This window comes from Deinococcus koreensis, from assembly GCF_002901445.1.
GTDB lineage: Bacteria > Deinococcota > Deinococci > Deinococcales > Deinococcaceae > Deinococcus > Deinococcus koreensis.
On record NZ_PPPD01000001.1, the window covers coordinates 390,717 to 446,534 of the forward strand.

Here is a 55,818-nt window from a genome sequence, read left to right on the forward strand (position 1 = left end):
CCGTCCTGAAAGACCTGCCCTTCAAGAACATCGACACCGGCATGGGCCTGGAGCGCATCGCCACCGTCGTGCAGGACGTGTACGACTTCTACTCCAACGACGTGTTCGCGCCCCTGGTGGCGAAGGTGGCCGAATTGAGCGGCCACCCCTACGAGGGCCCGCACAACGTCTCGCACCGCGTGGTGGCCGAGCACATCCGCTCCGTGAGCATGGTCATCGCCGACGGATCGGCGCCCAGCAACACCGGCCGCGGCTACGTGATCCGCAAGATCCTGCGCCGGGCGTCGCGCCACGCGTACCTGCTGGGCCTGCGCGAGCCGAGCCTCTACAAGCTGGTGCCCCTGGTCGTGGACAAGATGGGCGGCGCCTACCCCGAGCTGCAGGCGAACCAGGCGAAGGTCGAGGCGACCGTGAAGGCCGAGGAGGAGAGCTTCCTGCGAACGCTGGAGGGCGGTATCCAGCGCCTGGGCAAGCTGCTGAGCGGCATGGAGCAGGGCGCCACCCTGGCGGGTGAGGACGCCTTCCTCCTGTACGACACCTACGGCTTCCCGGTCGATCTGACCAAGGAGATCGCCGAGGAGTACGGCATCTCCGTGGACGAGGCGGGGTACGCCGAGAGCCTGGAGAACGCCCAGAACCTCGCTCGTGCGGGCAGCAAGTACGGCAAGTCCGAGCTGTTCGGGGCCAATCAGGAGGCGCTGGACGGCCTCTCCCTCACCGAGTTCGTCGGCTACGACGCGCTGGAGGCCGAGGGCGAGGTGCTGGCCCTGGTCGGCGCGGGCGCGCGGCTGCCGCATCTGAGCGCCGGCTCCGAGGCCACCGTGGTGCTCTCGCGCACGCCCTTCTACGCCGAGGGCGGCGGGGAAGTAGGGGATACCGGCCGGATCGAGTGGGACGGTGGGATTGGCCTCGTGCGCGACACCCGCAAGACCCCGCAGGGCGTGTTCCTGCACGACGTCCTGATCGAGTCCGGCGAGTTGAGGGAGGGCACGCGGGTACGCGGCGTGGTCGCCCCGGAGCGGCAGGCCACCGAGCGCCACCACACCGCCACCCACCTGCTGCACGCCGCGTTGCGGGCCGTGCTGGGCTCCGGGGTGGCGCAGAAGGGCTCGCTGGTGGCCGCCGACCGCCTGCGCTTCGACTTCTCGCACGGCGCGGCCATGACGGCGGACGAGATCGCGGCCGTGGAGACCCTGGTCAGCCGCTGGATCAGCGCGAACTTTCCCGTGAGCTGGAAGGAGATGCCGATCGCCGAGGCCAAGGCGGCCGGCGCCACCGCGCTGTTCGGCGAGAAGTACGGCGAGACGGTGCGGGTCGTGAGCGTCGAGGGGGACGTGAGCTACCAGGGCCAGAGCGTGAGCAGCAAGGAACTCTGCGGCGGCGCCCACGTGACCCGCACGGGCGAGATCGGCGCCTTCGTGATCCTGGGCGACGAGAACGTGGCCGCCGGCGTGCGGCGCGTGGAGGCCCTGGCCGGCGAGGCCGCGACCGCCTGGCTGCGCGAGCGCCTGAACAGCGCCGCGCGGGCGGCCGCCCTGCTCAACACCTCGCCCGACGCGCTGGAGGCCCGCGTGGGTGGCCTTCAGGCGCAGCTCAGGGCCGCCGAGAAGGAAACCGTGGCCGTGCGCCGCCAGCTCGCCGAGGCGCAGATGGGCGGGGGCACGGGCGGCGCGGCGCCGCTGCGCGACTTGGGCGGCTTCCGGGTCGCCGCGCTGCAGCTGGCCGGCATCGAGGGCAATGAGCTGCGCGGCGCGGCCGACAAGCTGCTCGATCAGAGCGGCGCCGATCTGGTCGTGGTCGCCGGCGGGAAGGGGCTGGTCGTGAAGGCCACCAGGGCGGCCGTCGAGCGCGGCGCCCACGCCGGGCAACTGATCGGCAAGCTGGCGGCGGCGGGCGGCGGCAAGGGCGGCGGGCGCCCGGACATGGCCCAGGCGGGCATCACGGACGCCGGGGCGGCGCTGGGGGCCCTAGAGACGGCGTTCTGATCGGAGAGGGCAGCCGGGGCGGGGGCAGAGGGCTTCCGCCCCTGTGCCTGCTCCCGGGTGGCCTCCCTGGCGTTACCCCGGTTTCACCGCGTCCACGATCAGGCTGGTAAATCCCAGTGGGCCGGTACCCTGCCGCCACGCCGCGTTGCGGTGGTCGAGCCGGCTGCTGCGGTAGACCGGCCCGTCGGCCACGCGCCAGTCGCTGTGGTGGAACGGGCCGACGGCGTCCCACCATTCCAGGGGGCGCACCTCGAAACCGGCACCCGCGAACACGGGCACGACCGTCTCCAGCGTGTACAGCACCTGATGGTCGTGGGCCGGGCCGGGGCCGTTCACGGCAACCAGCGCCCGGTACGCTGGGTCGGGATGGTGCCCGTCGGGCACGGCCACCCGCAGAGCGCCGCCAGGCCGCAGGTACCTGAAGACCAGCCGCGCCGCCGCCTCACCCTGGGACACGCTCAGGTGTTCCCAGACGTGCTCGCACAGGAAGGCGTGGGCCAGGGTGCCCGCGAAGAAGCGCTCAAAACTGGCCGGATCGAGCAGGTTAAGGTCGGCCTGCTGGGTGGGCGTCCAGCCGTCCCAGCGCTGCTCCCCGGCACCGATGATGACCCTCACCGGCCCAGCGCCGCCCGGCCGGCCCGCGTCATCCCACCCACGACCAGGGCGTGACTGCCCGCCAGGAGTTCGGCCACGAGGTCGCCGGGCAGCCGACCGTCCAGGATCAGCGTGATCCAGTGGCGCTTGTGGAGGTGGTAGCCCGGCCCGATGGCGTCGTGCGCGGCGCGCAGCTCGTCGCCGCGTTCCGGGCGCACCTTCAGGGACAGGGTAAGTGGATCGGCCTGGATGTCGGTCAGGGCGTACATCTTCCCGCCGACCTTGAAGACCAGCGTGGTCGCGTCGAAGGGAAAGGTCTCCTGCGTGTGCGGCAGCGCCGCGCACGCGGCCCGGATGTCGGCGATGGTCTGCACCTGCCCAGCCTAGTCCGCCATTCAGCTCTCGGTAACGGGGTCGAGGCCCTCGGCCTGCTCCAGCGCCATGTTCGCCTCGGCGGCCGAGGCGTCTCCCCCACCGATCAGGGCCGTGACCTCCTGCGCGCTGAGACCGTCCAGGGCGGGGGTCGGCACGGGGGGCGCGTCCGGCAGCACCTCGGGCATCGGCCCCTGCTCGGCGGGCTGGTGGACGGCGGTCGGCTCCTCGCGCACGCTCAGGGCCGGATTGACGGGAAGCGGGGCGTGGTCCTCGGGTGTGTGGTCGTTTGGGGTCATGCCTCAGCATCGGCCCTGCAGGTCAACGGCAGCTGATGTTCTGGTCAAGGAACCGTGATGAACTGATACCCGATGCGCCGCCTGCTGCCCCTGCTCCTGCCCCTGCTGCTCTCGGCCGCGCCTGCTCCGTCTGCTTCTGGCGTGCGGCTGGCGATCCTCAGCGACTTCAACGGTTCCTACGGCAGCACGGCCTATCCTGCCGCGCTGGGCCGCAGCGTCCGCCGGATCGTGAACGAGTGGCAGCCGGACATGGTGCTCTCGGCCGGTGACCTGATCGCGGGGCAGCAGGCCCGCCTGAGCGACGCGCGCGTGCAGGCCATGTGGGCGGCCTTCGACCGGGACGTGCGGGCGCCCCTCCAGGCAGCCGGGATTCCTTTCGCCTTCACGCTGGGCAACCACGACGCCAGCCTGCCCCGCGACCGCCGCGAGGCCGCGCGGTACTGGGCCGCCCACCAGCCGCCGCTGACCTACCAGGAGCGGTCGGCCTTTCCCTTCCGCTACACCTTCACGCTGGCCGGAGGCTCCGTGTTCGTGGCCGTGCTGGACGCCAGCGGGCCGAGGGTGGACGAGGCACAGCGAACCTGGCTCGCGGCGCAGCTCGCCTCGGCCCCCGCCCGCGCGGCCGGCATCCGCCTGGTGGTGGGGCACCTGCCGCTGGCCGGGATCAGCCGCGAGAAGAACCGGCCCGGCGAGGTGATCCGCGAGGCCGGGCCGCTGCGCCGGGTCATGGAGCGGGCCGGGGTGCTCGTGTATGTCAGCGGGCACCACGCCGCGTACTACCCGGGTCGGCTGGGCGGGCTGAACGTGCTCGCCAGCGGCGGCATCGGCGGGCGCGACTACGTGGGCTTTCCCGGCACCGCCCGCTCGACCCTGACCCTGCTGACGCTGTTCCCGGCGCAGCGCCGCGCCACCTTCGAGACCGTGGACGCCGAGACCGGCGCCCCCATCCAGACCGAGACCCTCCCGGCCCGGCTGGACGGACTGGGAGGGCCACTGGAGCGGGTGGGCGAGTTCCGCTGACCCAGCTGCGGAGTTACTTCGGCATCAGCTTGTACAGCTCGATCCCACGCGCCGTGCGGTCTTTGAAGCCCTTCCAGGAGGTGTCGTCGGCCTTGGGCGTGCCGTCGGCGTTGCGGCTGGACTTCGCGTTGTTCGACACCGGCACCGGCACGTTCAGGTAGGCCGCCGCGCCCGCCTCGCCCTTGAGCTTGAGGTTCAGGAAGGCGGTCACGAAATGCTGGTTGAGGTTGTTCAGGCGGGCCATGTCCCAGGCGGGCTCGGCGTAGTGCATGTAGTCGTCGTAGTTGCTCAGGGAGGCGGCCGGGGGCGGGTTGGGCGCCGAGTTGTGCAGCGCGTTCTGGTACACCACCATGTAGCGCTCGGCGTTCACGGCGTTCTCGAACAGGGGCTTCACGCCGCCCTCGTAATAGGACACGTCGTCGCGGTCGCCGACGACGAACATGGTGGGCACCTTCAGGCCCGCGAGCCCGGCATCTTCCCAGAAGCCGTATTTGCCGCCGAAGTTTACGCCGATGCCCCGCACGGCGGCGTCCCCGCCCCAGGGCGCGAAGGCCACGACCGCCTTGATGCGTGGATCGACCCTGTACGCGCCGGCCTGCCGCTGCGCGAAGGCGCCGCCCGGCACCAGCGGCGCCATCTGCGGGCCGTACCCGGCGCCGGCCGCGTTCAGGGCGCCGTAGCCGCCCATCGAGTAGCCGACCACAGCGGTCTGGTCAGCGTTCACGACGTTGCTCAGGAACGAGCCGCTGCCCGCCGTACCCAGCCGGGCCATCTCGGCCAGCACGAAGTTGTCGTCCAGCGCGCGGTTGACCAGGGTGCTGGCGAACGCGGCCTTGTCGCCGTGCGTGGAGTCGGTGTGGTCGATGGACGCGACCACGTAGCCCTTGCTGGCGAGGTTCTCGCCCAGGTACGACATCAGGTAGCGGCTGCCCGGATAGCCGTGCGAGACGATCACCAGCGGGAAGGGGCCGCCCTGCACGGCGGGGGCGTCGCGGGTGGCGCGGCCGGGAATCTCGAAGGGCGTGTTCGGCCGCTTGGGATCGCCCGGGCCGCTGCCCAGCACGTCCTTGTAGGTGGTGCTGCCGCTGCCGCTCGCGCCGGGGGCCGGGTACCAGACCTCCACGGTCAGCGGGCGGTCGTAGCGCGCCAGGGCGCCTTCCTTGGGCGCGCGGGCGATGTCCAGCTGGCCCTTGCTGACGAGATTCAGGGTGCGGACGCCCACGGCGTACTGCCCGCGGGCAGCGAGCTCCGGCGCGTCGGGCCGGGTGTCACCGGGAACGCTCATGGGGGCCGGCACCGTCTGAGCTGGCACTGTCTGGGCGGCTGCCGGAACCAGCAGGAGAGAGGCGCTGAGCGCAGTCAGGATTAAGCGGAGCCCGGATCGGTTCATGGGTCGACCTCCAGGGCGCGTACATCTGGTACGCGCCGGTGAACAGTTGTTCAGTGCAAGGCACAGCCTACCGTTCCACCGCTCCGTCAGCGCTGGATCAAGAACGGGTTAAGAAAGCGTTTCCCCGGCCCCGGGCCCGGCCATCTGTCCCGCGTTCAGATGGTGCAGCTCGATTCCGACCGCCGTGCGCGCGGGGAAGCCCGGCCAGGGAGCGTCCGGGGAAGCGTCGCTGGCGACCGGGGTGGGCACCTGCAGATAAGGGGCCGCGTCCTGTTGCCCCTTCAGGTGCAGCCCCAGGAAGGCCGTGATGAAGTGCTGGTTGAGGTTGTGCAGCCGCGCCGTGTCCCAGACCGGCTCGGCGTAGCGCAGGAAATCCTCGGCGCTGATGGGGCCGGGGATGGCCGGGGCCGGGTTGCCGGCGATGTTGTGGCGCGCCCCCCGGTACACCAGCAGCGAGCGCTCGGCGTTGACCGCATGCTCGAACAGCGCCTTCACGCCGCCCTCGAAGCCCGACACGTCGTCGTGCTCGCCGGCAATGAAGAGGGTGGGCACCCTCAGTCCGGCCAGACCGGCCGCGTCCCAGAACCCGAACGCCCCCCCGACCGGGATCCGGGCCGCCTTCACGGCGGCGCCTGAGCCCCAGGGTGCCAGGGCCACGACCGCGTGGATGCGGGGGTCGGGCCGGATCGCGCCCGCCTCCCGCCCGGCGAGCGCCCCGCCGGGCACCAGCGGCCGCACCTCCGGGCCGAAGCCGGCGCCAGCGGCGTTCAGCGCGCCGTAGCCGCCCATCGAGTAGCCGACCACGGCCGTGCGCGAGGCGTCCACCGCGCCGCTGAGCGGTGAGTCGCCCCCCGCCGCCCCCAGCCGATCCAGTTCAGCCAGCGTGAACAGGATGTCGGTGGGCCGGTTCAGCAGCGTGACCGCGAAGTGGCCCATATCACCGAAGGTGCTGCCGGTATGGTCGATGGCGGCGACCACGTAGCCCTTGCTGGCCAGATTCTCCGTGAGGTTCGACAGGAAGTATCGGCTGCCCGGATAGCCGTGAGACACGATCACCAGCGGGTACGGCCCCTCCGGTTTCACGGGCGCATCTCGGGTGGCGCGGCCGGGCACGCGGTACGGCACGGGCGGCGTGCTGGGAATCACGTCCTGGTAGACCATCGCCCCGCTGCCGCTCTCGCCGGGCGTGGGATACCAGACCTCGACCGTCAGGCGCCGATCCGTGCGGGCCAGGGTGCCGTCCGGGGCGGGGCGGGTCACGTCCGGCTGGCCCGGGTTGACCAGTGAGAGGGTGTGGACGCCGACAGCGTGGGGGCCGCGCGGCGCGAGAGCGGGAGCGTCCGGGCGGGCGTCCCCCGGCACGGAGGCCGGAAGGGGCGGGGTCTGCGGGCCGGATTCAGGAACCATGTCCGCAGCATAGGGTGACCCAGAGGACAGGGCTTAAAGCAGCACGACCTGCACGTCGTCGCCCACCGCCACCGGCTGGCCCTCGGGCACGATCACCAGCGCGTCGGCGTCGCTTAAAGAGCGCAGGATGCCGCTGCCCTGCTGGCCGTAGTCGTGTACCTGCCCGCCCCGGATCACACCGCGCCAGAAGGCCGCCTTGTCGCCCAGGGCGCGGAAGGGCGTGGCGGCGCGCAGGGTCAGGGCCTGGAGGGGCTGGCCGGTCAACGCGGGGCGCACGATGACGTGGAACACCACCAGCGAGCTGACCGGATTGCCCGGCAGGCCGATCACCGGCAGCCCCTTCCAGCCGCCCAGGATGGCCGGGCCGCCGGGCCGCATGCGCACCTTCCAGAACGCGACCCGGCCATGATCGATCAGCAGGTCGCGCATGAAGTCGTACCGGCCCATGCTGACGCCGCCGCTGGTGACCAGCAGATCGGCGCCGCCCGAGCGCGCGACGGCCTCCTCCAGCGCCTCCACGGAGTCCGGCGCGTGGCCCAGCATGACCACCTCGCAGCCGCATTCGGCAAGCATGGCGGCCAGACCGTAGCGGTTGGAGTCGTAGACCTGACCGGGCCGCAGGAGCTGACCGGGCTCGACCACCTCGTCGCCCGTGCTGAGCAGCGCCACCCGGAAGCGGCGGCGTACCGGCAGCGTCTGGTGCCCCAGCGCGGCGGCCAGCGCCACGCGCGGCGCCGTGAGGGGCAGCCCGGCCGCCATGACCTCCTCGCCGGCCCGGAAGTCGCCCCCCTCGCGCCGGACGTCGCCGGGGCTGGCGGGCCGGCGCAGGAGGACATGCTCCGGGCCGTCGTCCAGCAGTTCCTCGACCGGGCAGATGGCGTCGGCGCCGGCCGGCATGGGCGCCCCGGTGTAGATGCGCGTGCATTCGCCCGGCCCGACCGACGCGGGGAAGGGCAGCCCGGCCCGGCTCTCGCCCACGACCCTCAGGCGGGCCGGGGCGCCGGGTGTGGCGCCTAACGTATCGGCCTCCCGGCAGGCGATCCCGTCCAGCGCGCTCTCGGTGGCGCTGGGGTGGCTGACCAGGGCTCTGAGCGGCGCGGCCAGCGTGCGGCCCAGCGCGCCTTGCAACGGCACGGTCTCGTGGCCCGGCGGGGAGAGCAGCGCGGACAGCATCTCGCGGGCCTGCTCGACGCTGACATGCATGGGAAAGTCACGGCTGGGATCGGCGGGAGGGGTCATGAAGGCAGGATAGGCGCCGGGCGAGGGCGGGGCGCCCCACTGCGGCCTACCATGAATGGCAGATGCACGGACGGACGCTGATCAGGCGGGCGGTGAGCGCGGCACTGTGGACTGTGGGCCTGTTCGGACTGGGCGTGCTGGGGATGTGGTGGGCCGGCTGGCTGCCCTGGCCGCTGGCCGGAGAACGCCCCCCGTCGGCGCCTGTCCAACCTGTGCCTGTCCAGATGGCGCCCATTCAGGCGGCGCCCGTGCAGCCTGCACCGGAACAGACAGTGCCTACCCCTCCCCTGCCGGAGCCGCAGCCCGAGCCGGCGGCTCCTTCCGTCGCCGCCCCTCCTTCAGCCCCGCCGGACGATCTGCAGGGCGAATCCGCTCAGCCGACCCCGCCGCCGACAGCCCCATCAGCCCCCCTGGACGACCTCAACCAGTTGCGCCAGCTGGCTGGACTGAGCCTCGTGACAGCCGAGCCCGCCTGGGCGGCCGGCTGCGCGGCGCACGCCCGCTATCTGGTGGGGGTCGACCGGGGCGAACACGCCGAAGACCCCCGGCACCCCCTGTCCTCACCAGAGGGAGTGGACTGCGCCCCCGGCCACTACTTCGTGTCGTCTCAGCCGGACTCCGGGGCCGAGCGGGCTCTGGGCTACTGGGCGACCGGCGCCTTTCATCTGCCGCAGCTGCTCGACCCGCGCCTGGGCCGCGTGGCGCTGGGCCTCGCCCACGACAGCCGGGGCGGGGTGCAGTCGGCGGCGGTGCTGGACGTGCGCCGGGGCCTGAGCGGCGCGGCCCGCTACCCGGTGCGCTTTCCGCAGCCGGCGAGCTGGAGTCCGTTCAGAGCCAGTGCCGCCTCCGAATGGCCCGATCCGCTGCCGGGCTGCGCCGGCTACGACCACCCGGTCGGGCCGCCGGTCGCCCTGCTCCTGGGGCCGGACACGGAAACCGGTGGGGCCGGGGGCAGCAAGGCCGAGGTGAGCGGAGCCGCGCTCAAGGTAAACGGCCGTCCGGTCGCAGCCTGCCTGCTGACCGCCCAGACCTTCCAGGGCGCATCCGCGACCGAGACGCGGGTGGGCCGGGGCGTGCTGGCCGCCCAGGGCGCCGCGATCCTGCTTCCACGCCAGCCGCTGCCCGCCGGGGCCGAGGTTCGCGTGAGCTTCCGCACCCCGGCCGGGCCCGTGGCCTGGAGCTTCCGGGTGGAGTGATGCGGGCTCCGAGCCCACCCCGCACAGGTGCGGCTGGGAGACGGCCAACGGGACTCGCAGAGGTACTAAGCAGAGCAAGTGACAGGACGGATATTGCGAGCAGCCAAGCGTTTTCACGGACGCTGCACCGGCCAGGACGATGGACGTGCATCCGGTGTCGTCCGTGATGGACGGGAGTGGGACGGCAGTTCGTCTGAGCCGGTTCCGGGCGAGGGCGTCTGATGAAGCGAACCTGAACTCCGCTCTCTGCGGGCCGGGCGGAAAGGCTCCTGGCGCGCGGCGAGCCGGGGCAGGGCGCCGTGCCGCAGGGCAAAGCCATGAATTCGGACAGTCCGCCCCCGTGGATCAGGGGGTACACTCCGGGGGCATCTGGCGCCGGGATCACCTGGCGCAGAAATGGAGAGCCCATGAACATCACTCAGGACAAGGTTGTCGAACTCGATTACAAGCTCACGGTGGACGGCGAGGTCATCGACCAGAGCGAAGCCGGCGAGCCCCTGACCTACCTGCACGGTCACAGCAACATCATCCCGGGTCTGGAAAAGGCGCTGGAGGGCCGGGGCGCGGGCGAGAGCCTGCAGGTCACCGTGCAGCCCGAGGACGGCTACGGCGAACGCGACGAGGACAACGTCGAGGATCTGGATCGCACGGATTTCGAGGACGACGTGGAGATCGGCGCGACCTACTACGCCCAGTCCGAGGACGGCTCGGTGATTCCCTTCACCGTCATGGCCGTGAACGGTGACACCGTGCAGGTCGACTTCAACCCGCCGCTGGCCGGCATGACCCTGAACTTCGACGTGAAGGTGCTGGCCGTGCGCGAGGCCACCGCCGAGGAACTCGACCACGGGCACGCCCACACCCCCGACACCCACGACCACTGAGTTTCCTTCCCTTCGACCGCCGCCCGCTGACTGCCGGGCGGCGGTCGTGCCTGTTCCGTCGAACCTACCCCCGGCCATCCGCCGGGAGTAAGCTGAACCATGCTGCAGGGCATCTGGCAGGCCATCGACGACCGCCGCTTCGAGCAGGCGGAGGCCCTGCTCCGGTCGGATCAGGACGTGCTGGTCAGCCGCGCCGGACAGATGGCGCTGGGCTACCTGCTGGCCCACACGGCCCGCCAGGACGAGGCCCGGAGCGTGTTCCAGACCCTGCGCGACGCCCACCGGGACGACCCCTGGGAGCACATCGCGGTGCATCAGCTGGCGCGTGTGGAGCGGCTGGCCGGTCAGCACGGGCGCGCCCTGGCCCTGCTGGGCGAGGAACGAGCGCTGGTGGAGGCGCTCGACGACCATGCCCACGAGCTGGCGGTCAACGCCCTGGAACAGGCCCGCAACCTGCGCGCCCTGGGCCGCCTGGAGGAAGCCCGCGCCGCCCTGGACGCCTGTGAGCAGCACGCCGGCCCGGCCGACCCGGAGACGCTCGCCCGCGCCGAACGCGAACGGGGTGAACTCAGCCGCGCCCAGGGCCACGCAGGGGCCGCCCGCCTTCACTTCGAGCGGGCCATCGCGGCCTACCGCGAGGCGGAGGACGAGGTGGGCGCGCGGGAAGTGGAGGAGCTGATGGAAGAAAGCTGAAGGCAGTCGGCTTTTGACCTGGCCATCTGCCATCTGCCCTCAGCCATCAGCCTTTAAGGCGTGAGCCGGTGGCGGTCGCGGGGGAAGGCGCGGGCGTAGCGCACGTTGCTGATGCCCAGCAGCTTGGCGGTCAGGCGCTCGGCGCCGATGGCGAAGCCGCCGTGGGGCGGCATCCCGTACTTGAAGACCTCGGTGTAGCCGGCCAGCGACTCGGGACTGAGCCGGTAGGCCGCGATGGAGTCCATCAGCATGGCGTGGTCGTGGATGCGCTGGCCGCCCGAGGTGATCTCGATGCCCCGGAACAGCAGGTCGAAGCCGCGCGTGATCTCCGTGCTCGGGGTGCCGTCGGCATTGGCGTCGGGGTGGGCGTAGAAGGGCCGGGCGGCGCGCGGGTACTTGGTCACGAACACGAAGTCGGAGCCCTGCTCGGCGTAGTGCTGGCACAGCAGCCGCTCGGCCTCGGGGTCGAGATCCTTGCCGCCGACCGCGTGGCCGTACTTCTCGGTGACCAGCGCGCGGGCGTCCAGCAGCGTGATACGCGGGATGTGCGCCGGCACCTCGGGAATGGTCGCCCCCAGCAGCGTGAACTCGGCCTGGGCGGTGGCCCGCAGCCGCTCCATGATGGCCGCGAGCAGACGGTTTTCCAGGGCCATCACGTCCTCCTCGTCCTCGATGAAGCCCATCTCGACGTCCAGCGAGAGGTATTCGTTGAGGTGGCGGGAGGTGGCGTGCTCCTCGGCGCGGTAGACCGGCGCGACCTCGAACACGCGCTCGAAGACCCCCACCATGATCTGCTTGTAGAGCTGAGGGCTCTGGGCCAGGAAGGCGGCCCGGCCGAAGTAGTCGATGGGAAAGAGGTTGGCGCCGCCCTCGGCCCCGGCCGACACGATCTTGGGCGTGCTGATCTCGGTGAAGCCCTCCGCCATCAGGTGGTCGCGGAAGCCCGCCACCAGCTCGGCCTGCACCTTCAGCGCGGCGCGCTCCTTGAGGCCGCGCACCGTGACCACGCGGTAGTCCAGCATGGTCTCGGGGTTGACGTGCCACTCCATCTTGGGAATCTCGACCGGCGGGGGCTCGACCGCCGCGCTGATGACCCGGAACTCCGCGATCTGCACCTCGAAGCCGCCCGGCGCCTTGGGGTGTGCCTTGACGGTGCCCACGACCTCGACCGAGCTCTCGGCCAGCGGCAGATGCAGGCCGCTGCCCACGCACTGCGTGACGCCGCTCACGTCGCGCAGCACCACGAACTGCACGCCGCCCAGGTCGCGCCGGGCATGGACGAAGCCCTGCAGGCGCACCTGCTGGCCGTCGTGGGCGCTCAGGTCGCGGGTCAGGGTGCGGGGCAGCCGGGCACGGGGGGTCTCGGGTTGGACTTCGCTGGTCATAGGTCTCCTTGGCTTCACTGAAAGCCCCCGACTCCGTGGTGGGGTCGGGGGCGCGGTACGGCGGCGTGACGTCCCCTAGCAGGAATCGTCATTCAGGGTGTCGTTCGCCGCGAACATGCCGGGAAGTGTAGCGGCCCGGAGCAGGCAGGGTCAAACCCAGGGGCTAGGCAGGGCGTCTGGAGGACGAGGGGGCGAGCCCCGATGACGATCTCTCCTCTCATCCTTACCAACCGTCTGGACGGTATGTTGACTTCATGGCACGAACCCGTGATCCAGAACAGACGCAGGCCCGGCTGTTGCAGGCCGCCGCCGAAGCTGTGCTGGAGCTTGGCCCGACCTTCTCGCTGGACGCCGTGGCCCGTGCCGCTGGGGTCAGCAAGGGCGGGTTGCTCCACCACTTCCCCAGCCGGGAGGCGCTGGTCACCGCCCTCACGCGCGACCTCCTCCGCCGCTTCACGGCCCGGGTGAGCGCCATCCACGGCTCCGGGGAACCGCAGCCAGGCGCGTGGCTGAGGGCCTACATCGAGGTCAGCTTTCAGGAGGACGCCCAGGAGCGGGCCCTGATCCTGGCGCTCTCGCCCCTGTTGAACGCCACGCAGGTGATGGAGCAGCTGGCGCCGGAACTGGCCGAGCCCGTGCAGGCTGCGCGCACCGATGGCGTGCCGGGCGGCCGCGCCCAGGCCGTGCGCCTGGCCTGCGACGGGTACTGGTCGGGCCAGCTCGTCCTCGCGACGCGCCTGGACGCCGCCGAGTCGGCCGCCCTGAAAGAGGAGCTGCTCTCGTGGACACGGTAGGCCAGGCTCCTGGAGTGAACGGCACGCCGCATCCCGGCCCCGGCTGGGAACGCCGCTACTGGGCCGTGTTCATCGGGCAGGCGCTCTCGCTGATCGGCTCGGCCATGACCCAGTTCGTACTGCTGTGGTGGATCACCGACACCACCGGCAGCATCGCGGCGCTGAGCACGGCCGGGATGGCGGCGCTGCTGCCCCAGGCGCTGCTGGGGCCGCTGGGCGGCACGCTGGCCGACCGCTACAGCCGCCGCACCCTGATGATCGTGGCGGACACCGTCAGCGCCGCGTGCATGGGGGTGCTGATCTTTCTGTTCGCCACCGGGCAGGAACAGCTCTGGCACGTCTACCTGATGATGTTCGTCCGCAGTTCCATGCAGGCCTTCCAGGGGCCGGCCGCCGCCGCCAGCACCGCCATGCTGGTGCCGCCCGAGTTCCTTGACCGGGCCGCCGGGCTCAACCAGACCCTGCAGGGCATCATGACGGTGGCCGCCGCGCCGCTGGGCGCCCTGGCGATCTCGCTGATGCCGCTGGGCGCGGCCCTGTCGATCGATGTGGTCACGGCGCTGCTGGGCGTGGTGCCCCTGCTGATCTACCGCATTCCGCAGCTCCGTACCCCCAGGGATCAGCGCCGCTCGATGTGGGCCGAGTTCCGCGAGGGCGTGGACACCGTCTGGCGGCACCCCGGCCTGCGCCGCCTGTACGGGCTGCTGGGTCTGGTGGTGCTGACCATCATGCCGACCTTCACCCTGACGCCGCTGCTGGTCAAGGCTCATTTTGGCGGCGGCGCCGGGCAGGTCGCCCTGATGGAAGGGCTCTCGGGGGTCGGGATGATCGTGGGCGGGCTGCTGGCTGTGACGCTGGCGCCAAAAAACCGCATCCTGACGGTGCTGCTGGCCCTGGCCGTGTCGTGCGCCGCGCTGGCACTGACTGCGCTGGCACCGGCCCAGGCCTTCTGGCTGGGGGTGGTGTGGTGGGTGCTCAGCGGCGTGACCTTCTCGTTCGGCAACGCGCCCCTGACCGCGCTGCTGCAAAGTGGCGTGCCCAACCAGTTGCAGGGGCGAGTGCTCTCGCTGCTGAGCACGGTCATGGGCCTGGCCGCGCCAGTGGGGCTGGCGATCGCCGGGCCGCTGGGGCAGCTTATCGGCGTACGGGGGCTGTTCGTCGTGGGCGGCGCGCTCAGCGCCCTGGTCTGCCTGCTGGCGCTGCTCTCGCCCGCCCTGCGCGCCCTGGGCCAGCCCCAGACCAAGGCCGTGCCCAGCGCCCCGCTATCCTCGGAGACATGACCCCGTTTCTGGCCCGCCCGCGCTCCGTGCTGTTCGCCCCTGGGAACCGGCCCGAACTGATCGCCAAGCTGCCGCGCTCCGGCCCCGACGCCGTGGTGATCGATCTGGAGGACGCCATTCCCGGCACCGCCGGGGCCAAGGCCGGCGCCCGCCCGGTGGCCCGTGACGCGGCGCGCGATCTGGTGGCGGCCGCGCCGCATCTGGCGGTGTTCCTGCGGGTCAACGCGCTCCATTCGCCCTATTTCGCGGATGACCTGGGCGTGCTGACCCCGGAACTGGCCGGCGTGGTGGTGCCCAAGCTGGAGTCGGCAGCGGACGTGGAGGCGGTCGTGGAGGCGCTGGAGGCGCGCGGCCTGAGCCTGCCCCTGCTGGCTGGCCTGGAGACGGGGGCCGGCGTGTGGAACGCCCGCGAGATCCTGGCCCACCCGGCGGTGCGCTGGGCCTACTTCGGCGCCGAGGACTACACGGCCGATCTGGGCGGATCACGCACCCCCGGCGGGCTGGAGGTGCTGTACGCCCGCTCGCAGGTGGCCCTGGCCGCCCGGCTGAGCGGCGTGCCGGCGCTGGACATCGTGGTCACGGCGCTGAACGACGAGCCGGCCTTCCGCGCCGACGGTGCGCTGGGCCGCGCGCTGGGCTTCGTCGGCAAGCTGTGCATCCACCCCGCGCAGGTCGCCCTGGCGCACGAGCTGTTCGGCCCCACGTCGGCCGAAGTGGAACGTGCCCGGGCACTGCTGGATGCCGCGCACGAGGCTGCGGCCAGCGGTCACGGCGCCTTCAGTTTCGAGGGCCAGATGGTGGACGAACCGATGCTCGTCCGGGCGCGGGCGCTGGTGAGCAGTGGAGACGCTGCAGCAGAAGCAGGAGGCCGCCCATGAATGAAGACCTGAACCGCCCCCAGGGCCGCTATTTCGAGGAACTGCCGCCCGGCACGCTGATCCGCCACCGCAACCGCCGCACCGTCACCGAGTCCGACAACATCCTCTTCACCACGCTGACCATGAATCCCCAGCCGCTGCACCTCGATCACGAGTACGCCGCGCAGACCGAGTTCGGCCGCCCGCTGTTCAACTCGATGATGACGCTCTCGCTGCTGGTCGGCCTGAGCGTGCACGAACTGAGCCTGGGCACCCTGATCGCCAACCTGGGCCTGACCGACGTGGTGTTCCCGAAGCCGGTCTTCCACGGCGACACCCTGCACGCCGAATCCGAGGTGCTGGAGGCGCGCGAGAGCCGCACCCGGCCGGGTCAGGGGGTCGTGACTGTCGAGCACCGCGCGTTCAACCAGCACGGCGACCTCGTGGCCCGCTGCACACGGACGATGCTGATGCAGAAGCGACCTTGAGGGGCAGGAAAGCACTCACCTGATTCTCGGCCCGTCCGTGCTGAGCCGCTTTGTGGGTGCGTTCAGGGGCAGGTGGTGGGCGCCGAGTGTCTGGTGAGTCGCTCAGCCGGACAGGTCAAACTCCACCCCAGGCTCGCCGCACCGATCCACACCCTCGCCCAGCGGAGCGCTCCTGCCTCCCATGATGCTCGAAGGAGCCGCTGGCGGATCGGAACAGGAACCTCCGGTCAACCCGCCCGCTTGAGCTTGCCCGTCCTCTTCGCCCACGTCTCGGCCTTCCCGAACACGAACAGCCCCAGCGGAATGGTGACCGCCCCGAACACCAGCAGGATGCCCAGCTCCGGCAACACCGCGCCCAGCGACACCCCCGGCGCGATGGCGCTGCCACCGCCGTCCACCCCCAGGATCTTGCGGCAGGCGTTCAGCGCGTAGGTGGCGGGCGACAGCGCACTGATCGGCTGCAGCCACGCCGGCAGCACGCTCACCGGGTAGTACACGCCGGAGATCAGCAGGAACACGGCCTGGATGATGTTGGTGGCCTGCGCCCCGTTCTCGGTGCTCATGACCGGCAGCACCGCCGCCATCAGGCCGATGCCCATGAAGCCCAGCGAGGCGACCACGAACACCACGAGGCACTGCAGCACCTGGGTGAAACTGGCGCCGATGTCCACGAACAGGCTCATGAACACGAACACCAGCACGCCGCGCAGCAGGGCGTAGGCCCCCGCGAACAGGCTCACGCCGACCAGATGCGTGAGGCGGCTGACCGGCGCCATGAAGGTGTACTCGATGGTGCCCTCCCAGCGCTCGTAGCTGATCGAGTTGGCGATCTCGCCGAACAGCCGGCCCAGGAACGACCACATCACCGCGCCCAGCAGCAGGGTCAGCGTCAGGCGCGGATTCTGCGCCGCCACGCCGATCAGCATGATCGAGGCGGCCGAGACCATGTCGTAGAAGGTGAAGACCAGCACCCACGACCAGTAGCGGCGGGTCAGGTGGTAGTCGCGGAACACGAAGGCCAGCGCGGCGCGCAGCTGGTGGGCCAGCGTGCCGGGCGTGGTGCGGGCCGGATCGGGCGCAGGGGTGGGCACGCTCATGGGGTGGGTTCCTCGTCTTTCGCCAGATCCTCGCCGGTCAGCTCGATGAAGGCGTCTTCCAGCGTCTTGCCGGGGCCGGCCAGCGTGCGGAGTTCCTCGGCGGTGCCCTCGGCGACGAAGCGGCCGCCGCTGATGAAGGCGATCCGGTCGCACAGCCGCTCGGCCTCCGGCATGTCGTGGGTGGTCAGGATGATGGTGGCGTCGTGGACATCGCGCAGCTCCAGCACGAACTCCTGCACGTCGCGGCGGGACTTGGGGTCGAGGCCGGTGGTGGGTTCGTCCAGCAGCACGACCACCGGGCTGGTCAGGAAGGCGCGGGCGATGGCGACTTTCTGCTGCATGCCGCGGCTCATCTCCTCCAGCGGCTCGAAGAAGGCCTTGTCCTTCAGGCCCAGGCGCCGCAGCGTGACCAGCGCCCGCTCCTCGGCGACGTGGCGCTCCAGACCGTAGAGCTGCGCCGAATACAGCAGGTTCTCGCGCGGCGAGAGCTTCTTGTAGAAGGCGGCGTCCACCGACACGCGGTTGAGCAGCCGCCGCACCTGCGCCTCGTCGTGCACCACGTCCAGCCCGAAGATGCTGACCGTCCCGGCGTCGGGGATCAGCAGGGTGCTCATGGCCCGGATCAGGGTGCTCTTGCCGCTGCCGTTGGGGCCGAGCACGCCGTAGATCTCGCCGCGGCGGACGTGGAAGCTCACGTCGTCGACCGCGCGGCTCTCGGTGTGCACCGGCCGGAGCAGGCTGCCGCCGGTCTTCTTGCTGAAGCCCTTGACGAGGTGCTGCACGTGCAGGGCGATCTCGCGGTTACTGAGGTCGCGGGCCCTGTGGGCCATCGGATGGGGCTGAGACGCCTCTGGTAGGGGGGCGGTCAGGGTCATGGAGGTACCTCCAGGGGGGTCGTACAGGGACGAGGTCAGGCCGGACCGGGTGGGGCGGCGGGCCGTGCGCCGAGGGGCGGCCTCAGCGGCGCGGGAAGCGGATGACGTCGTCTCTCATCGCCTCACAGCGTAACGAAACCGCCCCCCCAGCGCGATACGCGTAACGGCGTAGGGGGAAGGTGGGCCCGGGAGATGGTCACACGGCCTTCCCCGCCGGGCCGCTCGACGAGTCCCACCAGGAAGATTCGCTGAATGTGCTGAAAAGTCGACCACCCAAGACCACTGGTTCACCGGCCGTCGGGCATGGGTGCACGGGCCTGAAGACTGACTGGCACTCGTTTGAAGGGAAGGCCCTACACTCCGAGAACAGCCGAATACTGGCAGGCCCCGGAGACTCCCCATTCACGTGGGGCCACTGAAGCCCCGCCGCACCGGCTGAACCTAGGGCGTCAACTGCTTCCACTGCCCTTCGGAGACCACTTCGACGGCGCCCCCCACCACCCTGATGGCGGTCTGGTCGTCGATCGCGTAGCACGGCGCCGTCATGCTGGCTGCCCAGCGTTCCGCGCCGGCCATCGAGTTTCCGGGGAACATCTCGTGGTTCAGGTGCGGGAAGATCGAGAAATCGACGACCCCGAGGGTTCGGTCGTCCGGCGCTGCCGGCCATTCGACGAAGTACCCACCGATCCGGGGCGTCATCACCATGCTCCCGGCACTCACCCCCACCCAGACGGTCTCGGGCAGAGACGGCAGGAGTGCTGCCAGCCCGGATTCCCGCATCCAGTGGCAGAGGAACGTGGCGTCGCCCCCATCCACCAGCAGCACGTCGGCTCCCTGAACCCAGGGCAGCCACCGCTCCCGGCTGATGCCCGGCAGCGCCGTGAGTTCGAGGACACCCACCGACTTCCAGCCCAGGCCACACATGGTCGCCGGGGTCTGGTCGGTGATGAAGCGCCGTACGGAGCCTGGCCCACACATCGGGTGGCCCCACTGCGCCGTGGGGATGCACAGGGCGCGGCACTCCGCGATCGGTTTCGGCAGCAGGCCGACCAGCGCCCCGTGGATGCTCGGGTTGGTGACGCCGCCGGAGGTCAGCAGAAGCTTCATGGGGTCTCTCCTTGGCCGCCGACGGCAGCAGGGGTGATCGGCGACTTCGTCGGGGTCGTGTGGGGGCGTGCCTTCTCGAATCTGCTCCCTGCAGATGACACGACCTTCATGTCAAGTCCGTTCTCGGCGGCCTCCAGTGGGGGTCTGGGGCGAGGCGATCCGTGCAGAACGTCTACCCCCTCCCATACGCTGCGATCAATTCATCCATTCGCCGATCCAGCGCCTCGTCCACCACCTGCCGCGCCGGGTCGGCGTCGTACCACGCCATGATCTCCTCAGCCCCCCGCGCAAAGGGCACCGTGCAGGCGAAACCGGGCACCACACGCTTGATCTTGGCGTTGTCGAAGATCATGGAGTGCGATTTGTCGCCCAGCAGGCCCGCGCCCCAGTCCGGGTCGGCCGCCGCGATCCGCTCGGAGGGGATGTGGACAATCTGCGCCTCGGTGCCCGCCGCCCGCGCGACCTCGTGGAAAATCCCGTTCCAGGTCAGCAGCTCGTCCGAGGTGATGTGGAAGACCTCGCCGTGCGCGTGCGGGTTGCCCAGCAGCGGCACGAAGCCCTGGGCGAAGTCGCTGTGGTGGGTCAGCACCCACAGCGAGGTGCCGTCGCCGTGCACGATCACGGGCCTGCCCTGCCTCATGCGGCTCACCACCGTGTAGCCGCCGTCCATGGGCAGCAGCGTGCGGTCGTAGGTGTGCGAGGGCCGGATGATGGTGACCGGGAAGGCCTCTTCCCTGAGCGCCCGGGTCAGGCGATCCTCGCAGGCGATCTTGTTTCTCGAATACTCCCAGAACGGGTTGACCAGCGGCGTGGACTCCACGACCGGCAGGTTCGCGGGCGGTGTCTGGTACGCTGAGGCCGAGGAGATGAACACGTACTGCCGCGTCCGCCCCCGGAACAGCGCCAGATCGGTCTCGATGTGCTCGGGCGTGAAGGCGACCCAGTTGACGACGGCGTCGAAACGCAGGTCGCCGAGGGCCCGCCGCACGGACTCCGGATCGCGGATATCGCCGTGCAGGACGTGGGCACCCTCCGGGACGGGCCGCACGCTCTGGCCCCGGTTGAGCAGATACAGCTCGGTGCCGCTCTGCAGGGCCAGTTCCGAACACGCCGAGCTGATGATGCCCGTTCCACCGATAAACAGCACTCTCATGGTTGTCCTCCCGTCTGGTCTGGGCCACTGTAGCCCGCTCGCCTCCGTGCTGCACTCCCCCGTTCGTCCTGCACTCTCCCGTTCGTCCTGCACTACAGTCAGGGCCATGAGCGATGCAGGCGGCGGCACGGCGGCGAGGGTCATCTACGACGGGCACATCGTCCGGCTGGAACTGATGGAGAACAAGTGGGAGATCGTGCGCCACCGGGACGCCGTGGCGGTGCTGGCGCTGAACGACCAGGGCGAGATGCTGCTGGTGCGGCAGTTCCGCCGCGCCGTGGACGCCTTGACCGTGGAGGCCCCGGCCGGGCTGGTGGACGACGGCGAGGACGCCGCCCAGGCCGCCCGCCGCGAGTTGCAGGAGGAGGCCGGACTGGACGGCGACATGGAGCGGCTCACCCACTTCTACGCCAGCCCCGGCTTCTGCGACGAGGCCCTGACGGTCTTCCACGCCACCAACCTGCGCGAGAGCAGGCTCCCCCACGACGAGGACGAAGAGGGAATCGAGGTGCTCTGGATGCCGCCGGCAGCCGTGCTGGACGGCCTGAAGGACGGCTCGCTGACCGGCAGCGCCTCGACCGTCACGGCGGCGCTGTACGGGGTGCTGCTCGGGCTGCAGCGTGCCCAGGCGCGGCCGTGAAGACCTATGTCTCCCCCACCCAGCGGCCCGACACCGAGACCGTGGTGGCGATCGGTTCCTTCGACGGCGTGCACCTGGGGCACCAGGCCCTGATCGCGCAGCTCAGGGCCAAGGCGCGGCAGTACCGGGTGCCCTGCGTGGTCTACACCTTCGACCCGCCGACGCGCGTGCTCACGCAGGGCGTGGAATTCCTCTCCACCCTGCCCGAGAAGCTGGATCTGCTGACCCGCTACGGCGTGGACGAGACGGTCGCCGTGCCCTTCACGCCCGAATTCGCCTCACGGCCCAAGGAGGCCTTTCTGGACGACCTGCGGACGCTGCGCCCGCGCGCCCTGGTGGTCGGCGAGGATTTCCACTTCGGCCGCGGCCGGGCCGGCGGCGTGGTCGACCTGCGGAGCGTGACCCCCGAGGTCGTGGCGCTGCCCATGCATCAGGTGAGCGGCGAGGACATCAAGAGCACCCGCATCCGCGAGTACTTGAGGGTCGGCGACGTGGACGGCGCGGGCCGCCTGCTGGGCCGCCACTACGACGCGCAGGGCGTGGTCGTGCAGGGCGACCAGCTCGGGCGCACGATCGGCTGGCCCACCGCCAACATCCAGGTGCCCGACGGCAAGGCCCTGCCCATGGGCGTGTTCGCGGTGGTGGCGATCGCTGACCCGGCGCTGGGTCACGACGGACGCTGGCATGGTATGGCGAACGTGGGCTACCGCCCGACCGTGAACGGCACGGCACGGCGCTTCGAGGTGCACCTGTTCGACTTCAGCGGCGACCTCTACGGCCAGGAGATCCAGATCAAGTTCTTCGCCCATCTCCGTGGCGAGCAGAAATTCGCTGGCCTGGACGCCCTGAAGGCGCAGCTCCAGCTGGATGCCGAGCAGGCCCGCGCCCTGCTCTGGGACGTGCGCTGATCAGCGGTTCACGGTGAAGTTCGTGACCGTCCATTCGCCGTAGCCGTCGGCGATGCCGCCGTCGCCCATGCCGCTGTAGAGGAAGGTGGGGTAGCCGCGCGCCGGGTCGTAGCTGACCCTCACCTCCGGGCAGCGGTTCGGGCGCTGATAGGCCAGCGTCTGGGCGATGGCGGCGAAGCGCTGCTCCACCGTCTGGCGGGCCAGGCGGTTGGGTTCACCGGCCTCCCCCGGCTTGAGGACGGCGGAGGTCACCCGGCCGTTCGTGACCGTCACGCGCGTCTCGGGGAACAGCACGGGCGCGGCGACCTGCCGCACGTCGTAGGCGTAGCTCCGCACCCCGGCGGCGGCCCAGCGGGCCCGGGCCGCCTGCAGCTGGCGGCTCAGGGCGGCGAAGTCCGGACGCACGTAGTCCTCGCGGCAGGTGGTATTCAGGGGCGTGACCCCTGGCTGGGCTGGCGGCCGGGCGACGGGCTGGCCTCCACCTCCTGCCAGCGCCGGGGCAGCCAGGGTCAGGGCGAGCAGGGACACGGACAGTCGGCGCAGGATCATGCCCGCAGGGTACGGAGCCGGGCTGATGGGCGGCTGAACGGGGGGTGAGGTGGCCGCCCGAACGCCCTAACCCTTCACCGGGAAGCGTCGGCCCCCGCCCAGTCGCGTCCCCCACGCCGGGCGTAGGCTGAGCGGCATGAGCGACCTGCCCTCCTCCTCCACCCTCCCCGCCGTGCTGGAATTGGGCTACTCGTTTTGCCCCAACGACACCTTTATCTTCCACGCGCTGCACGCCGGCCTGACCCCCGCGCCGCTGCCCGTGCGCGAGGTGCTGGAGGACGTGCAGACCCTGAACGAGTGGGCGCTGCAGGGCCGGCTGCCCATGACCAAGATCAGTTACCGCGCCTACTTCGGGGTCATGGAGCGGTACGTGGCGCTGCGCTCGGGAGGCGCGCTGGGCCGGGGCGTGGGGCCGCTGATCGTGACGCGCGGCGACCTGGAGGATCTGAACGGACGCGTGGTGGCCTCGCCGGGCGCGCTGACCACCGCCGAACTGCTGCTGCGGCTGGTCTTCCCGGAGGTGCGCGTGCTCCGGATGCGCTACGACGAGGTGATGCCCGCCGTGCAGCGCGGCGAGTACCAGGGCCAGCCGGTGGACGCGGGGCTGATCATCCACGAGTCGCGCTTCACCTTCCAGAACTACGGACTGCATCAGCGCCTCGACCTGGGCGCGTGGTGGGAGGGTCAAACGGGGCTGCCGCTGCCGCTGGGCGCCATTCTGGTGCGCCGCGATCTGCCGCTGGAGACGCAGCGCGCGCTGGACACGGCCGTCCGGGGCAGCCTGGAGTACGCCCATGCCCACCCGGAGGCCGCCCGCAGCTATATCCGCGAGCACGCCCTGGAGATGTCGGACGAGGTCATGCAGGCGCACATCGACCTGTACGTCAACGACTTCTCCCTGGACGTGGGGCCGGAGGGGGAACGCGCCGTGAAGGAACTGCGCCGCCGGGCGGTGGAGGTCGGCGCCGTGGCGCCCTCCACCCTGCCCCTCTTCGTGGAATGAGCGTGAGACCGGGCTTCACGGCTCCCACGACCGTTCACGGGCAGAGCGGGCTGGAAAGCTGAACACGCCGTCCGGTCGATGGATCTGAAGCGCCCGCCTCACCCAGGGCCCGGCCGGGTGCCCTGTGACCTGTGGCCAGGCCGCTGGGGCCACTGTCAAGCCGGGAACGTTCAACGTTCATGTATCTCTTCCTGAGCAGAACTTCGCCAGCCCCTGAAGGAGGGTTCAGAAAGTGTGCTGCGCTGAAATCGCCGCCCAGGGCCTCTGGGATGGTGATGGCGCATTAAGGCCCGGCCTGACCTCACGGACACCGCCGCTGACGTCGCAGGCTGTTCTGCCGTGGCATCAGTTCGGCGGGGCTCTGGATGTCGGCCGGCCGAAACGAGGTCACTATGAAACGTACTTTCTTCCCGCTGACTGCCCTGCTCTGCGCCTCCGCCCTTGCCGGAGGCGCCGACGGGCAGAGCGTCCCCGATCAGGGCACGGTCACCGTCGGCGGCGCCACGGTGTTCTACAAGGCCACCGGCAGCGGTGAGCCCCTGCTGTTCATCCACGGCTACCCGCTGAGCGGCGAGCTGTTCAAGAACAACCGCACCCTGCCAGGCTACCGCGTCATCACGGTCGATCTGCCGGGCTTCGGCAAGAGCCGGGCCCCTGGCCGCGAGGCCAGCATCGAGAACTACGCCACGACCATGCTGGGCTTCATGGACGCCCTGAAGATCGACCGGGCCATCGTGGGCGGCATGAGCATGGGCGGCATGACCCTGCTGCAGATGTACAAGCAGGCCCCCCAGCGCATCAGGGGCATGATCCTGATCGACACCACCGCCGACCCTGCCGGCATCGCCGAGGCGGCCAGCTGGCGCGGCAACGGCCAGCAGGCACAGGAAAAGGGCGTCGCCAGCCTGGTGGACGGCCTGCTGCCCCGCATGCTCACCGGCCCCAGCCGGGCCACCCTGCCGAACCAGGTCGCGCACCTGTCGGGCCTCGTGAAGGCGGCCAGCCTGAACGGCGCGGTGGGCGGCGCGAACGCCCTGGCCAGCCGCCCCGACGCCAATCCGGTGCTGCCGACCATCACGGTGCCGACCCTGATCCTCGCCGGTATCGAGGATAACGTGACCCCCAGGGAGCTGCAGCTCAAGATGAACGCCGCCATCCGCGGCAGCCGCTTCGTGGAGCTGCCGGGCGCCGGCCACGCCGCCATCTTCGAGAAGGCTCAGGCCGCCAACGCCGCCATGCTGAGCTGGCTCCGTACCGTTCGCTGACCTCACCGCCCCTGCGCCCCGAACCCCGGTTTGGGGCGCCCACCATTCCCCCGCCCGGAGGCCCGATATGTTGAGAGCTGTAGCCCCTGCTGCCTTGAGTGCCGCCCTGCTGCTGAGTACCGCGCTGGCCCAGACCCAGCCGCCCCCCACGCCCCGCCCCGTCCCCCCCGGTGAGCCCCCCGTGACCGTCACGGCCACGCGCAACGAGCCCACCCCGCTGGAGTTCACCGCGGACAAGCTGGCCCGCCTGAAGGTGCCCGCCGGCTTCTCCATCAAGGTCATGGCGACCGGCCTGGGCAACGCCCGGATGCTCCACGTCATGCCCGACGGCGGCATCTACCTCTCGCGCCGCCAGCAGGGAGACGTCTGGTACCTCAAGGACGTGAACCGGGACGGCAAGATCGAGGCCCGCGAACGCCGCATGGTCGCCCAGAACATGAAGCTGGCGCACGGCATGGACGTCAAGGACGGCAAGATGTACGTGGTGGGCGAGAAGACCATCTGGGTCATGGACATGGCGAAAGACGGCTCCCTGAGCGTGCCGCGCGTGTTCGCCAACGGTTTTCCCGACGCCGGGCAGCACCCCGCCCGCACCCTCAAGTGGGGCCCCGACGGCTACCTGTACGCCTCCTTCGGCTCCACCAACAACGACGCCCCCACCCCGAACCCCGAGGAGGCCACCATCCTGCGCCTGAGCCCGGACGGCAGCACGCGCGAGGTCTACGCGCGCGGCCTGCGCCACACCATCGGCTTCGGCTGGCACCCGGCCAGCGGCGTGCTGTACGGCTGGGATCAGGGCTCGGACTGGCACGGCGACAACATCCCGCCCGAAGAGATCAACGTGATCGAGCGCAATAAGGATTACGGCTGGCCCTTCTGCTACGGCGACAAGGTGCCCGATCCCTATGTGAACGTGGGCAACATCCCCGGCAAGATCACCAAGCAGGAGTACTGCGCCCGCACCCAGGGCAGCGTGCTGAACTACACCTCCCACGCGGCAGGCATCGCCATGAACTACTACAGCGGCTCGATGTTCCCCGCCGAGATGCGCAACGACGCCTTCGTGGCGGCGCGCGGCTCGTGGAACCGCAGCCAGCCCAGCGGCTACGAGATTGTGCGCGTGGTCTTCGACGCCGCAAACAAACCCACCGGCATCGAACCCTTCGTGACCGGCTTCGTGTACCAGGACGGCGACGTGTGGAAACAGTTCGGACGGGTGGCCGGCGTGGCGACCTACACCGACGGCTCGCTGCTGTTCACCGATGACCAGAGCGGCGTGATCTACCGCGTGATGTACACGGGAGGGAACTGACATGCTGAAACTTCCTGCCCTCTTCGCCCTGAGCGCCGTGACCGCCGGACTCGCCCTGGCCGGCGGCCTGGAGGGCCCGGTGGCGATGGCCGCCCCCGCCAGCACGCCCCTGAAGGCCACCGCGACCCTGCGTGATCCGGCCGGGCAGGTCATGGGCACGGCGACGTTCGAGCAGGTCGGCATGGGAATGCGCGTCTCCGTGAGCGCCATGGGCCTCACCCCCGGCCAGCACGGAATGCACATCCACGACCTGGGCAGATGCACGCCCGGCGTCGATCCGGCCACCAACACGGTCGTGCCCTTCGGCGGCGCGGGCGGGCACTTCGACCCCGAGCGCAGCGCCAACCACGACTCCCCGCAGGCCGCCAACAAGGACGGCCACGGCGGCGACCTGCCCATGCTGACCGTGGGGGCCGATGGCAGTGGGAAGGCGACCTTCACCACCACCAAATCCAGCCTGACGGGCATGAACGGCGTGCTGAACCGCTCGCTGATCATCCACGCCCGGCCGGACGACTACAAGAGCGACCCGGCCGGGATGACCGGCGCCCGCGAGCGCTGCGGGATCATCAGCCGCGACGCCCTGACCGTGCGCGACTACCCGCTGCCCGGCCCGCAGGACTTCCCTGAAGGCGTGGCCTATGACGCCAAGAAGGGAGTGCTCTATACCGGCAGCGCGGCGACCGGCACCATCTACGCCATCAACGCCTCCACGGGAGCGGTCAGTATCTTCAACGAGGGCGGCGGCCAGGGGCGGGGCAGCTCGCTGGGCCTCAAGGTGGATGCCCAGGGGCGCGTCTGGTCCGCGGGCGGCGCCACGGGCAAGGTCACGGTGTTCAGCCCCGACGGCTTCCCGGTCGCCATCCTGCAGACCCCGAAATCGCCGAACCCCTACGTCAACGACCTGGTTCCGGCGCCCGACGGCAACGTGTATGTCACGGACTCCACGCGGCCGGTGATCTTCCGGGTCACGCCGGATCTGAAGCTGAGCGCCTGGCTCGACCTGGCGGGCACGCCGATCAAGTACGGCCCCGGTATCAACCTCAACGGCATCGTCGCCACGCCGGACGGCCGCGCGCTGCTGGTGATGCAGCTCAACACTGGCGACCTGTGGCGCATCGACCTGCGGAGCAGGGCCGTCCGCAAGGTCATGGGGGGCCTGACCCACGGGGACGGCCTGCTGCTGATCGGGCGCACCCTGTACGTGGCGCGCAACGCCGATCAGGTGGTCAGCAAGGTCATGCTGAACGCCGACTATACGGGTGGTCAGCTGGTCGCCGAGGAACCCCTGGCGGGACTGCGCTTCCCGGCCACCCTGGCGGCGGTCGGCGGCGATCTGGTGGTCACGCAGAGCCAGCTCAACAAGCTCCAGGGGGGCACCCCCGAAACGCCGTTCAGGCTTACCCGCTTCCCCCAATTCTGAGTTCACGGTGAGTGCCGCGCCCCGGTTCAGTCAGACCGGGGCCTTCTCCTTGGCCGAGGCCGATGGGCAGGGGCACGGCGGTGTGAAAATTGTAAGAACTTAGTGGAGATTCGTGGGTTAGGCTGTCCGGGTGACGGCGACTAAGCAAGGCGCACCGGCCCTTCCGGCTGTAGAAGTGCGCGGCCTGTACAAGAAATACGGTTCGAGTGCCGTCCTTGAGGACGTGCATATGACCGTCAAGGCGGGTGAGGTCTACGCCCTGACCGGCCCCAACGGCGCGGGCAAGACGACCCTGATCCGGACGATGACCGGCCTGGCCTTTCCCACCGACGGCGAGGTCAGGCTGCTCGGGCGCGACGTGCACACCGACGGGCCGCGCGCCCGCGCCTACCTGGGCGCCGTGGTCGAGGCCCCCGCGAAGTTCTACCCGCAGCTCACCGGCACGCAGAACCTGCAGGTGCACGCCAACCTGTCCACCATGGCCCCGGGCGGGCGCAAGATCGGCCGCGACCGTCTGCGCGAGGTCATGGCCCTGCTGGAACTCACGCGCATGGCCGACCGCAAGGTGCAGGAATACTCGCTGGGCCAGCGCCAGCGCCTCGGCGTGGCGAGCGCCATCCTGGCCGATCCCAAGGTGCTCATTCTCGACGAACCCACCAGCGGCCTCGACCCCCTGGGCATCGGGCTGATCCACCGGATCGTGACCAGCCTCGCCACCAGCGGCTGCGCGGTGATCCTCAGCACCCACCACCTGCGCGAGATCGCCACCTACGCGCACACGGTCGGCATCCTGACCGGCGGCCGGCTGGTCGACACCGTGGATCTGCGCTCCCGGCAGGCCGCCTACCGCTTCCGGGTGGATGATCCGGTGGCGGCCGCGACCGTGCTCGAACGCCTGCCCTTCGTGCGCAAGGTCAGCACCCGCACACCCTATGCCATCGCGCATCTGGGCGGCGAATCGCGCGTGCCCGACGCCCTGGCCCACCTGGGCGCCGAGGGTATCCGGGTGTTCGAGGCCAGCCCGGATCATTTCGACCTGTACGAGTACTACCGCGAACGCGTGGAGCAAGCCTGATGAACGCCCCTCTGACCGACGCTGACCCCACCGCCATCGTCCTGACCTTCACCCCGGGAGGCGCGGCGTGATCACCCTGCTGCTGTTGGAATTCCGCAAGCTGTTCGGCGCGCGCAGCGCCAAGCTGGCCCTGCTGGTCACCTTCATCCTGCCGCTGGTGTGGGCCTTCGCCCCGCGCCTGAGCGCGCTGATCAAGGTCAACCTGATCAGCGGCTGGCAGCTGCCGGCGGTCAGCATCGGCGTGACCATCCAGTACCTGCTGCCGCTGTTCATCGCGCTGACCGTGGCCGAGATGATCGGCTCGGAGGTCTCGCAGGGCACCCTGGCCCCGCTGCTGCTGCGGCCCGTCGACCGCACCAAGGTGATCGCCAGCAAGCTGATCGTGGCGCTCTCCTACCCGTTCCTGCTGATGATCACCACGGTGACCGGCTCGCTGCTCTCGGGCATTCCGCTGGGCTTCGGCACCTTCCTGGGCGGCACCGGGCTGGGGCCGGGTCTGTTCGTGGGCGTGGGCGAACTGGGCAGCGGCGCGGCCTTCGCCGAGGTGCTGCGCGGCGCGACCCTGGCGGCCGTGGCCCTGATGCCCATCGCGGCCCTCTCGCTGCTGTACGGCGTGCTGTACCTGAACACGGCGGCGGCGGCCCTGGCCACCTTCGCCACGCTGATCCTGATGCGCCTGCTGGTGGTCTTCCCCGAGACCATCCAGCGCATCCTGCTGACCTCGCACCTGGGCATCTACGCGCAGCAGGGCGACATCACGCAGCCGCTGATCCTGCTGCTGATCTACACCGCGGGCTTCGGCCTGATGAGCATCTTCGCCTTCGACCGCCGCGACGTCTAGAAGAGAGCGCAGCAGCGTGGGGAGGGGGCCGCGCGTCCTCTCCCGCTTCATTGTCGAGAAGGCCCAGCTGTCCGATGAGCTTTGCCGTCGGATGGATGGTGGGAGACCTGACGACTCCCTCCCGGCGGTCAGCACGACACCTTCGGGAGATCGGCCCCACGCTAGGCTGATCCCATGACCGCGCCCATCAGCCTGAGCCCTGGCGGGAGCCTGTACGACCGGATCGGGCCGGCCGCGCTGGAGGCCCTGGTCACGGAGTTCTACCGGCACGTGGCGGCCGACCCGGAGCTGGCCCCCCTATTCCCCACGGATCTGACCCTGACCGCCGAGAAGCAGCGGGCCTTCCTGAGCGGCTTCATGGGTGGGCCGCCGCTCTATCACCAGCGCTTCGGCAACCCCATGCTGCGCGCCCGGCACCTGCCGCACGCGATCACGCCGCGCCGCGCCCGCGCCTGGCTGGCGTGTATGGAAGCCGCGCTGCGGGCCACCCCCGCCATCGCGCCGGCCGAGGCTCAGGAGCTGTACGGAGCGCTGTCGCGGGTCGCGGTGCATATGGTGAACACGCCGGATGCCGAGGAGGAAGCGGCGGTGGCCGGCGCCGAGCCACACCGCCGGACGTGAGGGGCAGGACATCAAGGAGCAGGATGAAGGGTTGGTCAAGGCCGATCCGCAAGCTTGAGAACGATGTGGGGCACAGGTCTGGCCCGTCCAGCCACCCGAAGGGTGTGCAGCGAACCGGCGGCACATGGACAACTCTTTCCATTTGACTAGTAAGGTGGGGGCCCTGCCGCGAGGCGCTTCACTACACTGCCCGCATGACCCAACGCTCCATTGACGACCTCCGCGCCGAAGTCGACCGCATCAACAGCGAACTGCTGACGCTGCTGTCGCGCCGTGGTGAGGTGGTCGCCCAGATCGGCCACGCCAAGACCCAGGAAGGCCGCCCCAACCACTACGACCCGGCCCGCGAGGACAAGCAGCTGCGCGACCTGGAAGCCCAGAACCCCGGCCCGTTTACCGGCGCGGCCGTGAAATCGATCTTCAAGGAAATCTTCAAGGCCAGCCTCGCGCTGGAGGAAAGCAACGACAAGAAGCAGCTGCTGGTCTCGCGCAAGGTCAAGAGCGACGACACCGTGCTGGACATCGACGGGGTGAAGATCGGCGGGGGCCAGCCGCCCATCATCGTCGCCGGGCCCTGCTCCATCGAGTCCGAGGAGCAGATGGAACAGACGGCCGCCTTCCTGGCCGGCAAGGGGATCAAGATCCTGCGCGGCGGCGCCTACAAGCCCCGCACCAGCCCCTACGGCTTCCAGGGCATGGGCGTGGACGGCCTGATCATCGGCAACCGGGTGGCGAAGGAACACGGGATGCTGTTCATCACCGAGGTCATGGACACCCGCGACGTGGAGATCGTCGCGGAATACGCCGATCTGCTGCAGGTGGGCGCGCGCAACATGCACAACTTCGCCCTGCTGCGCGAGGTCGGCCGCGCCCGCCGCCCGGTGCTGCTCAAGCGCGGCCTGAGCGCGACCATCGAGGAGTGGCTGTACGCCGCCGAATACATCCTCTCGGAGGGCAACTCCGAGGTGATCCTGTGCGAGCGCGGCATCCGCACCTTCGAGAAGTGGACGCGCAACACGCTGGATCTGTCGGCTGTGGCGCTGGCCAAGCAGGAGACCCACCTGCCGGTGATCGTGGACGTGACCCACGCCGCCGGACGCCGCGACCTGCTGATCCCGCTGGCGAAAGCCGCGCTGGCGGTCGGCGCCGACGGCATCCATGTCGAGGTGCATCCCAGCCCCGCCACCGCCCTGAGCGACAACGAGCAGCAGCTGGACTTCGCCGGCTACGAGCAGTTCGCCTCGGCCCTGAGCGGGATGCTGAAGGTGCCGACCTCGGTCTGATGCCCGTTCCAGTTGGCTCAATGGGTCGGACAGTTTGTACATTGAGTTGCAGGAGATGCGATGAGCACGGCGTTTTTTGCCCCTACCCCTTGATGGGGGAGGCTGGGAGGGGGTGAACGGGACTGACGTGCTGCACACGCTTGTTCGACTCGTGTGCCAATCGTCTGCCGGAGACAGCCTGGCAGTGTCCGCACAATTGCTGAACGCGGGCTGATGGCCTGACGAGACCTCCGGGCCGGATGCCTGGAGGTCTTCGTCTTGAAGCCCGCCGATGGTTCCGAGCCGACAGGCTCAGCTGTTGCGGGTCTTGACCTTCAGCTCGTAGGGGGTCACGGCCGGCGTCAGGCGCAGTTCGCCGCGTACCCGGCTGGCCGACTGCAGGCGCATCGTGACGACCTCGGTGGCGCTGTTGTACTCGAAGGGCAGCGTGCCCGCCTGCACGCGCAGATCGTCCGCGATGGGCACCGTCACGGTGGAGGTGCTGCTCAGGTAGGCGCTCAGGCTGGTGGGCGGCGTCTCCTGTTCGGTCGTGCCGCAGACGCCGGGCGCGGGCGCAGGCCTGGCCGGATCGCTGATGCGGACTTCCAGCAGGCCGTGGGCATCGCCGTCCTGCAGGCCGCCGAGACCCTTGTACTCGGCTGGGAGGGTGCCTCGCGGCACGTAGCGGAACACATGCAGCCGCCACGCCAGGATGCTGCCGACGTTGGTGGTGCAGCTCGACGGCTGGGCCACCGGCACCAGCACCGCGATGCACGGCTGGGCTTCGCTGGGCGAGCAGACAGCGGTGCCGCCCAGACCGTTGGGCAGGGTCAGGCCGGTGTAGACCCCGGCGCCAGCCCGGATCTGGTCGGCCAGATAGCCGCTGGTGTCGCTGAGGTTCTGCAGGCGCTGGGCCTGGCTGATCTGCACGTTGCTGAGCATGGAGGTGCTGCTCTGGATCTGCAGCGCGGCCACGGTGACCACCCCCAGGATCAGCAGCGAGACCAGCACCTCGACCAGGGTCAGGCCGCCGCTGTGCCGGCTCCGTGCCCCGGCCGGGTAGCCCCTCACATGGGCCTCGCGATATCGACGCTGAAGTCGCGGGACTTGCCGCTCAGGGTGCATCTCAGGTTCACCCGGCGCAGCATGAACTCCACGAAGGGGTCGGCGTCGATGTTCTCGGCGCGTAGGGTCAGCAGGGTCGGCGCGTCGCAGGTCACGTCGCCCTCGCCGTTTCCGCTCATGGTCACCGCGAGATTGGTCAGATCGAAGTCCAGCTCGAGCTGCTGCCGGGCCTGTTCGAAGGCGGAGCGGGTCAGCAGCAGCGCACGCTGATCCTGGGCGCTGGACTGGTTGACCCGCGTCAGGGCCGGCAGCGCCCCGGTGGAGGCCAGCGTGATGATCGCCAGCATGACGATGGCGACCAGCATCTCGACCAGGGTGAATCCGGCGGTGGGCGTGGCGGGGGCGGCCAGGACGGGGGCGGGCGGAGTGGGGTTGGGCACAGAGGGAATCATGGAGTCACGGCCTTTCCCAGCAGACTGATGATGCGGACGGTGCGGGTGATGCCCGAGTTGCGGACGGAGGCGAAGCTTAAGGTGCGGGGCGCGCTGTCGAGCGTGCCGTAGGGCGGGTAGAGCAGCACGGTCGTGGCCGCGCTGGCTTTTGCGTTGCCCAGCGTGTAGGTGCCCCTGGTCGTCCAGGCGCCGGCATTCAGCACCTCGACCGTGGCCACCGCGCTGCCGGCGGCCGTGCTCAGGCGCACCGGCTGGCCGCGCCGGGCCAGCCCACGCGCCGATTCCAGCTGCTGCTGGTAGGCGCCGGCGGTCTGGGCGGTCTCCAGCGTGGCGATATAGCGCAGGTAGGCGGGCAGGGCCAGGCTGGCGATGATCCCGATGATCGCCAGCACGATCAGCAGCTCGATGAGCGTGAAGCCCTGGCCGACCGGGCGCCGGCCCAGACCCGGGCGCCGCGCCCTGCTCCCGGCGCTCCTCACTGCTGCCGCCAGCTGCCGACGAGGCTCGAGAAGGCGACCTTGCCGGTGCCCTGGGTGACGTCGTACAGCACGTTGGGGTCGTACTGGATCTTGCGGCCGGTACCTGCCAGCGCCGTGTCGCTGTAGTCGATGGAGATGACCTCGTTGTCGTTGTTCAGCACGCTGCCCTCGACGACGATGGCGCCGCACAGCTGCAGGTTGCCCTGAATCCGCAGGTTGCCGCGCACGTACAGCACGCCGTTCATGTCGCAGGCCCCGGACTGGTTCTGGTTCACGGTCAGGTCGCCATCCACGATCAGGATGCCCTTGCCGGTGATCTTCTCGTTATTCAGGTTCAGCGAGTGGTCGGAGGAGGTCAGCCAGGTCAGGCCGTCGATGGCCTTCGAGTTGGCGCTGAACTGCGCCTCGGTCACCACGGTCGAGAGCGCCTGCAGGCTGTCTGGGGACATCCCGAAGGTCTGGGTGAACAGCGTGTCGTTCAGCGGGCTGGGCACGACGGCCGCGCTGGCGTTTTCCATCACGCCGCCGACCGGATCGGTCTTGCCCCTGGAGAACGAGCGGGCGGTCACCACGCCGAGCGTGGATTTCGAGACGGGCTGGCCCTCGGAGAAGGTCAGCAGGGCGGCGGCGGTCGGGGTGCCGGGCGCCCAGCTGCCGACACTGAAGGTGGTGCCGGCGGACGTGTTGACCGGCGTACTGCTGACCTTCGCAGTGTAGGTCTCGGTTCCCAGCCGGATACTCACGGTATCGCCCTGGATGAACGTCTCGCTGTTCTGGATGATCAGGCTGCTGGCGCTCACGGCGATCAGGGCATTGCGCACCAGATCGGCCGGCACGGAGGTGGGCAGGAAGGGCGTCAGGACACCGCTGGGCAGGCTGGTGGGCGTCAGGGTCACGGTCTGCGCGGCGCTGTCGGTGGCGTCCACCCGGAAGAGGCCGGTGGGGGCACCGGGCAGCACGGCGCCGGACGCGTCGGCCAGCGGAAGCCTCACGTAGCTGCCGGGCTGCAGCGCCTTGAGCCGGGGCAGCAGGCTGCCGGTGGCGTCCATCACCAGCGGAACGCCCTTGACCGTGCTCTGGGCGTCCCTGCGCTTCAGGTTCAGGTAGGAGGCGAAGACCGCCCTGTCCGGGGCATCGATGGTGGCGCCGCCGATGCTGGCGTTGCCGTTGAGGTTCACGCCGGGGTAGGAGGTGAGCGCGCCGGGGATGTTCAGCTTCGGCAGGTTGCCCCGTTTCACGGTGAACCGCTGCGTCACGCTGGAACGGTCGCTCCCGCTGGTGGCGGTGCTGGTCACGTCGATGGCGTTCAGGTCGTTCAGGCTGGCGAAGGTGGCGGGTATGGTCTTGTTGACCTTGATGCTGACGGTCGCGCCGGGCACGCTGAAGCTGTTCATGGGCGAGCCGTCGATCATCTGCGCCAGGACGGTGTTCATGCTGGCCGAGTTGTTGGCGCCGCTGTAGCCCACCCCGGCGCGGCGGGTACGGTCCAGAAAGCCGGCGAGCCCCGATTCGGCGGCCATCAGCAGCCGGGCGCTGGTGGCGTCGTCGGCCGCGGTGCGCCGGGTGCCCAGGCTGACCTGCGTGGTGATGGCGATGATCGACGCCAGCGTCATGCCGGTCATCAGGACGGTGATGATGGCCGTGCTGCCTTCGTCGGGGCGCGGCCGCGTGGGCCCGACACCCGCTGTAGACAGGGAGGTTCTGTCCGCCGGTTGGGGGAACGCGCTCGATCTCCTGAAGGTCTTCATCTTGAAGCCCAGCATCCTGACAACGCTGTCACCCGCCGATGACGAATGGAAGGTAAAGAGCAGAGTTCTTGTCAGTCGGCCCACCGTCCGGGGGAAGCACCCCCCCCGGACAGGGGGCGTGCCGCCAGGACAAAACGGCGTGCCACACACGAATTTTGTATTCGATCTTGCAGTTTCGGGCGTTCCCTAGCGGGCGATGCCGGGATCTGGTCAGCCGGCAGAGTGCCGCCCAGCCTGTCCACAGCTCACCCCTGGTGCCTGTCCCCGAACAGCCCGGCGTTCACCCCGGTCGAGCGGTGAGAACCATGCCGCCGCCTTCTCCAGACCCGCCGATGCTGAGAACCTCCTGAGCATCCGTACATGGAACGGACGCTCTCGATAGCCGTGAGGCCCGCCGGACAATGCAGGCATAGCAAACCTGAAGGAGGTGATCCGGCCCACGGATTCGCAGAGTTCTCCGTGGTGGCAGTCTCAGACGACCTGACGGCCCGGCGTGAGGAGTCCTCGGAGCTTGGGGACGATCTCAGCCCCCCCTGCGGCCCCCCGCGCTCTGTGGCCCCTCGGCCGGCGGGCAGGCGGCCACTCCGGCCCTGGCGGGCTCAGGCGCTTCCGACAGAGGGAAGGTATGGAGTTCCTGCACCTCGCCCCGCTCCTCGCGCGTCAGGCTCAGGGCGTGCACGGTGAAGTGATCCACAGGTGGACTCAGGCGCTGGGCGGCCGCCCAGAGTTCGTCGGCCGCCCAGGGCAGCACGCCCAGCGCCAGGGTCAGGTGGGGGCGGTACTCCGGGCCGTCGTAGGGAGCGCGGCTGCTGGGGCCGACCGCCAGCAGCCGCGCATGGAGGTCGGCCAGCCGGGCGTCCAGCTCGCATTCCAGGAAGATGACGCCCGGCAGGCGTTTCCAGCCCAGCACCCGTACCTCGAAGGCGCGGTCGTGCCCCAGCACCTGCCGCAGCGCCCCCACCAGTTCCGCCGAGGTCAGGGGCGTGCGGAAGGGCGCGCGCAGGTTGAGATGCGGGGCGCCGAAGCCGCTCACGTTCAACTCGCGCTGGGCGCGGCGCAGCCAGGTGTCCAGCGCCTGCGGTGGCCAGGCGACGATGCTGTGCAGCGGCCCGGTCTCCCCGGTCTCGGGCGAGTTCCGGCCGCCGAGGCCCTCCCCGGAGACGACACCGGGGGTGCCTGAGGGGCCGGATGTGCCTGGAGAGGCGGACATGGACGCCTCAGCCGATACGGTAGCGGCAGACACCCTGGCCGCACGCGATCCGGCTCTCGCGCGCCAGGGGCACGTCCAGCAGCTGCCCGTAGAGGGTGATCTCCGAGGCGCACAGCTGCGGGTACTGGCGGGCCACCGTCAGGTTGGGGCAGTTGCGCTCGGTGAGGTACCACACGCCGCCCTCCTGCTCGGCCACCGCATCGAAGCCGTGCTCGGTGAGCAGGGTCGCCAGCCGGGAGACCCGCTCGCCCAGCGGCAGATCGGCTGGCAGTTCCTGGGCCAGGCGCGCCGCGATCTCGGCGTTACGGGCCGACAGCACGCGCAGCACCGCGCCGTCGCCGAACAGCGATTCCACGTGGCGCAACACGTCCACGCACAGGCTGGAATAGGTCTTGGGAAAGGCCGCCTCGCCGCGCTCGGTCAGGGCGAACACGTGCTGGGGGCGGCCGCGGCCGCCGGGCCGCTCGGTGCGGCAGACGAGCAGTTCCTGCTCCTGCAGGTCGCCCAGATGCCGGCGGGCGGCGGGCACGCTGACGTCCAGGCGCTGGGCCAGCTCTCCGGCACTCAGCGGGCCATGCCGTTTGACGAGCTCCAGCAGGCGGGTCTTGGTGCGCTCGGGCGCCGGCCCGCTGGCAGAGACCGGCCCGCTGGACGAAACGGTGCCGGGAGCCGTCGTCCCAGACGAGGACAGGGCACTCAGGACGCTCATACGACCGTCAGCTGATCGGGCAGGCTGGCCAGCGACCGGATGCTGATCTGTCCCGCCAGGGCGCGGGCCACGCCCTGCAGGGCCCGCGAGGCGGCCGAGTCCGGGTGCGCCAGCACGCCGGGGGTGCCCTGGTCGGCGTCCGAGCGCAGCTCGACATCGATCGGCACCTCGCCCAGCAGCGGGAACTGCTCGCCCAGCTTGCGGCTGCCGCCCCGCCCGAACAGGTCGTAGGTGAGCCCGGTGTCGGGGGCCACGAAGTAGCTCATGTTCTCCACGATGCCCAGCACCGGCACGCTGGCCTTGCGGAACATGTCGATGGCGCGCGCCGCGTCGATCAGCGCGACGTCCTGCGGGGTGGTCACGATCACGGCGCCGGTCACCTGGATGGTCTGGGTCAGCGAGAGCTGCACGTCCCCGGTGCCGGGCGGCAGATCCACGATCAAGTAGTCGAGTTCGCCCCAGGCGGCGTCCTTCACGAACTGCTGGATGGCCGAGTGCAGCATGGGCCCGCGCCACACCAGCGCCTGCCCGGCCGGCGAGAGGTTCGCCATGCTCAGGAAGCGCACGCCGTGGGCCTCCAGGGGCAGCATCTTGCGCTCGGCGTTGGCGGTGATCTTGGCCGAGCCCATGCCCATCATGTGCGCCACGCTGGGGCCGTAGACATCGGCGTCCAGCAGGCCGGTGCGGGCGCCGTCGCGGGCCAGGCTGGCGGCCAGGTTCACGGCCACCGAACTCTTGCCCACCCCGCCCTTGCCGCTGCCGACCAGGATCACGTGCTTCACACCGGGGAGGGCCGGCTGTCCGGGCGTCCGCACGACCGCCCCGAAGGTCACCGCGACCCGCGCCACACCGGGCACGGCCATCACCGCCTCCGTCACGTCGGCCTCGATCTTGCCCTTCAGCGGGCAGGCGGGGGTGGTCAGGTTGACCTTGACGTGGGCCACGCCCGACTCATCGACCTCGGCACGCTCGATCATGCCCAGCGACACGAGGTCGCGGTGCAGTTCGGGGTCGTTCACGGTGCTCAGGGCAGCCATCAAGGCTTCACGCATACCCGCCATTAGTAGCGCATCCACCCCTGGGCAGCAAGCCACGGGGTCACAGACTGGGGGGGGACGCGGTGGGCCAGCGCGGGGAGTGGCTTCCGGATATCCACAGGCGGGGGGCCCGCCCGACCTCCTGACTGGAGACGACCGTGCGTACCTCCTCCGGCCAGCGAACGGCCGTGTGGGCGCCCACTTTCCCCTGGCCGCAGACATCCTCGTCCCGTCGGGGCGGCGGCAGGATTTATACTTGCCGTCGTGAAGCCCATCGGCCCCTACGTGGCAGCGCGGGAACTGCCCACCAGTACGAACGACAGCGCGGTTCGTACCCTGCGGGCCACCGACCGTCTGACCGGCGTGCCCGTGCTGCTGCATGTGCTCCCCTACGCGCTGAACCTGCCGGAGCTGCCGGAGCACCACCACCTGCTGCCCTTCGTGGACAGCGGCATGGACGGCGAGCAGGCCTATATGGTCAGCGAACTGCCCCTGCAGGCGGTGCCGGCCACCGACGCCACGCTGGCGGCGCGCGGCGCCCTGGCCGCCCTGGTCGCCCTGCACGAGCACGGGCTCCCCCACGGCGGGATCAGTCCGGCCCAGCTCTGGAGCGTGGATGGCCGCGTCGTGCTGGCCGGCGCCGGTCTCCCCTGGCACGACTCGCCCACCCCCCAGGGCGACCTGCAGGCCCTGACGCGCGCCCTGGACGAGATCGGCATCTTCCCCGCCGCCCTGCGCCCCCTGAAGGAGCACCCGGAGGGCATCGATGCCCGCGCGGCCCTGGCCCTGCTGGGTGGGCCGGCCGAGCCCGCGCCCCCGGCGCCGGGGGAAAGTGGACAGGCCGCCGATCCGGGCCCCGACCTCCCGTCCGGCACCCCGGCCGCCCCACAGCACGACGGATCGCCGATCGTGCTGGGCCAGGACGACCCCGAGACCGGAGGGTCGGGCGCCGGGGACAGCGGTGAATCCGCCCGGTCACCGGACGGGGACGCCGGCCACGAGGTCATCGTCATCGCCCCGACGACCGGCGGCCCGGCGCCCCGCAAGGATGCTCCCGCGGCGTCGGGCGGCCGGACACCGCGCACGGTGAACCTGAGTGCGCCGGCCCGGACTCCGGAGCCCCCTCCCCTGAAGGACGCTGCCCTGGAGGACACAGCCCTGGAAGATGCGGCCCCCCCAGCGCCGGAACGGGCGCCGCACACGGCAGCGGCCGGCCACGTTCCAGAGTCGGCGCGGGCTCAGGACGACCCAGCGACGCCCACCTCCACGCCGCCGTCTTCACCCCCTGTGCCGACCGTGGCGCCGCTCGAGTTCCCCGAGACCGGGACGCCCACCCCGCCCGTCCCGGAGCCGGCCCCACCCGCTCCAGACGCTTCAGATCAGGCTCCACCTGCCCCGCTGGAGTCGACCTCGCCCGCCTCTCCCGTGGGCCGGGCTCCGGTCTCCGCTTTCTCCACCGCGCCGGCCGGCACCATCGAGACCCCGCAGGAACGCCGCCGCCGGCAGAACGAGGAACGCCGGGCACAGGCCATGCTGGACAGTCAGGCCGCGGCCCGCAGGCGGGCGGAGCGGCTGCGCGCCGACGCCGCCGCGCGGCAGGCCGAGGCGGGAGCCATTCCGCCGCCCATCCAGATCGGGTTTCCGGCCGCCGGCTCCAGCGCGGGCGCGACGGTGAGTTCCGGCCTGGGCAATTCGAGTCTGGGCAATTCAAATCTGGGCAGCTCCGGTCTGGGCAGCTCAGAGGTAGGCCACCCGGCCCCCGGCGGGATCATCGGAGAGGACGACCTCCCCGATTGGCCGCCGCCCGAGTCCGGCCAGGACGCCGGCGCGGACGGCGGTTCCGCCGGGCGGGGCCTCCTGCAGATGCGCGACGTCCCGCGGCTGCCGGAGTCGCTGCGCCGCCCCGCCGACCCTGAACCGGAGCCCGAGCCCGAACCCGCGCCGCGTTCCTCCGGCCGCCTGCCCGCCCGGCAGGCCCCGGGCGGCCCGATCCGCATCGGCTGGGACGAGGACGATTCGTGGCGGGTGGTGAAGGCCGCGCCGAGCACCCCGGCGCGCGCCGTCAGCCGGCCTCCGCGCTGGCTGCTGCCCCTGCTGGCGGCCCTGATCGTGCTGATCGGCGTGGTCTGGATGATCCGGTCGGTGCGGCCCCGCACGGCGACCGCGCCGCCGGCCGCGGCGGCCTGCTGCGACGTGGCCTTCACCCTGCGCGGCGCGGCCGGCGCCACCGCCCGCCTGACCGTGGAGTCGGCTCCGGCGGGCGCCAACCTGACGCCGGGACAGGAGCTGGGCCAGGCGCCGGGCAAGGTGCGCTTTCCGGTGCAGGGCACCTACCGCCTGCGCGTCGCCGCCGACGGGTACGACCCCGGCAGGCTCAGCCTGACCGTGCCGCGCACGCAGCCGGTCAGTATCGACCTGGGTTCCTAGCGCTCCGGCGGCAGGCGGGCACCCGTCTGCCCCGCCCGTCCGTGCGCCCGCGCCCGGCGTGACACAATCTCTCCTTGATGAGCGTTGTCATTCTCGATTTCGGCAGTCAGTACACCCGCCTGATCACCCGGCGGTTCCGGGAACTGGGCGCCTACAGCGTGATCCTTCCGGGCACCGCCCCCCTGGAACGGATCATGCGGGAAAGGCCGCAGGGCATCGTGCTCTCGGGGGGCCCGAGTTCGGTCTACGACGAGCACGCGCCCAGACCCGCGCCGGGCGTGCTGGAGCTGGACATCCCCATCCTGGGGGTGTGTTACGGGATGCAGTTCCTGGCGCAGCAGGCGGGCGGCGAGGTTCGGCGGGCCGGCAAGCGCGAGTACGGCAAGGCCGACCTGACGCGCTACAGCGGCGACCTCTTCGCCGGGATCCAGGGCGAGTTCGTGGCCTGGATGAGCCACAGCGACTCGGTGGTCACGCTGCCGAAGGGCTACGAGGTGGTGGCCGAGACGGAGGACACGCCGGTCACGGCCATCGAGAACACGCAGACCCGGCGCTACGGCGTGCAGTTCCACCCGGAGGTCGTGCACACGCCCAAGGGTGGGCAACTGCTGGCGAACTTCCTGACGATCTGCGGCGTCGAGCGCGACTGGACGGCCGAGCACATCATCGACGAACTGGTGTCGGACGTGCAGCAGCAGGTCGGGAGCGGCAAGGTGCTGCTGGCGATCTCCGGCGGGGTGGACTCCTCCACGCTGGGCCTGCTGCTGGCCCGCGCGGTGGGCGAGAACCTCACGGCCGTGTTCATCGACCACGGCCTGCTGAGACTGGGCGAGCGCGAACAGGTCGAGGCCGCCCTGAAGCCGCTGGGCGTGAACCTGATCACGGTGGACGCCCGCACCGAATTCATGGACGCGCTCTCGGGTGTGTCCGACCCCGAGGAGAAGCGCAAGATCATCGGCCGCGAGTTCATCCGGGCCTTCGAGCGCGAGGCGCGCACCCTGGGCTCCTTCGACTTCCTGGCGCAGGGCACGCTCTACCCCGACGTGATCGAGAGTTCTGGCGGCCTGCACTCGGAGAAGTCGGGGGCCGCGAACATCAAGAGCCACCACAACGTGGGCGGCCTGCCGGCGGATCTGAACTTCAAGCTGGTCGAGCCCTTCCGCACGCTGTTCAAGGACGAGGTGCGCGCCCTGGCCCGGCTGCTGGGCCTGCCCGAGCACATCCGGATGCGCCACCCCTTCCCCGGCCCCGGCCTGGCGATCCGCTGCCTGGGCGCCATCAGCGAAGAGAAGATGGACATCCTGCGGCGGGTGGACGACATCTTCATCTCCGGCCTGCGCGAATTCGGCCTGTACGACGGCTGCTCGCAGGCGCTGGCGATCCTGACGCCGATCCAGTCGGTGGGCGTGATGGGCGACGAGCGCACCTATTCCTACACCGCCGCCCTGCGCGCCGTGACCACCGACGACTTCATGACCGCCGAGTGGGCCCGGCTGCCCTACGACTTCCTGGCGACCATGAGCAACCGCATTGTGAACCAGGTGCACGAGATCAACCGGGTGGTGTACGACATCACCGGCAAGCCGCCCGCGACCATCGAGTGGGAATAGGCGGCTGACCGGACACCCGGGGCCCACGCCGGTTCCCTGCTCTAGACTGCCCGGCGATGCGGCCTGAACTGTTGTCCCGCGCCCTGTCCCTGCTGCCGGAGCGGGGGGGGCGGCCTGAACTGGAGCACTACCTGGAAATGCTGCGCGACTATCCGCAGCGCGGCGGCAAGGGCATCCGCAGCGAGCTGCTGCTCGCCAGTGCCCGCGTCCACGGCGCCCGGCCCGGCACCCCGGCGTGGGAGGGGGCGCTGTGGCTCGCCGCCGCCCTGGAACTGTTCCAGAACTGGGTGCTGATCCACGACGACATCGAGGACGATTCCGAGGAGCGGCGCGGCCAGCCGGCCCTGCACCGCCTGCACGGCACTCCGCTGGCGATCAATGCTGGCGACGCCCTGCACGTGTACATGTGGGAGGCGGTGCATCGCTCGGGCGTGCCGGGCGCCATGGAGGAGTTCCTGACCATGATCCACCGCACCGCCGAGGGCCAGCACCTCGACCTCTCGTGGGTGGAGCACCGCGAGTGGGCGCTGCAGGAGGCCGACTACCTGCAGATGGTGGAGCTGAAGACCTCGTACTACACGGTGATCGCGCCGCTGCGGCTGGGGGCCATCGCCGCCGGGGTCTCGCCCCACCCGGCCTTCCGGGACGCGGGCCTGGCGCTGGGCACCGCCTTCCAGATCCGCGACGACGTGCTGAACCTGTTGGGCGACCCGGCCAAGTACGGCAAGGAGATCGGCGGCGACCTGCTGGAAGGCAAGCGCACCCTGATCGTGCTGCACTGGCTGGCCGGGGCAGAAGTGGACCAGAAGGAGGCGTTTCTGGAGCAGATGCTGCGGAACCGGCCCGACAAAGACCCCGGCGTCATCGACGAGATCCACCGCTGGCTGCTGGACAGCGGCAGCGTGAACTACGCGCAGGACTACGCCCACGCCCAGGCCCGCGTGGGGCTGGAGCTGCTGGAGGAAGCCTTCCAGCACGCGCCGGATGCGGGAGCGGCTCAGGAGCTGCTCGGGGCTGTGCGGGAGCTGGCAACGCGGGACGCCTGAGCAGGAGCGCGTGACCGTCGGCGTGACGCGGGATGGCCGGATTTGAATAGAAGGGACGCTGTCCGGATCTAGCGGCACGCTGGAGAGCCGTCAGGTTCCTGGCAAACGTCCCGACGCCGCTCTCCCCTCCCGGTGCCCGTCCCTAACCCAGCAGCGCCAGGGCGGCCTGTGCGAAGCGCCCGAAACCGGCGTTCAGGGCGCGGATCGCGTCGTCCATCGGCTGACCATCTCTCAGGTACAGCCCGGCGTTGAACTCGATGCCGAAGGCGGGTACACCCGAGCGGCGCGAGTGATTCAGGCTGAGCGTGTCGGTGGCCCAGGGCTCACCGATGGTCACGCGGCGGTAGGGGCTCCCCACGATCATGTCGGCGAACGCCGCTTCACACTCGGCGCGCAGGGCGGCCCAGTGGACTCGGGGGAAGGTGGGCTCGGCGTCTTCGCCGGGCATCAGGCAGATGGCGGGGCGGGGCGTGCCAGTATCGTGGCCCAGCGCCGGGCCGTGGGTGCCCATGGAGTGGCCCACGATCATCAGGCGGGCGCCCTGGAGTTCGGACTGCACCAGGGCGTCGAACGAGTCCCAGAGGCGGCGCAGGCGGGCCTCGCGGGCGGCCTCGTCCAGTACGAAGTCTGGCGGGTAGAGCGGCTGGCGAGCGAAGTCCATCAGTTTGAGCACGCCGTTGTCCACACGGTCGTCCCGGTCGCGGTTCAGGTCGGCGGCGAAACGGCTCCAGGGGGCCTGGACATGCCGCGCGCCGGGCAGCGAGTACAGCAGGTCGGTATAGGGATCGCCGTCCAGAAAGAGGCGGCGCAGGAAGGCCTCGCGGGTGGGCGTGTGGAAGGCGCCGTCGCCGAGCATATCGCGCAGCACGTCGGCGGGCAGCTGGCCGGAGGGATGTGGGGTGACGATCAGCAGGGCGTAGCGGGACGGGGGCATGGGCGCAGCATAGGAGATCAGCCCCACCCTCCGGCCACCGCATGAAGGCCCGGATGAGGGACGGAGAAACAGTCGGGGGCGGCCGCGCCCACTAGAATGCTCCCTGTGCTGCTGTCGGCCCTGTCTACCCTAAATTACCGGAATCTGGCGCCCTGTACGCTGCATTTTCCGGAAGGAGTGACGGCGGTACACGGCGAGAACGGAGCCGGCAAGACCAACCTGCTGGAAGCGGCGTATCTGGCGCTCACCGGCCTGAGCGACGTGACCCGCCTGGAACAGCTGGTGCAGCAGGGCGAGAAGGAAGCCTACGTGCGCGCCGATCTGGACTCGGGCGGCAGCCTGAGCGTCCAGGAGGTCGGGCTGGGGCGCGGGCGGCGGCAGCTGAAAGTGGACGGCGTGCGCGTGCGGGCCGGCGACCTGCCCCGGGGCAGCGCGGTCTGGATCCGTCCCGAGGACTCCGAACTCGTGTTCGGGGCGCCCACGGGCCGCCGCTCGTACCTGGACTCGCTGCTCTCGCGCGTCAGCGCCCGCTACGCGCAGCAGCTCGCCCGCTACGAGCGCACGGTCTCGCAGCGCAACGCGGCGCTGCGGAGCGGCGAGGCCTGGGCCATGCACGTCTGGGACGAGGCACTCATCAAGCTGGGGCCGGAGATCATGCTGGTGCGCCGCCGCGCCCTGACCCGCCTGAACGAACTGGCCGCCGAGGCGAACACGGCGCTGGGCAGCCGCAAGGCGCTGACCCTGGAACTCACGGAATCCACCACGCCGGAGACCTTCGCGGGCGACCTGCTGGCCCGCCAGGCCGAGGAACTGGCGCGCGGCTCCACGGTCACCGGCCCGCACCGCGACGACCTGCTGCTGACCCTGGGCGGCTTTCCGGCCACCGAATACGCCAGCCGGGGCGAGGGCCGCACCATCGCGTTGGCCCTGCGCCGCGCCGAACTGGAGCTGCTGGCCGAGCGCTTCGGCGAGAAGCCGCTGCTCCTCATCGACGATTTCTCGGCGGAACTCGATCCGGGGCGGCGGAGCTTCCTGCTCGACCTGGCCGCCAGCGTGCCGCAGGCCATCGTGACCGGCACCGAGCGGGCGCCGGGCGCGGCCCAGACCCTGCGGGCCCACGCCGGGCGCTTTACCCCGGACGGCGACAGCCGGGATGGCGACCCCCCAGGGGGCGACCTGGACGCCGACGCCGACGACGACCTCCCGGCCGGGGACGCCTGGGAGATTCAGGACGTGCTGGAGGCCGGCGCGTGAGCGATCCTCCACGCAGGGGGCGGCGCCTGAGCGGCCCGAGGGGGATCGGCGAGCTGATGAACGCCACCCTGGGCACGGCCAAGCTGGCGCGCGGCATCGGGCGGGCGCGGGCCATCCTGGCGTGGCCCCAGGCGGTCGGGCCGGAGATCGCGCGGCTGACCCGCCCTCGCACCCAGCAGGGCAGCGTGCTGTTCATCGAGGTGCGCGACAGCGCCACGGCCCACCACCTGACCATGCAGCGCCACCATTTCCTGAAGTCGCTGACTTCCCTGCTGGGCGACGATTCCGTGACCGAGCTGCGCTTCAGCGTGGGCCCGGTGCGCGAGGTCGTGGCCGCGCCGCCCCCGCCCGCGCTGCCGGCCCCCGACAAGGCCCGGGCGCGGCGGCTGGTGCAGCAGGTCGAGGGCGAGCTGAAACCGGCCGCCCTGCGCGCCGCCGAGGCCATCACCCGGGCCCGCAGATGGCGCGAGGAACAGGGCTGGCGCCCCTGCCCGGTGTGCGAGGAGCCCAGCAAGGAGCAGCCCTGCCGGGCCTGCGCCCTGACGCTGGCCGACCCCAACGTGAAGCGGGCGGCGCGGGCCCTGCTGCGCGACCCCGAACGCCTGCCGGGGCTGCCCGAGACCCTGGGCGACAGCGGCGCGAACGCCGCGCGCCATCTGGCCCTGCGTCTGCTCGAAGGCCAGCTCGACCTGCTGGCCCTGGAATGCATCCGCAGCGGCCAGGAGGACGGCTACCGCGAGTTCCTGGCGCAGCAGGCCGACGTCTATCTGTCGCTCAGCCTGCGCCGCCCCCGCACCGCCCTGATGCGCCGCGACCGGGTCAGCCTGCCCGAGAACGCCCGCAACGTCCTGAACGCCGGGCGCGGCTGATACGGGTGCCGATCAATTCCGTTGTGTTTTCGGAATCCAGCCGACCGGAGGAAGAGGAAAAAAGCACGGACTGAAGCGGGATGGACTCGGAGAACCTCGCCGGAGTGGAACACCGGGTTCTGTTCCGGGTGGAACTCAATGGAGCGGCCGTCCGGATGACGACCCCACGGCGGGCCCCTGCACCCGAAGAGGCCTGCACCCGAAAAGGGGGGTGCAGCGTGGTCTGGCCGGCAGCGGCGGCGGTATCGTGTCGTATGACCGACACCCACCTCAAGACCGCTGACCTGTCTGGAACCGGGGGGCCCGCAGACCAGACCAGTGCCCCTGGAACGGCCCCGGCGACCGGGCAGACCAGCGGGCAGACGCCTGGGCAGACCCCCGCCCAGGCCTCGGCCCAGCAGCACCGGGACGCCGCGCCGCGTTCGGCCCGCGTGGCCGTGGTGACCATCAGCGACACCCGTACGGCCGAGACCGACACCAGCGGCCAGTACCTGATGGAACAGCTGCGGGCGGGCGGTCACGAGGTCGTGGGCTACCGGGTCGTGAAGGACGACGCGGTCGAGATCCGCGCCGCGCTGGTGCAGTACGCCCGCGAAGCACAGATCGTCCTGTCCTCGGGGGGCACGGGCATCACCGGGCGCGACGTGACCGTGCCGGTGGTGGAGTCGCTGCTGACCAAACAGATTCCGGGCTTCGGCGAGCTGTTCCGGATGCTCAGCTACCAGCAGGTCGGCGGCGCGGCCATGCTCTCGCGGGCGGTGGGCGGGCTGTGCCGGGGAGCGGCGGTCTTCGCCATGCCCGGCAGCCTGAACGCCGTGAAAACCGCCTGGGAGGGCATCCTGCGGGATGAACTGAGCCACCTCGTGTTCGAGCTCGAGCGGCACGGTCAGCCGGGCGTGACCCAGACCGGCGTGGAGCCGCTGCCTGCGGCCCCGGCGCCGGCTTATGTCTCGCTGGAGCGCCCCCCCCTGGCGCCCCTGCCCGGCGGCTTCCCCCAGCCGGGCACCGGCGGCGGGGTGGCGGCGGGTCTGGGGCGTCACAAGAAAGGTGATGGTCGGCCCTGAATCCGCTGCTGCTCCCCTGGCCACCGCTCGATCCCGTGAGCGGCGCCCTGGCGCTGTGCGTGGCCCTGATCGCCGCTCAGTGGCTGTGGCGGGTGGCCCGCGAGGCCCGGCTGGGCTTCGTGCCGGGCTCGGCATGGTGGGCGGTGCCGGGTGTGGTCTGCCTGCCCCTGGCCGCGATTCTGGACGTGCCGGCGCTGTTCGGGGTCGGGGCGGCCCTGCTGCTGCTCGCCGAGTTCTGGCCGCTGGCCTACCGCCGGCCCCGATCACGGCCTGACCCCGCCTGGCCCGCCGTGGGCGCGGTGCTGAGTCTGGTGGCGGTGTTCGGGGTGCTGCGCCGGGGGGCGCTGGGCCCCGAAGCGGTCGGCGCGGGGCCGCAGCCCATCCTGCTGACCCTGCTGCTGGGCCTGAGCGTGGCCAGCGCCGCTGGACTGGTGGCCGCCCTGCGCTTCCCGAAGGTAGCCACCCGACCCGCGCTGGGTTTCCAGGCCCGCTGGAACCGCACGCTTACCCCGGACTGGCCCGAACTGAACGTGACCCTCTCGGAACGGGGCGCCCACCTGCGGAATGTCTCGCGTACGCCGCTGCGGCTGGCCGGCTGGTCGCCCGCCGGGATGAATGCCTGGTACCGCGTGCGCGACGAGCAGGGCCGCGTGCTGGCCGAACTGGCCGCCGGGCAGGTCGCGCTGCTGCCGGTCACGCCCTTCGACAGCGGCGTGCGCGTCTGGTACGGCCCCGTGGAGGGTCGGCGCGGCGCCCGGCCGCGTGAGGGGCAGGACGCGGGAAACCCCCAGGCGCGGCTCTTCCGCGCCGACTGGACACCCGCCGCCCAGGCAGCCCAGCGGGTGCTGAACTGAGCGGGGGCTGAACGGCGTATCGGATGGACTGTGCTGGATAGACCGAGTTGGATTGATGGTTTTGGGTGAACCTCGTCGGGTGGAGTGTCGCTGGTCTGTGCTGTGCCTGGAACCCGGCCCCACGCCCCACCATCGGGCGCACCCGGGGATGGAGACGGGCGGTACCCCCCCCGACGCCGGAGTGCCCCGCAGGAGCCCTTCTCACGCCGGGGCGGGGCCCGTGGCGTATGGTGGTCGGCATCGTGAGTCTGGTGTTCGACTGGTCGGCCCTGCGTCCCCTCACCGCCGGGACGGGAACGGCGGGAGAGCTGCGCCGTCATGCCGCCGATTTCCGCGTACAGGAAGTGCCGGCGTATGCGCTCAGCGGCCAGGGGGAATTTCTGTTCGTGGAGCTGGAGAAGACCGGGCACACCACCTCGCATGTGCTGCGCGAACTGACCGCGCAGCTGGGCCTGCGCGAGCGCGACATCGGCGTAGCCGGGCTCAAGGATCGCCACGCGGTGACGACCCAGTGGCTCAGCCTGCCGGCCAAAGTCGAAGACCGGCTGGGCCAGTTCGCGCTCGACGGCGTGAGCGTGCTGCAGACCACCCGGCATACCAACAAGCTGGGCATGGGGCATCTGCGCGCCAACCGCTTCGTGGTGCGGGTGCGCGGCGCCTCCGGTCAGGGGAACCTGGCCCGCGAGGTGCTGGACAGCCTGGGCCGCCAGGGGGTGCCGAACTACTTCGGGCCCCAGCGCTTCGGCCTGGGGGGCCTCAATGCCGAGGAGGGGCTGCGCGTGCTGCGCGGCGAATCCAGGCTGCGTGACCCGCGCGTGCGGCGCTTCCTGACCACCAGCGTGCAGAGCATGATCTTCAATTCCTTCCTGAGCCTGCGGCTGGAGCGCGGCGTGTTCGACTCGCTGCTGGGCGGCGACATGGCCAAGAAGCACGACACGGGCGGAGTCTTTCTGGTCGAGGACGCGGCCCAGGAGTCCCCCCGCGCCGCCCGGGGCGAGGTCAGCGCGACCGGCACGCTCTTCGGGCGCAAGGTTCGGCCCCTGCAGCGCGAGGCCGGCGAGCTGGAGCGCGAGGCGCTGGCGCAGTTCGGCCTCAGCCCGGAGGTGTTCTCCTCACGCAAGGGCGACCGCCGCCTGACCCGGGTCTTTCTGGAGGAAGCCGGCGTGACCGACGAGGAGGACGGCTTCAGCGTGGCCTTCACCCTGCCGCGCGGAAGTTTCGCCACCAGCGTCCTGCGCGAGATCATGAAAACAGATGTGGACGCCGCCGCGCTGAGTGAGGAACCGGACGAGACCGGAACCGGAGGAGAAGAGTGAAGTCAGCTCACCGAATGCCAGGTCACCCCATGCCGGCCCACCGACGGCCCGCTCACCGACGGCGCACTGACCGGATGGTGTCCGTGCTGATCGGCCTGGGTCTGTCTGGCCTGGGCTCGTGGGCCCTGGCGCAGAATCCGCAGGGCATGTCGGCCAGCCTGAACGTGAAGCTGAGCCACAGCGGCGCCATCGTGCAGGGCCGCGTGAGCGTGCCCAAGGAAGATGAGGTGACCGGCGCCTGGAGCAGCGTCGGCCGCGCGAGGCTGCTGCGCTGTGCGCCCCGTTGTCAGGTGGTGAGCAGCATCCCCGTGCAGGGCAGCCTGATGCTCAGCAGCGACTCCGGCTACCGCGTGGTGCTGGGCGGCAAACTGAGCGCCGGGCAGAAGGTGAGTCTGGTTTTGCGCCTGCGCGGCGGCCTGATCCTGAATGTGACGGCGCCCGTGAGCCGCTGAGAAGATACTGGCCGTGGGTCACTCCGACCAGAGGCGGGGCTTTCTGGCTGCCGGATACGGCCGGCCCGGCGAGCGCTTCCGGCTGGCCGCGTTCCCCGCAGGCGGGCCCGGCAGCGGCCCCGCCTCGCAGGGGATGTCCTGGGCCCCGGTCGGCCGGCGCTGGGCGGTCGTGACCGCCTGGAACCCCGGCGGGCGGCGGGCCTCGGGGGAGCACAACGAGACGGCCCAGCGCACGCTGAGTCAGCGCTGGAAGGGCGCCGCCCTGGACGGCCTCAATGGAGAGGGGGCCTGGGCCGAGCCGGCCCTGATCCTGCTGGACGCGCCACTGACCGAGGCGCTGCGGCTGGGCCGCGAGTTCGATCAGGCGGCGATCCTGTACGGGGTGGGCCGGCGGGTGGCACTGGTCTGGCTGAACCGCGGGAGGACACGGATCGAGAGGTACTGGGCCGCGCCGGTTGGCGGTTCGGGAGAAGCGCGGCCTGTATAGTCACTGGTTGTGACGACCTCCGGCCTGGACGCCATCTCGACCCTGGGGGTGCTGCCGCCCGCCGGGCCCAGCTGCGTGCATCTGCCGCTGAACGTCTCCCCCCAGGAACTCGCCCGCTACGCCGTGGGTCTGGCCAACGCGCGGGGCGGCACCGTGCTGGTCGGCGTGGATCTGGTGGGGGGCGCTCCTGCCGAGCGCGACGCCGGGGAACTGCACCCGCTGATGGTCACGCACGCGATCTTCGAACTCTCCGGCGGGCGCCTGACTGTGAACGTGCAGCACCACCGCCTGCCCGGGGGCGCGCGGGTGCTGGCCGTGTTCGTGCCGCAGGCGCCCTACGTGCTGGCCGCGCCCGACGGCTCCGTGATCGCCTGGGACGGCGCGCATCTGGTGCCGGTCACGCCCTCGGAGGCCGAGCCGGTGGCCGATCAGGACTTCACGGCCACCGTGCCGCCCGACGCCTCGCTGGCCGACCTCGACCCGGCCGAGGTGGCCCGCCTGCGTGGCCTGGGGCGCCGGATCGAGGCCGCCCGACTGCCCGATCTGGACTTCCTGCGCGAGCTGGGGCTGCTGATCCCCAGCCACGGGGCGCTGCGGCCCACGCTGGCCGCCATCCTGCTGGCGGGCACGCCGGCCGCCCTGCGCGCCCACGTGCCGCAGTCCGAGGTCTGTTACTACCACCACGCCGGCAGCGACGTGGAATTCCAGTTCCGTGAGGATCTGCTGCGGCCCATTCCGGCGCTGCTCACCCGCCTGGCCGAACTGATCCAGGCCCGCAACCGCTTCACTCCCGTGCAGGTGGGCCTGTTCCGTATCGAGGTCTGGGATCAGGACGAGGCCGTATACCGCGAGGCGCTGCTCAACGCCCTGACCCACCGCGACTACACTCTGCGCGACGCCGTGCATGTCCACCACCATCCGGATCGGCTGGAGATCCTGAACCCGGGCGGGCTGCCGGGGGGCATCACGCCGGGCAACATCCTGCGCCACCAGCCCAAACGCCGGAACCCCCTGCTGGCCGAGGTGCTGGCCCGCCTGGGGCTGGTCGAGCGCGCCGGGGTGGGGGTGGACAAGATGTACTCGCTGATGCTGCGCCACGGCAAGGAGCCCCCGGAGTACATCACCTACCCGGACGCCGTGACCCTGAGCCTGCATTCGCCGGGCTTCGACGCCGACTTCGTGCGCTTCGTGGCCCGCAAGCAGGAAGAGATGCAGACCCTCTCGCTGGACATGCTGATCGTGCTGAGCCTGCTGCTGCGCGAGGGCGAGGCCACCCGGGGCACCCTGGCCCGCGCCCTGCAGCTCCCGGAAGACCGCACCCCCAGACTGCTGCGGAGCATGGAAGAACACGGCCTGATCGGGCGCGCCGGCGTGGGGCGCGGCATCTCCTACACGCTGAGCGCCGAGGTCTGGCTGGCCCTGGGGCGCCGGGAGGCGGGAGCGGGGGGCGCCGCCCTGGTCTCCCCCGCTCCATCGCCCGATCCGGATCGATCCGGGCAGCCGACCCCGGTGGCGCGGCCCACCCGCCCAGCCCCACCCGCTGCCCGGCCGGCGAAGACGGCCAGACCAGGGGCGGCCAGCGCCGCCGGCCCCTCGCGTGGGGAGATCCGCGCCATCGCCCTGGCCCTGGCCCGCGAGCAGGGGCGGGTACGGAACGTGGATCTGCGTGCCGCCTGCGGCCTGAGCACCCAGCAGGCGTGGCGCACCCTGCGCCGGCTGGTGCAGGACGGCCTGCTGCGGAAGCTGGGCACCGGCACCCGCGACGCCGCCTACGAACGGGTCTGATCGATCCCGAGCGAGAGCGCACCCCAGGCGCTGAATATCCGACCGGAAGGACTCGCAGAGCTGCGAGGCAGAGAACGAAGACCGGCTCCAGAGCGTGATGCCATCACGGGCGTACGCTTGATGGGGCACCTTGATGCAAAGTCGGCGTGACTGCGGTTGCCAGAGGGGCGAAGGGATTGAGTCACGGCCACAGACCTTGGTGTGTGCGGAGTCCATGGGGATGCCTCCCTCCCGCAAGTGCGCCGGAAGACCGCTGTTGACGGGCAGTACGGCAGGAACGAGCGACTCGTGAGGCGGCGCATCTCATCTTGAGCGGCCTCTCAGGAAACCCGCACGGAAGTGACCTCTCTGTCTGCCTTTCGTGTTCTGTCCGATTGACAGGCCTGCAGGCGCAGTGTAGCCTTCCCCTACCAAACTCGCATAAAAGTGGAACCGCTTCCGAAAACGGAGCGGGTCAGGGCTGATCCTGACGCCCACCAGGAGGATTCATGAAGAAAGCCATTGCGCTCTTTACGCTCACCGCCGCCATCGCTTCGGGCAGCCACGCTGGCGCCGTCACGCTGACCATCGCCTGTGGCGCCGTCGGCCAGGAACTGGAACTGTGCAAGGCCGGAGCCGCCCGCTGGGCTGCCAAGACCGGCAATGAAGTCAAGGTCTTCGAGAGCCCCAACCTCACCAACGACCGCCTGGCGCTGTACCAGCAGCAGCTGGCCGCCAAGAGCAGCGACATCGACGTCTACCAGCTCGACGTGGTCTGGCCCGGCCTGCTGGCCCAGCACTTCATCGACCTGAAGGGCAAGGTGCCTGCCGCCGAGGTCAACACCCACTTCAAGGGCATCATCGACGCCAACACGGTGGACGGCAAACTGGTCGCCATGCCCTGGTTCACGGACGCCGGTCTGCTGTACTACCGCACGGATCTGCTGAAGAAGTACGGCTACGCGGCTGCCCCCAAGACCTGGGCCGAACTGGCGACCATGGCCAAGAAGATTCAGGACGGCGAGCAGAAGGCCAACAAGACCTTCGCCGGCTTCGTGTGGCAGGGCAAGAACTACGAAGGCCTGACCTGCGACGCCATGGAGTGGCTGGTCTCCTTCGGCGGCGGCACTATCGTCGATTCGACCGGAAAGATCACCATCAACAACCCCAATGCCGCCAAGGCGCTGGACACCGCCGCGAGCTGGGTCAAGACCATCAGCCCGGCCGGCGTCACCACGTACGGCGAGGAAGAGGCGCGCGGCATCTTCCAGTCGGGCAACGCCGCCTTCATGCGCAACTGGCCCTACGCCTGGTCGCTGGGCCAGAGCGCGGACTCCAAGGTCAAGGGCAAGATCGGCGTGGCCCCGCTGCCCTCGGGCGGCGCCCGCAACGCCGCGACCCTCGGTGGCTGGCAGCTCGGCGTCAGCTCGTACTCCAAGAACCAGGCCGCCGCGATCGAACTCGTGCGCTACCTGGCCGGCCCTGCCGAGCAGAAGATCCGCGCTATCGAGGGCTCCTACAACCCCACCATCACCACGCTGTATAAGGACGCCGACGTGCTGAAGGCCAACCCCTTCTTCGGCAGCCTGTTCTCGGTCTTCACCAGCGCCGTCGCGCGGCCCTCCGGCCCCACCAAGAGCAAGTACAACCAGGTCTCGCAGGCCTTCAGCTCCGCCGTCAGCGACGTGCTGTCCGGCAAGAGCAAGGGGCAGGCCGCTGTGGCCCAGCTCGCCACCAACCTGGCGCGCATCAAGGGCGCTGGCTGGTAAGCCCGCTGACCCGTCTCCGGGCGGGTGCCTAGACGATGCAGTGAAGGGGACGTCCACAGTGGATCGTCCCCTTCTTCCGTGATCCTGCGGTGTCCACGACCGTCCTGAACACAGACCTGAAGCGGGTGGTATCGTGCGGCACACCACCTGCCGGCTCTGCGTCCCAGCGCCCCTCCCGCTTATCTGTTCCTTCGCACAGGAGGCCCCCACCATGACCACGCAAGCCCCCACCGAACCACGGAAAGTGGTCAAGACGCGGGGAATCGAGGCCGCCCGCGCCCGGCAGGCCCTCTGGCTGCTGCTGCCCACCTTGATCGCCATCGCGCTGGTCGCCGGCTATCCGCTCTGGCGCACAATCTTCTTCTCGGTGCAGGAGGCCAACCTGACCTCGCCAGAGCAGGCCCGCTACGTGGGCTTCCAGAACTTCTGGTTCACCACCGAGGACGGGGTCGGCATCGGCTTCCTGCAGGATCCCAAGTGGTGGCAGGCGGTCAAGAACACCATGCTGTTCACGGTGGTTTCGGTCTTCCTGGAGACCGTCTTCGGCATGATCATCGCGCTGGTGGTGAACGGCACCTTCAAGGGCCGCGCTTTCCTGCGAACCGCCATGCTGGTGCCCTGGGCCATCCCCACGGTCGTATCGGCGCAGATGTGGGCCTACATGTACAACGACTCCTTCGGCCTGATCGGCCAGGGGCTGCTGGGAGGCCAGGCCCTCCTGGCCGACCCCGACAAGGCCATCTGGGCGCTGATCGCCGTGGACGTCTGGAAGACCACCTCGTTCATGGCCCTGCTGATCCTGGCGGGCCTGCAGAGTCTGCCCAGCGACATGTACGAAGCCGCCGACATGGACGGCGCGAGCAAGTGGACACAGTTCTGGCGCATGACCCTGCCCCTGCTGCGGCCTGCGCTGCTGGTGGCGCTGGTCTTCCGCTCGCTGGACGCGCTGCGCGTCTTCGACATCATGTACGTCATGCTGGGGCCGGTAAACGCGGCGAGCACGTCCATGACCGGCTACGCCCGCCTGACCCTGATCGACAACTCGCTGCTGGGCGTGGGCAGCGCGGTGGCCGTGGCGATCTTCCTGATCATCATGGTGATCGTCGTGATCTACGTGACCGCGTTCCGCGTGAAGTTCGACTGAGGGAGGTGAACCAAGTGAACCTGAAACGCACCAGCCCCGGCCTGTATTACCTTCAGCGCACCGCGTTCTACGCGCTGGTCATCGCCATCACCTTCTATCTGCTGTTTCCCTTCGTCTGGGCCGTCATCACGAGCTTCAGCAAGGGGGCCAACCTGTTCCTGCCTCCGGCCCAGTTCCTGGTCTCCGAGAAGACCGTCGAGAACTATGTGCAGGTTTTCGGAAACCCGGCGTTCCAGCGCGGGCTGCTGTATTCCGTGATCGCGGCGGTCGGCGCCGTGGTGATCAGCCTCCTGTTCGGAAGCTTCGCCGCCTACGCGCTGGGCCGCTTCCGCTTCGCCGGCAAGCAGGTGATCCTGTACGTCATCCTGGCGGTCAGCGTGTTCCCGCAGATCGCCGTGCTGGGCGGGCTGTTCACCCTGATCCGCGGCGCCGGGGTCTTCAACAACCCGCTCGCCCTGATCTTCTCGTACCTGATCTTCACCGTCCCTTTCACCGTCTGGGTGCTCACTTCCTTCGTCAGGGACATTCCCGGCGAGCTGGAAGAGGCCGCGCTGGTCGACGGCGCCAGCCCCCTGCAGACGCTCTTCCAGGTGCTCTTTCCGGTGATGATGCCTGCGCTGGTCACGACCGGCCTGCTGGCCTTCATCAACTGCTGGAACGAATACCTGTTCGCCCTGACCTTCATGAGTTCCAACCGCACCGTGCCCGTGGTGATCGCCAACTACTCGGGCGCCTCGCAGTACGACCAGCCGTGGGGGCCGATCATGGCCGCGAGCATCGTGGTCACCGTGCCGCTGATCATCCTCGTGCTGGTGTTCCAGCGCAACATCGTGTCCGGTCTGACCGCCGGGGCCGTCAAGGGCTGAACTCCGGCCCACAGCCCATCGAGTGGGGCCGCCTTCCAGCGCTGGGAGGCGGCCCCTGTGGGTGTCGGTGACTCACTCCGTTCGACCCAGAGTGGTTGACGGTCAAAACCATCAACCACTCTGGGTACCGCTATCAGTTCAGCCGGCTGGCCGCCGACGGAGTGCCCTCGCCAGCGTAGGTGGCGGCCACGCTCCGCAGGATCTGGCGGGCCAGCCGGATCAGGTCATCTTCCGAGGTGGTTTCCAGG

At 70.4% G+C, this 55,818-nt stretch carries 54 protein-coding genes (2 of these 54 running past the window's edge); 33 read left to right on the forward strand and 21 right to left on the reverse strand.

Going from position 1 to position 55,818, the window contains the following annotated elements; genetic code table 11:
• Positions 1-1,985, forward strand: the 3' portion of a protein-coding gene (gene alaS / locus CVO96_RS01815; RefSeq protein WP_103309670.1) for an alanine--tRNA ligase. It extends 691 nt beyond the left edge of the window; only the last 1,985 of its 2,676 coding nucleotides appear in the window; the start codon falls outside the window, past its left edge; it ends in the stop codon at positions 1,983-1,985.
• A 72-nt stretch (positions 1,986-2,057) separates the two neighbouring features.
• Here the strand turns inward: alaS and CVO96_RS01820 are convergent, their stop codons facing one another.
• From CVO96_RS01820 to CVO96_RS01830, 3 genes are read right to left on the reverse strand one after another with little or no spacing between them, the layout of a single operon-like run.
• Positions 2,058-2,600, reverse strand: coding sequence for a class I SAM-dependent methyltransferase (locus CVO96_RS01820; RefSeq protein ID WP_103309673.1), 543 nt, complete (start codon positions 2,598-2,600; stop codon positions 2,058-2,060).
• Positions 2,597-2,953 carry an MmcQ/YjbR family DNA-binding protein gene (locus CVO96_RS01825; protein ID WP_103309676.1) on the reverse strand — a complete coding sequence of 119 codons (357 nt, stop codon included), beginning with the start codon at positions 2,951-2,953 and terminating at the stop codon, positions 2,597-2,599. The genes CVO96_RS01820 and CVO96_RS01825 overlap by 4 nt, the downstream gene beginning before the upstream one ends.
• Positions 2,954-2,974: 21 nt before the next feature.
• Positions 2,975-3,250 carry a hypothetical protein gene (locus CVO96_RS01830; protein ID WP_103309679.1) on the reverse strand — a complete coding sequence of 92 codons (276 nt, stop codon included), beginning with the start codon at positions 3,248-3,250 and terminating at the stop codon, positions 2,975-2,977.
• A gap of 72 nt (positions 3,251-3,322) precedes the next feature.
• Between CVO96_RS01830 and CVO96_RS01835 the strand changes: the two genes are divergently transcribed.
• Positions 3,323-4,270: a metallophosphoesterase family protein gene (locus CVO96_RS01835; RefSeq protein ID WP_103309682.1), complete on the forward strand. Its 948-nt coding sequence runs from the start codon at positions 3,323-3,325 to the stop codon at positions 4,268-4,270.
• A 13-nt stretch (positions 4,271-4,283) separates the two neighbouring features.
• On the opposite strand, the gene CVO96_RS01840 is transcribed toward CVO96_RS01835, so the two are convergent.
• The 3 genes from CVO96_RS01840 to CVO96_RS01850 form a co-directional block, all read right to left on the reverse strand.
• Positions 4,284-5,555 (reverse strand): alpha/beta hydrolase family protein, encoded by a 1,272-nt coding sequence (locus CVO96_RS01840; protein WP_341476152.1) that lies wholly within the window; start codon positions 5,553-5,555, stop codon positions 4,284-4,286.
• Between the two features lie 213 nt (positions 5,556-5,768).
• The gene (locus CVO96_RS01845) at positions 5,769-7,067 is read right to left on the reverse strand and encodes an alpha/beta hydrolase family protein (protein ID WP_103309687.1); all 1,299 of its coding nucleotides are present in this window, start codon (positions 7,065-7,067) and stop codon (positions 5,769-5,771) included.
• Positions 7,068-7,100: 33 nt separating this feature from the next.
• Positions 7,101-8,306, reverse strand: coding sequence for a molybdopterin molybdotransferase MoeA (locus CVO96_RS01850; protein ID WP_243398121.1), 1,206 nt, complete (start codon positions 8,304-8,306; stop codon positions 7,101-7,103).
• Between the two features lie 62 nt (positions 8,307-8,368).
• On the opposite strand from CVO96_RS01850, the gene CVO96_RS01855 reads away from it, so the two are divergent.
• The 3 genes from CVO96_RS01855 (at position 8,369) to CVO96_RS01865 (ending at position 11,079) form a co-directional block, all read left to right on the forward strand.
• Entirely contained in the window at positions 8,369-9,502 is a 1,134-nt protein-coding gene (locus CVO96_RS01855; protein WP_112778674.1) for a CAP domain-containing protein, read from the forward strand.
• Positions 9,503-9,909: 407 nt separating this feature from the next.
• Complete coding sequence (locus CVO96_RS01860) at positions 9,910-10,386, forward strand: FKBP-type peptidyl-prolyl cis-trans isomerase (RefSeq protein WP_103309694.1); 477 nt, start codon at positions 9,910-9,912, stop codon at positions 10,384-10,386.
• 99 nt (positions 10,387-10,485) lie between these two features.
• Complete coding sequence (locus CVO96_RS01865) at positions 10,486-11,079, forward strand: hypothetical protein (protein WP_103309696.1); 594 nt, start codon at positions 10,486-10,488, stop codon at positions 11,077-11,079.
• 53 nt (positions 11,080-11,132) lie between these two features.
• Here CVO96_RS01865 and aspS read toward each other — a convergent pair whose 3' ends face one another.
• Positions 11,133-12,464, reverse strand: a complete 1,332-nt coding sequence (gene aspS, locus CVO96_RS01870; protein ID WP_103309699.1) for an aspartate--tRNA(Asn) ligase — start codon at positions 12,462-12,464, stop codon at positions 11,133-11,135.
• A gap of 254 nt (positions 12,465-12,718) precedes the next feature.
• On the opposite strand from aspS, the gene CVO96_RS01875 reads away from it, so the two are divergent.
• The 4 genes from CVO96_RS01875 to CVO96_RS01890 are packed head-to-tail and all read left to right on the forward strand — an operon-like array spanning position 12,719 to position 15,883.
• Entirely contained in the window at positions 12,719-13,258 is a 540-nt protein-coding gene (locus CVO96_RS01875) for a TetR/AcrR family transcriptional regulator (protein ID WP_103309701.1), read from the forward strand.
• On the forward strand, positions 13,246-14,538 hold the full coding sequence (locus CVO96_RS01880) for an MFS transporter (RefSeq protein WP_103309703.1): 1,293 nt from the start codon (positions 13,246-13,248) through the stop codon (positions 14,536-14,538). The genes CVO96_RS01875 and CVO96_RS01880 overlap by 13 nt, the downstream gene beginning before the upstream one ends.
• A complete protein-coding gene (locus CVO96_RS01885; RefSeq protein ID WP_103309705.1) occupies positions 14,535-15,416 on the forward strand; it encodes an HpcH/HpaI aldolase/citrate lyase family protein in 882 nt (293 codons plus the stop codon). The genes CVO96_RS01880 and CVO96_RS01885 overlap by 4 nt, the downstream gene beginning before the upstream one ends.
• Entirely contained in the window at positions 15,413-15,883 is a 471-nt protein-coding gene (locus tag CVO96_RS01890) for a MaoC family dehydratase (RefSeq protein WP_103309708.1), read from the forward strand. Before CVO96_RS01885 ends, CVO96_RS01890 begins: the two co-directional genes overlap by 4 nt.
• A gap of 227 nt (positions 15,884-16,110) precedes the next feature.
• On the opposite strand, the gene CVO96_RS01895 is transcribed toward CVO96_RS01890, so the two are convergent.
• The 4 genes from CVO96_RS01895 to CVO96_RS01910 form a co-directional block, all read right to left on the reverse strand.
• Positions 16,111-16,980 carry an ABC transporter permease gene (locus CVO96_RS01895; protein WP_165795172.1) on the reverse strand — a complete coding sequence of 290 codons (870 nt, stop codon included), beginning with the start codon at positions 16,978-16,980 and terminating at the stop codon, positions 16,111-16,113.
• Complete coding sequence (locus tag CVO96_RS01900) at positions 16,977-17,855, reverse strand: ABC transporter ATP-binding protein (protein ID WP_243398122.1); 879 nt, start codon at positions 17,853-17,855, stop codon at positions 16,977-16,979. The genes CVO96_RS01895 and CVO96_RS01900 overlap by 4 nt, the downstream gene beginning before the upstream one ends.
• A 441-nt stretch (positions 17,856-18,296) precedes the next feature.
• Positions 18,297-18,962: a Type 1 glutamine amidotransferase-like domain-containing protein gene (locus tag CVO96_RS01905; RefSeq protein ID WP_103309714.1), complete on the reverse strand. Its 666-nt coding sequence runs from the start codon at positions 18,960-18,962 to the stop codon at positions 18,297-18,299.
• Positions 18,963-19,134: 172 nt separating this feature from the next.
• Complete coding sequence (locus CVO96_RS01910) at positions 19,135-20,115, reverse strand: SDR family oxidoreductase (RefSeq protein WP_103309717.1); 981 nt, start codon at positions 20,113-20,115, stop codon at positions 19,135-19,137.
• A 106-nt stretch (positions 20,116-20,221) separates the two neighbouring features.
• Between CVO96_RS01910 and CVO96_RS01915 the strand changes: the two genes are divergently transcribed.
• Positions 20,222-20,755 (forward strand): NUDIX domain-containing protein, encoded by a 534-nt coding sequence (locus CVO96_RS01915; RefSeq protein WP_103309719.1) that lies wholly within the window; start codon positions 20,222-20,224, stop codon positions 20,753-20,755.
• A complete protein-coding gene (ribF, locus tag CVO96_RS01920; protein ID WP_103309721.1) occupies positions 20,752-21,663 on the forward strand; it encodes a riboflavin biosynthesis protein RibF in 912 nt (303 codons plus the stop codon). The genes CVO96_RS01915 and ribF overlap by 4 nt, the downstream gene beginning before the upstream one ends.
• Here ribF and CVO96_RS01925 read toward each other — a convergent pair whose 3' ends face one another.
• Positions 21,664-22,212, reverse strand: coding sequence for a DUF6174 domain-containing protein (locus CVO96_RS01925; RefSeq protein WP_103309724.1), 549 nt, complete (start codon positions 22,210-22,212; stop codon positions 21,664-21,666).
• 136 nt (positions 22,213-22,348) lie between these two features.
• Between CVO96_RS01925 and CVO96_RS01930 the strand changes: the two genes are divergently transcribed.
• The 8 genes from CVO96_RS01930 to CVO96_RS01965 all read left to right on the forward strand — a co-directional run bounded on the left by CVO96_RS01930 (position 22,349) and on the right by CVO96_RS01965 (position 31,035).
• Positions 22,349-23,215: a 1,4-dihydroxy-6-naphtoate synthase gene (locus CVO96_RS01930; protein WP_103309727.1), complete on the forward strand. Its 867-nt coding sequence runs from the start codon at positions 22,349-22,351 to the stop codon at positions 23,213-23,215.
• Between the two features lie 392 nt (positions 23,216-23,607).
• Positions 23,608-24,480: an alpha/beta fold hydrolase gene (locus CVO96_RS01935; protein ID WP_103309729.1), complete on the forward strand. Its 873-nt coding sequence runs from the start codon at positions 23,608-23,610 to the stop codon at positions 24,478-24,480.
• A gap of 67 nt (positions 24,481-24,547) precedes the next feature.
• Entirely contained in the window at positions 24,548-25,792 is a 1,245-nt protein-coding gene (locus tag CVO96_RS01940) for a PQQ-dependent sugar dehydrogenase (protein WP_103309732.1), read from the forward strand.
• 1 nt (position 25,793) lies between these two features.
• Complete coding sequence (locus CVO96_RS01945) at positions 25,794-27,215, forward strand: superoxide dismutase family protein (protein WP_103309734.1); 1,422 nt, start codon at positions 25,794-25,796, stop codon at positions 27,213-27,215.
• Positions 27,216-27,345: 130 nt separating this feature from the next.
• On the forward strand, positions 27,346-28,290 hold the full coding sequence (locus CVO96_RS01950) for an ABC transporter ATP-binding protein (RefSeq protein ID WP_103309736.1): 945 nt from the start codon (positions 27,346-27,348) through the stop codon (positions 28,288-28,290).
• A 67-nt stretch (positions 28,291-28,357) separates the two neighbouring features.
• Positions 28,358-29,131: an ABC transporter permease gene (locus CVO96_RS01955; RefSeq protein ID WP_103309738.1), complete on the forward strand. Its 774-nt coding sequence runs from the start codon at positions 28,358-28,360 to the stop codon at positions 29,129-29,131.
• A 174-nt stretch (positions 29,132-29,305) separates the two neighbouring features.
• Positions 29,306-29,752 (forward strand): globin domain-containing protein, encoded by a 447-nt coding sequence (locus tag CVO96_RS01960; protein ID WP_103309742.1) that lies wholly within the window; start codon positions 29,306-29,308, stop codon positions 29,750-29,752.
• Positions 29,753-29,946: 194 nt separating this feature from the next.
• Positions 29,947-31,035, forward strand: coding sequence for a bifunctional 3-deoxy-7-phosphoheptulonate synthase/chorismate mutase (locus tag CVO96_RS01965; RefSeq protein ID WP_103309744.1), 1,089 nt, complete (start codon positions 29,947-29,949; stop codon positions 31,033-31,035).
• A gap of 291 nt (positions 31,036-31,326) precedes the next feature.
• Here CVO96_RS01965 and CVO96_RS01970 read toward each other — a convergent pair whose 3' ends face one another.
• The 7 genes from CVO96_RS01970 to CVO96_RS02000 form a co-directional block, all read right to left on the reverse strand.
• On the reverse strand, positions 31,327-32,085 hold the full coding sequence (locus CVO96_RS01970; protein WP_165795173.1) for a type IV pilus modification PilV family protein: 759 nt from the start codon (positions 32,083-32,085) through the stop codon (positions 31,327-31,329).
• Positions 32,082-32,519: a PulJ/GspJ family protein gene (locus tag CVO96_RS01975; RefSeq protein WP_165795174.1), complete on the reverse strand. Its 438-nt coding sequence runs from the start codon at positions 32,517-32,519 to the stop codon at positions 32,082-32,084. The genes CVO96_RS01970 and CVO96_RS01975 overlap by 4 nt, the downstream gene beginning before the upstream one ends.
• An 8-nt stretch (positions 32,520-32,527) precedes the next feature.
• Positions 32,528-33,010, reverse strand: coding sequence for a pilus assembly FimT family protein (locus CVO96_RS21550; protein WP_279326987.1), 483 nt, complete (start codon positions 33,008-33,010; stop codon positions 32,528-32,530).
• Complete coding sequence (locus CVO96_RS01985) at positions 33,007-34,632, reverse strand: hypothetical protein (RefSeq protein ID WP_133161725.1); 1,626 nt, start codon at positions 34,630-34,632, stop codon at positions 33,007-33,009. Before CVO96_RS01985 ends, CVO96_RS21550 begins: the two co-directional genes overlap by 4 nt.
• Before the next feature lie 649 nt (positions 34,633-35,281).
• Complete coding sequence (locus CVO96_RS01990; RefSeq protein ID WP_103309752.1) at positions 35,282-35,968, reverse strand: 2'-5' RNA ligase family protein; 687 nt, start codon at positions 35,966-35,968, stop codon at positions 35,282-35,284.
• 7 nt (positions 35,969-35,975) lie between these two features.
• Positions 35,976-36,677: a helix-turn-helix transcriptional regulator gene (locus tag CVO96_RS01995; protein WP_103309754.1), complete on the reverse strand. Its 702-nt coding sequence runs from the start codon at positions 36,675-36,677 to the stop codon at positions 35,976-35,978.
• Positions 36,674-37,729 (reverse strand): Mrp/NBP35 family ATP-binding protein, encoded by a 1,056-nt coding sequence (locus CVO96_RS02000; protein WP_103309756.1) that lies wholly within the window; start codon positions 37,727-37,729, stop codon positions 36,674-36,676. Before CVO96_RS02000 ends, CVO96_RS01995 begins: the two co-directional genes overlap by 4 nt.
• A 249-nt stretch (positions 37,730-37,978) precedes the next feature.
• Between CVO96_RS02000 and CVO96_RS02005 the strand changes: the two genes are divergently transcribed.
• The 3 genes from CVO96_RS02005 to CVO96_RS02015 all read left to right on the forward strand — a co-directional run bounded on the left by CVO96_RS02005 (position 37,979) and on the right by CVO96_RS02015 (position 42,797).
• Positions 37,979-40,141, forward strand: a complete 2,163-nt coding sequence (locus CVO96_RS02005; RefSeq protein ID WP_103309758.1) for a PEGA domain-containing protein — start codon at positions 37,979-37,981, stop codon at positions 40,139-40,141.
• A 77-nt stretch (positions 40,142-40,218) separates the two neighbouring features.
• On the forward strand, positions 40,219-41,751 hold the full coding sequence (gene guaA / locus CVO96_RS02010) for a glutamine-hydrolyzing GMP synthase (protein WP_103309760.1): 1,533 nt from the start codon (positions 40,219-40,221) through the stop codon (positions 41,749-41,751).
• A 56-nt stretch (positions 41,752-41,807) separates the two neighbouring features.
• On the forward strand, positions 41,808-42,797 hold the full coding sequence (locus CVO96_RS02015) for a polyprenyl synthetase family protein (protein ID WP_103309762.1): 990 nt from the start codon (positions 41,808-41,810) through the stop codon (positions 42,795-42,797).
• Positions 42,798-42,939: 142 nt separating this feature from the next.
• Here CVO96_RS02015 and CVO96_RS02020 read toward each other — a convergent pair whose 3' ends face one another.
• Positions 42,940-43,731: an N-formylglutamate amidohydrolase gene (locus CVO96_RS02020; RefSeq protein ID WP_103309764.1), complete on the reverse strand. Its 792-nt coding sequence runs from the start codon at positions 43,729-43,731 to the stop codon at positions 42,940-42,942.
• A 96-nt stretch (positions 43,732-43,827) separates the two neighbouring features.
• On the opposite strand from CVO96_RS02020, the gene recF reads away from it, so the two are divergent.
• From recF to CVO96_RS02075, 11 genes are all read left to right on the forward strand, one after another.
• A complete protein-coding gene (gene recF, locus CVO96_RS02025; RefSeq protein ID WP_103309766.1) occupies positions 43,828-44,985 on the forward strand; it encodes a DNA replication/repair protein RecF in 1,158 nt (385 codons plus the stop codon).
• Between the two features lie 56 nt (positions 44,986-45,041).
• The gene (locus CVO96_RS02030; RefSeq protein WP_103309768.1) at positions 45,042-45,854 is read left to right on the forward strand and encodes a DciA family protein; all 813 of its coding nucleotides are present in this window, start codon (positions 45,042-45,044) and stop codon (positions 45,852-45,854) included.
• A 254-nt stretch (positions 45,855-46,108) separates the two neighbouring features.
• The gene (locus CVO96_RS02035; RefSeq protein ID WP_103309770.1) at positions 46,109-46,918 is read left to right on the forward strand and encodes a MogA/MoaB family molybdenum cofactor biosynthesis protein; all 810 of its coding nucleotides are present in this window, start codon (positions 46,109-46,111) and stop codon (positions 46,916-46,918) included.
• 35 nt (positions 46,919-46,953) lie between these two features.
• Positions 46,954-47,772 carry a hypothetical protein gene (locus tag CVO96_RS02040; protein ID WP_243398123.1) on the forward strand — a complete coding sequence of 273 codons (819 nt, stop codon included), beginning with the start codon at positions 46,954-46,956 and terminating at the stop codon, positions 47,770-47,772.
• A gap of 227 nt (positions 47,773-47,999) precedes the next feature.
• Entirely contained in the window at positions 48,000-49,088 is a 1,089-nt protein-coding gene (gene truD / locus CVO96_RS02045) for a tRNA pseudouridine(13) synthase TruD (RefSeq protein ID WP_103309774.1), read from the forward strand.
• Positions 49,089-49,162: 74 nt separating this feature from the next.
• Positions 49,163-49,540 (forward strand): hypothetical protein, encoded by a 378-nt coding sequence (locus CVO96_RS02050; RefSeq protein WP_103309776.1) that lies wholly within the window; start codon positions 49,163-49,165, stop codon positions 49,538-49,540.
• 13 nt (positions 49,541-49,553) lie between these two features.
• Positions 49,554-50,027, forward strand: coding sequence for a DUF3293 domain-containing protein (locus CVO96_RS02055; protein ID WP_243398124.1), 474 nt, complete (start codon positions 49,554-49,556; stop codon positions 50,025-50,027).
• 9 nt (positions 50,028-50,036) lie between these two features.
• Positions 50,037-51,812, forward strand: coding sequence for an AlbA family DNA-binding domain-containing protein (locus CVO96_RS02060; protein WP_103309780.1), 1,776 nt, complete (start codon positions 50,037-50,039; stop codon positions 51,810-51,812).
• Positions 51,813-52,300: 488 nt separating this feature from the next.
• On the forward strand, positions 52,301-53,560 hold the full coding sequence (locus CVO96_RS02065) for an ABC transporter substrate-binding protein (protein WP_103309782.1): 1,260 nt from the start codon (positions 52,301-52,303) through the stop codon (positions 53,558-53,560).
• A gap of 211 nt (positions 53,561-53,771) precedes the next feature.
• On the forward strand, positions 53,772-54,704 hold the full coding sequence (locus CVO96_RS02070) for a carbohydrate ABC transporter permease (protein ID WP_103309783.1): 933 nt from the start codon (positions 53,772-53,774) through the stop codon (positions 54,702-54,704).
• Positions 54,705-54,718: 14 nt separating this feature from the next.
• Entirely contained in the window at positions 54,719-55,570 is an 852-nt protein-coding gene (locus tag CVO96_RS02075) for a carbohydrate ABC transporter permease (RefSeq protein ID WP_103313241.1), read from the forward strand.
• Between the two features lie 133 nt (positions 55,571-55,703).
• Here CVO96_RS02075 and CVO96_RS02080 read toward each other — a convergent pair whose 3' ends face one another.
• Positions 55,704-55,818: the end of a hypothetical protein gene (locus CVO96_RS02080; protein ID WP_103309786.1), read on the reverse strand. 308 nt of this gene lie beyond the right edge of the window; the window shows 115 of its 423 coding nt (coding positions 309-423); its start codon lies beyond the right edge, outside the window; its stop codon occupies positions 55,704-55,706.

Bases quoted from the DNA above. Each gene is read 5' to 3' on its own strand.
- CVO96_RS01915 (WP_103309719.1), top strand. From the start codon at position 20,222: ATGAGCGATGCAGGCGGCGGCACGGCGGCGAGGGTCATCTACGACGGG.
- CVO96_RS01960 (WP_103309742.1), top strand. From the start codon at position 29,306: ATGACCGCGCCCATCAGCCTGAGCCCTGGCGGGAGCCTGTACGACCGG.
- CVO96_RS01835 (WP_103309682.1), top strand. From the start codon at position 3,323: ATGCGCCGCCTGCTGCCCCTGCTCCTGCCCCTGCTGCTCTCGGCCGCG.
- recF (WP_103309766.1), top strand. From the start codon at position 43,828: ATGCTCCCTGTGCTGCTGTCGGCCCTGTCTACCCTAAATTACCGGAAT.
- CVO96_RS01865 (WP_103309696.1), top strand. From the start codon at position 10,486: ATGCTGCAGGGCATCTGGCAGGCCATCGACGACCGCCGCTTCGAGCAG.
- CVO96_RS01985 (WP_133161725.1), bottom strand. From the start codon at position 34,632: ATGACCGGCATGACGCTGGCGTCGATCATCGCCATCACCACGCAGGTC.
- CVO96_RS02015 (WP_103309762.1), top strand. From the start codon at position 41,808: ATGCGGCCTGAACTGTTGTCCCGCGCCCTGTCCCTGCTGCCGGAGCGG.
- CVO96_RS02030 (WP_103309768.1), top strand. From the start codon at position 45,042: ATGAACGCCACCCTGGGCACGGCCAAGCTGGCGCGCGGCATCGGGCGG.
- CVO96_RS01905 (WP_103309714.1), bottom strand. From the start codon at position 18,962: ATGAAGCTTCTGCTGACCTCCGGCGGCGTCACCAACCCGAGCATCCAC.
- CVO96_RS01875 (WP_103309701.1), top strand. From the start codon at position 12,719: ATGGCACGAACCCGTGATCCAGAACAGACGCAGGCCCGGCTGTTGCAG.
- aspS (WP_103309699.1), bottom strand. From the start codon at position 12,464: ATGACCAGCGAAGTCCAACCCGAGACCCCCCGTGCCCGGCTGCCCCGC.
- CVO96_RS02020 (WP_103309764.1), bottom strand. From the start codon at position 43,731: ATGCCCCCGTCCCGCTACGCCCTGCTGATCGTCACCCCACATCCCTCC.
- guaA (WP_103309760.1), top strand. From the start codon at position 40,219: ATGAGCGTTGTCATTCTCGATTTCGGCAGTCAGTACACCCGCCTGATC.
- CVO96_RS01990 (WP_103309752.1), bottom strand. From the start codon at position 35,968: ATGTCCGCCTCTCCAGGCACATCCGGCCCCTCAGGCACCCCCGGTGTC.
- CVO96_RS01845 (WP_103309687.1), bottom strand. From the start codon at position 7,067: ATGGTTCCTGAATCCGGCCCGCAGACCCCGCCCCTTCCGGCCTCCGTG.
- CVO96_RS02035 (WP_103309770.1), top strand. From the start codon at position 46,109: ATGACCGACACCCACCTCAAGACCGCTGACCTGTCTGGAACCGGGGGG.
- CVO96_RS01900 (WP_243398122.1), bottom strand. From the start codon at position 17,855: ATGACCCTGACCGCCCCCCTACCAGAGGCGTCTCAGCCCCATCCGATG.
- CVO96_RS02050 (WP_103309776.1), top strand. From the start codon at position 49,163: ATGGTGTCCGTGCTGATCGGCCTGGGTCTGTCTGGCCTGGGCTCGTGG.
- CVO96_RS01850 (WP_243398121.1), bottom strand. From the start codon at position 8,306: ATGACCCCTCCCGCCGATCCCAGCCGTGACTTTCCCATGCATGTCAGC.
- truD (WP_103309774.1), top strand. From the start codon at position 48,000: ATGGTGGTCGGCATCGTGAGTCTGGTGTTCGACTGGTCGGCCCTGCGT.
- CVO96_RS01830 (WP_103309679.1), bottom strand. From the start codon at position 3,250: ATGACCCCAAACGACCACACACCCGAGGACCACGCCCCGCTTCCCGTC.
- CVO96_RS01995 (WP_103309754.1), bottom strand. From the start codon at position 36,677: ATGAGCGTCCTGAGTGCCCTGTCCTCGTCTGGGACGACGGCTCCCGGC.
- CVO96_RS01945 (WP_103309734.1), top strand. From the start codon at position 25,794: ATGCTGAAACTTCCTGCCCTCTTCGCCCTGAGCGCCGTGACCGCCGGA.
- CVO96_RS02070 (WP_103309783.1), top strand. From the start codon at position 53,772: ATGACCACGCAAGCCCCCACCGAACCACGGAAAGTGGTCAAGACGCGG.
- CVO96_RS01910 (WP_103309717.1), bottom strand. From the start codon at position 20,115: ATGAGAGTGCTGTTTATCGGTGGAACGGGCATCATCAGCTCGGCGTGT.
- CVO96_RS01885 (WP_103309705.1), top strand. From the start codon at position 14,535: ATGACCCCGTTTCTGGCCCGCCCGCGCTCCGTGCTGTTCGCCCCTGGG.
- CVO96_RS01930 (WP_103309727.1), top strand. From the start codon at position 22,349: ATGAGCGACCTGCCCTCCTCCTCCACCCTCCCCGCCGTGCTGGAATTG.
- CVO96_RS01840 (WP_341476152.1), bottom strand. From the start codon at position 5,555: ATGAGCGTTCCCGGTGACACCCGGCCCGACGCGCCGGAGCTCGCTGCC.
- CVO96_RS01895 (WP_165795172.1), bottom strand. From the start codon at position 16,980: ATGAGCGTGCCCACCCCTGCGCCCGATCCGGCCCGCACCACGCCCGGC.
- CVO96_RS01890 (WP_103309708.1), top strand. From the start codon at position 15,413: ATGAATGAAGACCTGAACCGCCCCCAGGGCCGCTATTTCGAGGAACTG.
- CVO96_RS01860 (WP_103309694.1), top strand. From the start codon at position 9,910: ATGAACATCACTCAGGACAAGGTTGTCGAACTCGATTACAAGCTCACG.
- CVO96_RS02065 (WP_103309782.1), top strand. From the start codon at position 52,301: ATGAAGAAAGCCATTGCGCTCTTTACGCTCACCGCCGCCATCGCTTCG.
- CVO96_RS01855 (WP_112778674.1), top strand. From the start codon at position 8,369: ATGCACGGACGGACGCTGATCAGGCGGGCGGTGAGCGCGGCACTGTGG.
- CVO96_RS01940 (WP_103309732.1), top strand. From the start codon at position 24,548: ATGTTGAGAGCTGTAGCCCCTGCTGCCTTGAGTGCCGCCCTGCTGCTG.
- CVO96_RS02000 (WP_103309756.1), bottom strand. From the start codon at position 37,729: ATGCGTGAAGCCTTGATGGCTGCCCTGAGCACCGTGAACGACCCCGAA.
- CVO96_RS01935 (WP_103309729.1), top strand. From the start codon at position 23,608: ATGAAACGTACTTTCTTCCCGCTGACTGCCCTGCTCTGCGCCTCCGCC.
- CVO96_RS01925 (WP_103309724.1), bottom strand. From the start codon at position 22,212: ATGATCCTGCGCCGACTGTCCGTGTCCCTGCTCGCCCTGACCCTGGCT.
- CVO96_RS01965 (WP_103309744.1), top strand. From the start codon at position 29,947: ATGACCCAACGCTCCATTGACGACCTCCGCGCCGAAGTCGACCGCATC.